Source organism: Bacillus sp. FF-1, from assembly GCF_028548245.1.
GTDB classification, from domain to species: Bacteria; Bacillota; Bacilli; order Bacillales; family Bacillaceae_G; genus Bacillus_A; species Bacillus_A paranthracis.
In genome coordinates, this window is record NZ_JAQQGG010000014.1 from 1 (window position 1) to 50,047 (window position 50,047).

41 protein-coding genes and 5 pseudogenes are annotated in these 50,047 nt (G+C 31.8%); 32 read left to right on the top strand and 14 right to left on the bottom strand.

All coding sequences use genetic code 11. The features are described from left to right. Positions 1 to 127: 127 nt before the first annotated feature. The 9 genes and pseudogenes from PQF83_RS27055 to PQF83_RS27090 form a co-directional block, all read left to right on the top strand. Positions 128 to 1,270 (top strand): annotated as a pseudogene (locus PQF83_RS27055) (VirB4 family type IV secretion system protein); the annotation flags it as partial. Between the two features lie 30 nt (positions 1,271 to 1,300). Beyond that, the gene (locus tag PQF83_RS27060; protein WP_000884601.1) at positions 1,301 to 5,281 is read left to right on the top strand and encodes a hypothetical protein; all 3,981 of its coding nucleotides are present in this window, start codon (positions 1,301 to 1,303) and stop codon (positions 5,279 to 5,281) included. Further along, on the top strand, positions 5,278 to 7,485 hold the full coding sequence (locus PQF83_RS27065) for a lysozyme family protein (protein WP_000081400.1): 2,208 nt from the start codon (positions 5,278 to 5,280) through the stop codon (positions 7,483 to 7,485). Before PQF83_RS27060 ends, PQF83_RS27065 begins: the two co-directional genes overlap by 4 nt. Before the next feature lie 16 nt (positions 7,486 to 7,501). Next, entirely contained in the window at positions 7,502 to 8,077 is a 576-nt protein-coding gene (locus PQF83_RS27070; protein ID WP_002163382.1) for a hypothetical protein, read from the top strand. A 164-nt stretch (positions 8,078 to 8,241) separates the two neighbouring features. After that, the gene (locus PQF83_RS27075; protein ID WP_001237722.1) at positions 8,242 to 8,625 is read left to right on the top strand and encodes a hypothetical protein; all 384 of its coding nucleotides are present in this window, start codon (positions 8,242 to 8,244) and stop codon (positions 8,623 to 8,625) included. Next, positions 8,616 to 8,921 carry a DUF2325 domain-containing protein gene (locus PQF83_RS27080; protein WP_000426065.1) on the top strand — a complete coding sequence of 102 codons (306 nt, stop codon included), beginning with the start codon at positions 8,616 to 8,618 and terminating at the stop codon, positions 8,919 to 8,921. Before PQF83_RS27075 ends, PQF83_RS27080 begins: the two co-directional genes overlap by 10 nt. A gap of 158 nt (positions 8,922 to 9,079) precedes the next feature. After that, a pseudogene (locus PQF83_RS28635) lies at positions 9,080 to 9,327 on the top strand (hypothetical protein); the annotation flags it as partial. A 44-nt stretch (positions 9,328 to 9,371) separates the two neighbouring features. Then, positions 9,372 to 10,076, top strand: coding sequence for a CPBP family intramembrane glutamic endopeptidase (locus PQF83_RS27085; RefSeq protein ID WP_002163781.1), 705 nt, complete (start codon positions 9,372 to 9,374; stop codon positions 10,074 to 10,076). 179 nt (positions 10,077 to 10,255) lie between these two features. Continuing rightward, positions 10,256 to 11,083, top strand: a complete 828-nt coding sequence (locus tag PQF83_RS27090) for a multimodular transpeptidase-transglycosylase / penicillin-binding protein 1A/1B (protein WP_088106201.1) — start codon at positions 10,256 to 10,258, stop codon at positions 11,081 to 11,083. Between the two features lie 610 nt (positions 11,084 to 11,693). On the opposite strand, the gene PQF83_RS27095 is transcribed toward PQF83_RS27090, so the two are convergent. Both PQF83_RS27095 and PQF83_RS27100 read right to left on the bottom strand, forming a co-directional pair. After that, on the bottom strand, positions 11,694 to 12,839 hold the full coding sequence (locus PQF83_RS27095) for a DUF418 domain-containing protein (RefSeq protein WP_001186861.1): 1,146 nt from the start codon (positions 12,837 to 12,839) through the stop codon (positions 11,694 to 11,696). A gap of 39 nt (positions 12,840 to 12,878) precedes the next feature. Next, the gene (locus tag PQF83_RS27100) at positions 12,879 to 13,361 is read right to left on the bottom strand and encodes a thioredoxin family protein (RefSeq protein ID WP_000725580.1); all 483 of its coding nucleotides are present in this window, start codon (positions 13,359 to 13,361) and stop codon (positions 12,879 to 12,881) included. Positions 13,362 to 14,217: 856 nt separating this feature from the next. On the opposite strand from PQF83_RS27100, the gene PQF83_RS27105 reads away from it, so the two are divergent. From PQF83_RS27105 to PQF83_RS27120, 4 genes are all read left to right on the top strand, one after another. Further along, entirely contained in the window at positions 14,218 to 14,727 is a 510-nt protein-coding gene (locus PQF83_RS27105; protein WP_000656864.1) for a hypothetical protein, read from the top strand. Beyond that, entirely contained in the window at positions 14,724 to 16,091 is a 1,368-nt protein-coding gene (locus PQF83_RS27110; RefSeq protein WP_001026031.1) for a hypothetical protein, read from the top strand. The genes PQF83_RS27105 and PQF83_RS27110 overlap by 4 nt, the downstream gene beginning before the upstream one ends. Further along, positions 16,075 to 17,211 carry a hypothetical protein gene (locus PQF83_RS27115; protein WP_000960106.1) on the top strand — a complete coding sequence of 379 codons (1,137 nt, stop codon included), beginning with the start codon at positions 16,075 to 16,077 and terminating at the stop codon, positions 17,209 to 17,211. The genes PQF83_RS27110 and PQF83_RS27115 overlap by 17 nt, the downstream gene beginning before the upstream one ends. A 263-nt stretch (positions 17,212 to 17,474) precedes the next feature. Beyond that, a complete protein-coding gene (locus PQF83_RS27120) occupies positions 17,475 to 18,647 on the top strand; it encodes a hypothetical protein (protein ID WP_001231516.1) in 1,173 nt (390 codons plus the stop codon). An 822-nt stretch (positions 18,648 to 19,469) separates the two neighbouring features. On the opposite strand, the gene PQF83_RS27125 is transcribed toward PQF83_RS27120, so the two are convergent. The 3 genes from PQF83_RS27125 to PQF83_RS27135 form a co-directional block, all read right to left on the bottom strand. After that, complete coding sequence (locus tag PQF83_RS27125) at positions 19,470 to 21,059, bottom strand: hypothetical protein (protein ID WP_000185060.1); 1,590 nt, start codon at positions 21,057 to 21,059, stop codon at positions 19,470 to 19,472. A 175-nt stretch (positions 21,060 to 21,234) separates the two neighbouring features. After that, on the bottom strand, positions 21,235 to 21,576 hold the full coding sequence (locus PQF83_RS27130; RefSeq protein ID WP_001057797.1) for a YolD-like family protein: 342 nt from the start codon (positions 21,574 to 21,576) through the stop codon (positions 21,235 to 21,237). Then, positions 21,573 to 22,838, bottom strand: a complete 1,266-nt coding sequence (locus tag PQF83_RS27135; protein WP_000272570.1) for a Y-family DNA polymerase — start codon at positions 22,836 to 22,838, stop codon at positions 21,573 to 21,575. Before PQF83_RS27135 ends, PQF83_RS27130 begins: the two co-directional genes overlap by 4 nt. A 317-nt stretch (positions 22,839 to 23,155) precedes the next feature. On the opposite strand from PQF83_RS27135, the gene PQF83_RS27140 reads away from it, so the two are divergent. The 3 genes from PQF83_RS27140 to PQF83_RS27150 all read left to right on the top strand — a co-directional run bounded on the left by PQF83_RS27140 (position 23,156) and on the right by PQF83_RS27150 (position 25,977). Continuing rightward, the gene (locus tag PQF83_RS27140; RefSeq protein WP_000215994.1) at positions 23,156 to 23,854 is read left to right on the top strand and encodes a hypothetical protein; all 699 of its coding nucleotides are present in this window, start codon (positions 23,156 to 23,158) and stop codon (positions 23,852 to 23,854) included. Positions 23,855 to 23,915: 61 nt separating this feature from the next. Continuing rightward, the gene (locus PQF83_RS27145) at positions 23,916 to 24,674 is read left to right on the top strand and encodes a hypothetical protein (protein WP_000376629.1); all 759 of its coding nucleotides are present in this window, start codon (positions 23,916 to 23,918) and stop codon (positions 24,672 to 24,674) included. Positions 24,675 to 25,491: 817 nt separating this feature from the next. Beyond that, a complete protein-coding gene (locus PQF83_RS27150) occupies positions 25,492 to 25,977 on the top strand; it encodes a YiiX/YebB-like N1pC/P60 family cysteine hydrolase (protein WP_272792350.1) in 486 nt (161 codons plus the stop codon). A gap of 224 nt (positions 25,978 to 26,201) precedes the next feature. Here the strand turns inward: PQF83_RS27150 and PQF83_RS27155 are convergent, their stop codons facing one another. Next, the gene (locus PQF83_RS27155; protein WP_033672094.1) at positions 26,202 to 26,396 is read right to left on the bottom strand and encodes a hypothetical protein; all 195 of its coding nucleotides are present in this window, start codon (positions 26,394 to 26,396) and stop codon (positions 26,202 to 26,204) included. A gap of 390 nt (positions 26,397 to 26,786) precedes the next feature. Between PQF83_RS27155 and PQF83_RS27160 the strand changes: the two genes are divergently transcribed. Then, positions 26,787 to 27,218 (top strand): hypothetical protein, encoded by a 432-nt coding sequence (locus PQF83_RS27160; protein WP_000894389.1) that lies wholly within the window; start codon positions 26,787 to 26,789, stop codon positions 27,216 to 27,218. Between the two features lie 67 nt (positions 27,219 to 27,285). Further along, positions 27,286 to 27,564 carry an AbrB/MazE/SpoVT family DNA-binding domain-containing protein gene (locus PQF83_RS27165; protein ID WP_000843061.1) on the top strand — a complete coding sequence of 93 codons (279 nt, stop codon included), beginning with the start codon at positions 27,286 to 27,288 and terminating at the stop codon, positions 27,562 to 27,564. 591 nt (positions 27,565 to 28,155) lie between these two features. Here PQF83_RS27165 and PQF83_RS27170 read toward each other — a convergent pair. Together PQF83_RS27170 and PQF83_RS27175 are read right to left on the bottom strand one after the other, a co-directional pair. After that, complete coding sequence (locus PQF83_RS27170) at positions 28,156 to 28,482, bottom strand: helix-turn-helix transcriptional regulator (RefSeq protein ID WP_000019024.1); 327 nt, start codon at positions 28,480 to 28,482, stop codon at positions 28,156 to 28,158. A gap of 138 nt (positions 28,483 to 28,620) precedes the next feature. Continuing rightward, positions 28,621 to 29,664 carry a tyrosine-type recombinase/integrase gene (locus PQF83_RS27175; protein WP_001021543.1) on the bottom strand — a complete coding sequence of 348 codons (1,044 nt, stop codon included), beginning with the start codon at positions 29,662 to 29,664 and terminating at the stop codon, positions 28,621 to 28,623. A gap of 228 nt (positions 29,665 to 29,892) precedes the next feature. On the opposite strand from PQF83_RS27175, the pseudogene PQF83_RS27180 reads away from it, so the two are divergent. Together PQF83_RS27180 and PQF83_RS27185 are read left to right on the top strand one after the other, a co-directional pair. After that, positions 29,893 to 30,242, top strand: a pseudogene (locus PQF83_RS27180) (transposase). Between the two features lie 21 nt (positions 30,243 to 30,263). Continuing rightward, positions 30,264 to 30,776 carry a helix-turn-helix domain-containing protein gene (locus PQF83_RS27185; protein WP_000386116.1) on the top strand — a complete coding sequence of 171 codons (513 nt, stop codon included), beginning with the start codon at positions 30,264 to 30,266 and terminating at the stop codon, positions 30,774 to 30,776. A 288-nt stretch (positions 30,777 to 31,064) separates the two neighbouring features. Here the strand turns inward: PQF83_RS27185 and PQF83_RS27190 are convergent, their stop codons facing one another. Continuing rightward, the gene (locus PQF83_RS27190; RefSeq protein ID WP_000045596.1) at positions 31,065 to 31,319 is read right to left on the bottom strand and encodes a hypothetical protein; all 255 of its coding nucleotides are present in this window, start codon (positions 31,317 to 31,319) and stop codon (positions 31,065 to 31,067) included. Between the two features lie 351 nt (positions 31,320 to 31,670). Between PQF83_RS27190 and PQF83_RS27195 the strand changes: the two genes are divergently transcribed. The 4 genes from PQF83_RS27195 (at position 31,671) to PQF83_RS27210 (ending at position 35,643) form a co-directional block, all read left to right on the top strand. Then, a complete protein-coding gene (locus tag PQF83_RS27195; protein WP_000394773.1) occupies positions 31,671 to 31,826 on the top strand; it encodes a hypothetical protein in 156 nt (51 codons plus the stop codon). A gap of 262 nt (positions 31,827 to 32,088) precedes the next feature. Further along, positions 32,089 to 33,816, top strand: a complete 1,728-nt coding sequence (locus PQF83_RS27200; protein WP_002163384.1) for a hypothetical protein — start codon at positions 32,089 to 32,091, stop codon at positions 33,814 to 33,816. A 132-nt stretch (positions 33,817 to 33,948) separates the two neighbouring features. Further along, positions 33,949 to 35,181 (top strand): WXG100 family type VII secretion target, encoded by a 1,233-nt coding sequence (locus PQF83_RS27205; RefSeq protein ID WP_000107157.1) that lies wholly within the window; start codon positions 33,949 to 33,951, stop codon positions 35,179 to 35,181. 12 nt (positions 35,182 to 35,193) lie between these two features. Next, entirely contained in the window at positions 35,194 to 35,643 is a 450-nt protein-coding gene (locus tag PQF83_RS27210) for an SMI1/KNR4 family protein (RefSeq protein WP_000073371.1), read from the top strand. A gap of 39 nt (positions 35,644 to 35,682) precedes the next feature. Here PQF83_RS27210 and PQF83_RS27215 read toward each other — a convergent pair whose 3' ends face one another. Further along, on the bottom strand, positions 35,683 to 36,063 hold the full coding sequence (locus PQF83_RS27215) for a DUF4878 domain-containing protein (RefSeq protein ID WP_000790845.1): 381 nt from the start codon (positions 36,061 to 36,063) through the stop codon (positions 35,683 to 35,685). Between the two features lie 555 nt (positions 36,064 to 36,618). Here PQF83_RS27215 and PQF83_RS27220 point away from each other — a divergent pair. From PQF83_RS27220 to PQF83_RS27230, 3 genes and pseudogenes are all read left to right on the top strand, one after another. Continuing rightward, positions 36,619 to 37,932 (top strand): hypothetical protein, encoded by a 1,314-nt coding sequence (locus PQF83_RS27220; RefSeq protein WP_000531859.1) that lies wholly within the window; start codon positions 36,619 to 36,621, stop codon positions 37,930 to 37,932. Positions 37,933 to 38,787: 855 nt separating this feature from the next. After that, on the top strand, positions 38,788 to 39,087 hold the full coding sequence (locus PQF83_RS27225; protein ID WP_000200275.1) for an ArsR/SmtB family transcription factor: 300 nt from the start codon (positions 38,788 to 38,790) through the stop codon (positions 39,085 to 39,087). Between the two features lie 182 nt (positions 39,088 to 39,269). Further along, a pseudogene (locus PQF83_RS27230) lies at positions 39,270 to 39,812 on the top strand (DUF6037 family protein); the annotation flags it as partial. A 692-nt stretch (positions 39,813 to 40,504) separates the two neighbouring features. Here the strand turns inward: PQF83_RS27230 and PQF83_RS27235 are convergent. The 3 genes from PQF83_RS27235 to PQF83_RS27245 form a co-directional block, all read right to left on the bottom strand. Continuing rightward, positions 40,505 to 43,549 (bottom strand): Tn3 family transposase, encoded by a 3,045-nt coding sequence (locus PQF83_RS27235; RefSeq protein WP_046648580.1) that lies wholly within the window; start codon positions 43,547 to 43,549, stop codon positions 40,505 to 40,507. Positions 43,550 to 43,647: 98 nt separating this feature from the next. After that, a complete protein-coding gene (locus PQF83_RS27240; protein ID WP_046648578.1) occupies positions 43,648 to 44,214 on the bottom strand; it encodes a recombinase family protein in 567 nt (188 codons plus the stop codon). A 197-nt stretch (positions 44,215 to 44,411) separates the two neighbouring features. After that, the gene (locus PQF83_RS27245; RefSeq protein ID WP_046648576.1) at positions 44,412 to 44,762 is read right to left on the bottom strand and encodes a PH domain-containing protein; all 351 of its coding nucleotides are present in this window, start codon (positions 44,760 to 44,762) and stop codon (positions 44,412 to 44,414) included. A 191-nt stretch (positions 44,763 to 44,953) separates the two neighbouring features. Here PQF83_RS27245 and sunA point away from each other — a divergent pair, with 191 nt between their 5' ends. From sunA to PQF83_RS27270, 5 genes are all read left to right on the top strand, one after another. Further along, positions 44,954 to 45,196 (top strand): sublancin family glycopeptide, encoded by a 243-nt coding sequence (sunA, locus tag PQF83_RS27250; RefSeq protein ID WP_046648574.1) that lies wholly within the window; start codon positions 44,954 to 44,956, stop codon positions 45,194 to 45,196. A 92-nt stretch (positions 45,197 to 45,288) separates the two neighbouring features. After that, positions 45,289 to 47,403 (top strand): peptidase domain-containing ABC transporter, encoded by a 2,115-nt coding sequence (locus PQF83_RS27255; RefSeq protein WP_052760947.1) that lies wholly within the window; start codon positions 45,289 to 45,291, stop codon positions 47,401 to 47,403. A 189-nt stretch (positions 47,404 to 47,592) separates the two neighbouring features. Continuing rightward, positions 47,593 to 48,006 carry a thioredoxin family protein gene (locus tag PQF83_RS27260; RefSeq protein WP_046648572.1) on the top strand — a complete coding sequence of 138 codons (414 nt, stop codon included), beginning with the start codon at positions 47,593 to 47,595 and terminating at the stop codon, positions 48,004 to 48,006. A gap of 18 nt (positions 48,007 to 48,024) precedes the next feature. After that, entirely contained in the window at positions 48,025 to 49,299 is a 1,275-nt protein-coding gene (locus PQF83_RS27265; RefSeq protein ID WP_048533119.1) for a SunS family peptide S-glycosyltransferase, read from the top strand. Between the two features lie 29 nt (positions 49,300 to 49,328). Beyond that, entirely contained in the window at positions 49,329 to 49,703 is a 375-nt protein-coding gene (locus tag PQF83_RS27270; RefSeq protein WP_225991074.1) for a disulfide bond formation protein B, read from the top strand. A gap of 99 nt (positions 49,704 to 49,802) precedes the next feature. Here the strand turns inward: PQF83_RS27270 and PQF83_RS27275 are convergent. Continuing rightward, a pseudogene (locus tag PQF83_RS27275) lies at positions 49,803 to 50,047 on the bottom strand (Tn3 family transposase); the annotation flags it as partial.

Consider the following 50,047-nt stretch of genomic DNA (forward strand, 5'->3'; position numbering starts at 1 on the left):
TAGTAACATAATTTGATTTTAAAGTCAGTTGGAAACGATGGAACGCCGTATGCTAGGAAACTAGCACGTACGGTGTGAGGTGGGGGAAAAGGTGGAGATTACATCAAAGCCTTACCTATCATCATAATTCGTAAAAATCACCAAACGATTAGGTGGTATTAACTTAAATATTTCACCAGAAAGTAATATCATTATTAATCCTTGTGCAATTGCAGTAACAGAACTTCAGATTACGGATAAAGATGAAGAGCTAGAAGCGCTTGAACAATATGACAAGAAAGAACTCGTAGAGCGTGATGGCGTGAAGTATGTAAGATTTGTGCCTATTTTAGAGAAAATCAATGAAATACTAGGATTCTTTGACATTATTATTCGCGGACAAGATTTTGATCAACCAGGATTAAATGTATTCCAGCGCACAATGTTAGAAGATGCAATTCGTGAAGTATTCGATAAACATGGTATTACTTCTCATCCCTCATCTTTATATACAGATGAAGTGAAGAAGGTGGATGGACAATTAATTCAGTCTCAAGTGAGAAAGCCGGAGCCAGAGTTAAAAGAAATTTATGATGTAATAGTAGAAAACCATGGAGACGATGTGAAAGCAGAAGAGTTAATTGCTGCGATTCGTCCGTTTTTACGTGATGGCTCAAAACCATTATTTGATGGACAAAGTAATTTTGGACGCGGTGTAGAAACACAGTTAAATGAATCACGTGTTGTTAACTTTAATATTAGTCATTTAGAAGAGGGTTTCTTAAAACCGATCGCCTTCCACGTTATCTTGAACTATATTTGGGAGCATTGGATTAAGAGTCCAGAACACGCTATCAAACGAAAAGTGTTATATGTGGATGAGATGTGGCAGTTTATCGATTATGAACAAACTGTTAACTTCTTAGAAAAAGTAGCACGTCGTTCACGTAAAAGAAATGCCGGTATGTGTTGGGCAAGTCAGGACTTTGTTCGTATTTTGGAAAATGTGAAAGCGCGTGGTATCTTGCAATCTACTTTCTCTTATTTCTTCTTAGAGCAAAATAAGATTGATAAGAAAAAAATCCAAGAGAACTTTAACTTAACTGCTGGGGAGCTCGACATTATTCTCAACAATCCAGGGAAAGGTGAAGGGATTTTCCGTATAGGAGATAGCTCGGTTTGGATTCAAACAGATCCATCAGATAAAGAAATGATGTTCATTGAATCTAATGAAGCGGTACTACAAGAGCTTTTAAATAACATGAAGAAAGTACAAGGGTACGCAGGATAATAGCGTACCTTTGAAAAGGAAGGTGAAATTATGCTTGATAAGATAATAGGATGGGTTGGCGGCTTAATTGTTTCTATGGTCAAGACCTTTCTTTCTCCAATCTATAAATTAATTGATACTATCCCCGATTTAATTTTTGGTGGGGATAGTGCAAAACTAAACTTTTTATTTAAAGACGACACAGCTGGGAATGTTTTAAATACGGGATTACCAGTCATGTTTAAATTTGCAGCCTTTTTAGTCTTAGTCAGTGCTGTAATTGCTGGTGCAAAGTATTCAGCTGCTGCCATTAATCCAACAAATCGAACATATATCATTGAATATGCGAAGGATTTAATGATCGTTTCTATTTGTATATGGCATTTAGATTTCTTCTATAACATAATATTTGATATTAATACTTGGGTAGCATCGGAGTTTAAAAGAGCAATAGGAGAACAATCGCTAGATGTTTTTAAACCAGGTCAGACAATTGCCGAATTGTCTATGGATAAAAATAAGGATGATTATTTATTTCAAATTTTTGCGATGTTGATTGAAGTTGGATTGTCACTTTGGGCAAACTTCTTCTATTTAATGCGAGCGGTATCTCTATATATTTTGATGTTAATGGGACCGATTATGGTTGGTATGTGGTTATTTCCTCAAAAGAAACAACAAACTCTATATTGGATGCGTGAATTTGTTGGTACAGTACTCATCCAAGGTATCCATGCGATTACTATATGGTTGATTTTTGTACTAGTAGGCAAATCAGATAATACCATTATTAAATTAATCTTATTTGCTATGTTTATTCCTATAGGTGAAATTGTAAAAGGGTTCATTGGTTTAAGTACAAATACGGCGGGAGCGGTAAATAGAGCAGGTACGATGCTTGGAATGGGAGCCTTAGCAAGTATGGCAGGTATCGTTAAAGGGATACGTGATGACCATCGTAGTAATAAAGAGAAGACAAAAGCTAGAAAAGAAGGCGAGGAAGATAAAAAAGAAGATGCTGATAACCCTAAAAACGCGTTGGGAGCCAATTTAGGGACAGATGTAGGTACAACATCTCGTGCAGCTCGTATGTTAAAAGCAGGTCAAATTGGAAGCATGGTTGGAAAAGCAACGGGCGGACTCGCGGGGTTAGCAATGGGTGCAGGACTTGGACCAGAAGGAATGGCAGTAGGAACATTTGCTGGAAGTAAAGCAGGTGGAGTTCCTGGTGCAGTAACAGGAAGAACATTGGCAGCTGGACTTGAAGGAGTTACTAGTGCTGGGAAGCATATTGGTTCTAGTGTGAAGAAAGGTCTAGATACGTATAAAGGGTTAAATGGAGAACAATATCCAGAGTTAACAGATGAAGATATTGCACAAGACTTAGCTACGAAAGATTTTGAAAATTGGAAAGCGGATAATCCTGATTCTGCAGTTGCGAGCCGTTTAAAACAAGCATTCCCTGGTGCATCTGATGCAGAGATTGCAAAAAAAGTAGCAAAAACAAATAGTGATCAAATGTCTCATTTCAAAAATCAGCGAAAACAAGATTTACAAAATATGAAGAAAAATGCTACACCATATGGAAATGCTAGAGATTTAGTTAACGCTGCAACTAACGCATTCCAAAAAGGATATGAGGCAGACCATAAAGATGCGTTTATGAGTCAATTACCAGAAAACATGTCAGCGGAAGAGAAAGAGAAAAAATGGAATGACCATCTAAACTCAAAAGTTCAAGGATTTAGAAATCATGCAGAACAAGCGGCAATAAAAGCTGGAGCAATGCCAGTTGATGCGAAAGATAAGCAAGGCAACAACCTGTTTGATAAGTCTTATGTAAATAAAGATGTCTTTGCTTCTCAACTTGCACTTGGAAAAGTTGGGAAAGCGGTTGAAGGAGTAAAGGGAGAAACACTAGAGAGTGGCCATCAAAATATGGGACAAGTAGACTCACTTGTGGGTGCGTCCACTGCTGCATTTAAAAAGGCATATACAGCAGATCATAAGGCTGGATTCATGAAGCAATTCCCTGCAGATGTACCACAACAAGAAAAAGAGGCTGCATGGAACAAACACTTGAGTCAAAAAGTGCAAGGATTTAAAAATCATGCACAGAAAGCTGCAGAACAAGCAGGGATTGTGCAACAAAAAGATGGGACTAGCTATGCTAATAAGGAAGCTTTTGCTTCTCAGCTATCGCAACAATTACAAAACAATCCAAATATAAATGCAATGGGTGTATCTAGTGTATCTGGCATTCAAAAAGCGGTAAATGGTGTAAAAACACATAGTTTAGCAAATGGATATGGAAACCAGAAACAAAAAGGTGTAAGTAATGTTGGGAATTTAGTACAAGCATCTACAGAATCCTTTAAACAAGGATATGCAGCAGAGAACAAAGCAAACTTTATGAAAAACTTGTCTCCAACTATGTCTCAAGCGCAAAAAGTAGAAGCTTGGCAGTCTCACTTGAATGATAAAGGGAATGAATTTAAAGCAGTCGCTCAGCAAGCAGCGGTACAAGCGGGTGCGATGCCCGTACAGGCAAAAGATACGAGTGGTAAGAGTCTACATAATCAATCATATATTAATAAAGATGCCTTTGCTTCGCAATTGACGAAAGGTTTACAAAGTCATGCTAGTCTTGGAACAGTGAGTCAACAAGTAGGTTCTGGAATTACTAGTGCGATTCAAAGTGTTCGTTCACACGGTGTTGCGACAGGTGGTGCAATCAATAAAGCTGTGTTTGCAGCTACGCAAACGCAAGCGAGTATGGCACGTGCTGGAAATCTGTCTGTTTCTGAAATTGAGCGCTCGTATGCGGATGCATCAGCTAGTGTAGCAAATATTTCGCAAAGTGCTGGGAAAATGACGATTCCAACTTCAGCAGTGGGACGTATGACACAGCAAAGTAAGATGATTGGTGTAAGTATGATGGAAGGTGCCAAACATCTCGTGCATACAAAAGGTATGGAAAATGTATCACAAGCATACTTTAATGCATCTAGTGCTGTTCAGCAGGCTGGTGGAAATGCAGTACAAAGAGTGATGAGTGGAACTGCAGCTGCCGTTCATACTTCATTAGGAGGTAATGCAGCAGAACGCCATTACAATGTGACAAAAGGATTAAGCTATGCAGCAGGTGTAATTGGTGGTGCAGGTGCTTACCAAGCTACTGCACGTATGGTAAGTAAACATAATCCTTATAATAAAGCAGTTCAAACAGAAGCAAAAGAAATTCAAGAGATTAAGGGAATGGTACCAACAATAACAGATGCGACTGGAAGACAATCAGTTGCTCAAGGTGCAGTACGTCTTGTTACGACAAATAATAAATCATGGATTGAAGCGAAAGATTCCAGTGGAATGACACAAGTTGTATCTCGTTATGGTAGTGGTGATAGTAGCATTCGTTCGGGACAAGTTGTATATCAAGACTTAAATATTTCGGATGGACAATTAACGCAGTACCGTAATGGTATGAAAGCAACACCAGCATATATTCAAGATTCTAGTGGTGGGAAAATTAGTATCAATCGTTCTATCAATATTAATCCAAACCAATTAATAGGAAATCAAAATCAAAGACCTTTACAACAGAAACCAGTATTTAGTGAACCGCCACTTACGGTAAGTCATAAGGTAGACAATGGTCACTTCTATATGTCTGATTTAGACCAGGGGGGATACCAGAATGTGCAAATGGTGGTAGAAAGAGATCGTAGTTATATGGTTGCGACAACTACAGACGGTACAGTGTCACGTATTTCTCCGTTCGGAAAAGGAGATACACGATTACAAGCAAACCAAAGAATTGAAAGGGTTTGTGAAGTGAAAGATAGCAGTATTAAACCGAGAGAAGAAATCCTAGTAACTCATACACAGGACGAAGTTGTACGTACAGAGACACATTTGAATTTATCAGAACATGACCCACAAAACCTGATTCCATTTGCGCCAAACCCTCGCTTAGCACAGCGAAGAAGTAGAAATAATGAAAATGGAAAGTATGGAGTGACAAGTCTATGAGTCAAAATCCTAACGATCCAAATAACCAGAAGAAAAGTAACCCTTTAAAAGATGCGACATCTCACTTTATTAAGAAAAAAGGGATGCAGGCAAGCGGGAAAATGGCAAAAATGGCAGGAAAAGCAGGAAGAGCGGCAGCGAAAGCTGCTGCCAAACTGCTAAGAGCTGGTATAGTGAAAATTGTCGGAGCTATCGTGGGAGCAGTAGGATTGCCTGTTGCTCTCATTATGGCTCTTATTATTACTGTATGTGTGATTCTAGCATCTTTTGTACCATTTACCGATGATGAGAGTAAAACAGAAGAGCAAGTCAAAAAGTATATGGAAATTTCAATGGCACTAAACGTAGACTGGAAAGAGGTCGTCGCTTTTGACATGGCTCGGTATGATAATGATTTGACTGGAAAAGATCCGCATGATGCTATATCATATTTCTTGGATATCCAATATGAAGAATATACGGAAAAAGAGGTATGTGAGGCAGGACCGAATGGTCCTTGTGAAAAAAAGAAAAAGGAGATGCAAAAAACCAAATCTGAAAGTTATTCCGGACCAGATGTAAAAAAGATATTGGGAGATACAGATTTTAAGAAAAAAATAGATGAAATTAATGCAAGTGGTAGTAAAAAAGTAACAGTTTCTTCTCATGGATTAGAAAAAGCGATGGAGCTTGCAAAGTTTAGTGAGAGTCAAAAAGATCGTGCGCGTGAGATACTAGCAGCAGGAATGTTAGAAGGAATGTATGGACATCTGGCACCTTCTAGTAATTTTGTTGGTGGTATGTGTGTAGGTAATGTGAGCCCTGGCGGAGAACCTGTTAACCTTAATGCCAAAGTTACAGGATACCTTCCTAAAATTAAAGAAATGGCAGAAAAACATGGTGTAGCTCAATATGTTGGTGTTTTGGCTGCCCAAATGATGCAGGAATCACAAGGAGAGGGAAGTGACCCGATGCAAGCTGCAGAAGGGCATTATGGAGACTTAAGTTCATATTGTATAGGTCTAAAAGGAAGTGCTCGTATAGGGTGTATTAAAGACCCCAATATTTCTATTGAAGCAGGCGTACAAGAATTTAAAGATGTTTTAGCAAAGGCAAATGGAGATATAGCACTTGCCTTACAGAGTTATAATTACGGTCCTGGATTCATTAGTTATGCATTAGCAAAAGGTGGATATTCAGAAGAAACAGCCATTGCGTTTTCTAGGGAGCATGCTGGTGAAAATCCAGCAGGTTGTTCTGATCCTAATAACTTCCGAACCAAAGTTGGAGCGTGTTATGGAGATTACACTTACGTTTCCAAAGTTTTGAAATATTATAAAGATTTAGGTTGTGTAGAATCTGGAGATGGAGAATGGATTTCCGATAAAGGTTGGAAATGGCCAACGAAATCAGGGCGTATTACAGATACATTTGATGCAGTTCGTGGTGGAAAGCAACATAATGCTGTAGATATTGGAGCTATGACCGCTGGAAAAGCTGGAGACCCCGTGTGGTCAATGGAAGCAGGTATTGTAGTCCAAGCAGGTAATGTAAATGGTGGAGGTCTAGGTGTTTATGTAGACCATGGAAATGGTATTGTATCTCGTTACTTACATTTGAGTAAAATATCAATTGCACAAGGAACCATGGTGACGAAAGGACAAATTATTGGAGAGATGGGTGGTTCTAACTATGATAAAAACACTGGTTTCCTTAATATGAATGGCTACGCTGTTCATTTAGATTTCCAAATTCGTATTAACGACCAACCAACGGATCCAATGAAATTCTTTAAGAAAAATGATGATCCAGGACTATCATCTGGTGGTTCTCCTATTATGACGAATGACAAACGACAAAAAGTATTAGCAGAAGCGAAAAAATGGCTTGGTCAAGGAAAAGTGAGATATGTCTTAGGGGATCGTAATCCGCCAGGAGGTACTTCAGATTGCTCAGGATTTACTCAGTATGTATTTAGAACAAGTATAGGTGTCCAACTTGGAGATTGGACTGGTGCTCAAGTCGGACAAGGAAAACAAGTGCCAGACATCAATCATGCGCAACCAGGGGATCTAATTTTCTATGAAAATCCAGGGCATGTTGCGATTTATATGGGGAATCAAAAAATGATTCATATTGGTGATAATAAGGGTGTACAAATTACAGGTCTAAACTATACGGCAAGAGGACAACATATGACACAAATCCGTAATGTTATAGACTGATAAGGGATGAGAGTAGATGCAGAAAATAATCAACATTTTATCTAATATGCCTCGTAAATACTTGGTCATATTGGGGATTATCGTACTAGTGGCAGGTGTTGCCACCTATAATACCATTCATGATTATATGCTGAAATCACAAGTGCAAGAGGAAGAGCAAGTAAATCAAGATGAAATCGAGATGCTTGGAGATAAACCAAAGAGATTTGATACAAAAGAAGAAGAATATATTGCAAAAACAAAAACAGTAGAGGATTTACTACGAAAAATTTCTAATAGTAGTTATGATGTTCCATATTTGTTTACAAAGGCTGGATTTGGTATTGAACCAATGAAAATGACAAGTAATGAACGTATGCTTGCTACAGAAGCTGTTCAAAGATATTTCCTAAATGGAGATAAGTTTTACAATGCACGTATTACCAAAATTGACCGCGGGAAAAAAGTAGATACATTTCATATAGAGGTTTTAATACAACAGGTAAACTTCTTGGAACCACGACAATTTAAAATTCAGGTAAATCAATATGCGCAAATTGTAACACCAATTGAACAAATACCGCATGGACAAGAAGAAGTTCCTGTGGATTAACTGAAAGATAAGGGTTGTGAATAAAAATCACAGCCCTTATTAAAAAATATAAAGAGTACCTAAAAATATTTATTGAATATTCTTAATTTTCTGATATAATAAAGTTATGGTTAAATGGAATTTGTATATATTAGTGAAATGATATAGATGTGGAGGTAAAAAGAATGAGATTATTATTTGGAACCGCAGCAAACTATTTTGCAGGATATTCTTCTGGAAGAGGCTCGGGACTTTTAGGGACAATATTTGGGTGGGCTTTATTAGTAGGTAGTGGATACCTGTTGATAACAAATTGGGATAGTATCACAGTTTGGATGCACAGTTTAGATATTGTAACAGGATTAGATGGTTATGAAGACATGAGCAATGGATTTATATTCATATGCTTGCTTGTAAGTGGTTTTATTTTCATGCTATTGTTACCAGTCTTTGCAATTGTATTAATAGTGGGTGTGGTATTCCTGAATATTGTCATTTGTACAATTGTATTATTAGTATCACCAAGTACATATAAAAAAAATAAAGATGTGGAGAGTGAATGGAAATGAGTACAATTCTAGTTTTAGGTGGTTCAAATGGTAGAACATTAGAGAAGTTAGCGAAAAAAAGAGATTGTCAGGTGATTTTTCACGACGGAAAAAATCATGGTGGTGTAAAGAAAACATTTCGTAGTGTTATAAAAAAATGTGATGTTATTGTAGTGCAGAAAGGTGCATGTGGTCATGTGTCTATTGATGTAGCAAAAGAGTACGCAAAGAAGTATGATGTCCCGCTTTTATTTAATCAGGGTTTTGGAGGAACAGGCGCGTTAGAGATTGGGTTAAAGCATTTGCAAGTAGCATAAGTTTAAGTGGTATAGGGATTTATTTAGATTGTATAATCATATAATCCTTATATAAAATTATAAAGTTAATATTGGAGGAATCGAAATGCTATCAATACCAGAACAAAGTGTTAAATGCTTTTTGAATGCTGATTTAAATGGACAATTAGAATTAGATACGAAAGAACCCCAAAGAGGAAATGGTTGCTAAATAATTTAATACAGATAACAAACATTTTTGAATGACTGCTGTAACAGGAGATCTGCTGAATCGAAATTACTGGATAACTAAAGAGTTAGTATCAGAAATAAAAACAGGTGGGAAGAATACCCAATCTACTTTGAAACAAAAAAAGTTAGCAATAGTGAAGGGGATCTTGTTAAGCATAAACCTACACGTATATATAAAATTCTTAAAGAAGAGTAGATAATACTATTTGGATTTGAAATTTAGATAATATATGGATGTAAATGAAAGGTGAATATAATAAAATGAATCATAGTAATATACATAAATCAGGTTATGTTATACTCATATATTTTATAATGACTCAATTTGTTGGGATTATAGGTGTACAATTGCTAGCAAAGACAGGTTGGTATGATATTAAGGGAAATCAACAGCAAGCAATTCAGCAACTACTTGTTCATTGGGAACTAATAGGTTTTTTGCTCATATTGACATTCGTTTTTCTTATATATAAGAAAGAAGCGATGCGCGATTCGAAGTTATCAATTAAATTTTCAAGAGTATCATTCGGTTGGATTTTAGTAGGAATAGTTGCAGTATTCTTGGCACAGACAATTGGTAGTATATTGGATAAAAGTATATTTCACTTAACTACACAATCAGTTAATACATCAAGTAATATTGAATCTGTAGCCATTTCTCCTCTTGCTCTTATATCAATTGTAATTCTTGCTCCGCTAGTTGAGGAGCTTGTATTTCGTTACGCGGCCATAAATATATTAAGCCGTAAATTTAATAAAAGTGGGTGTATATTAGTTAGTTCATTGTTTTTCTCTATTATGCATTTTGATTTTCCTTTTGTATTTGGATATTTTCTAATTGGACTTGTACTTGCGGCAATATATGTACGTACTAATAGGTTAATAGTATCGTTTGTCGTTCATGCTAGTATGAACTTAATTGTTGTTATGTTTCAGATTTCTTGATGAAATAATTCAATTTGCAAAGAACGAAAAAACTTTCCTTTTAATTTTGGATAAAGCACAAAGTATGACTACCACAGTGTAGATAAGACAAATAGCCAGGGCTAATAAGTAAATAAAGCTCAAATGAATAAAATTATTAAGCAAAAGTGGAATATAAAAACAACTTGGAGGAAATACATATGTCAGCATTTTTAAATTTAATTGCTTTAATATCATTAATTACTTCAATCGTATTTTTCGTGAAAGGGTTCAAGAATAAACCGAAATTCAAGAAAGCCACTTTATTCTTTTGTGCAACATGGGCTTTATGGTTCGTATCAGCTATGATTGACCCGGAACCAACAAAGGTAAATGGAAAGCAACAAAATAAACAGGAAGAAGCAGAAGAAAAGAAGAAACAGGAAGAAGCTAAGAAACAACAAGAAGTAGAGGAAAAGAAGAAACAGGAAGAAGCTAAGAAACAACAAGAAGTAGAGGAAAAGAAGAAACAGGAAGAAGCTAAGAAACAACAAGAAGTAGAAGAAAAAGAGAAAGAAGAAGAGACCAAGAAACAGCAAGAAGCAGAACAAGCGAAAGATAGCGGGTTAAATGAAGTGCAAGCACAAGAAAAAGCAGAACAATTGAAGCTGGCGCAAGGTCAGGGGGCGCGTAATAAAGATGTCAAGTTATCACAATTAGGAGTTCAAACAATAAAAGATGGAATCCAATATACGACACCAGTGCAAGATATCCACATTGAAGCGAAAGATAGTTTAACAAGAATTGTTGCCATTATGCCAGCCGGAACAACGAAAGAACAAGCAAAAGAAGTAGGCGATTCATTAGCACGACAAGTAGCAAGTTTTGGAACGATGGGATTATATGTTGATTTACACTCACCTAGCAAAGACTATTTAGGAGAATATTGGGAGAATTTTAGTGGTGATATTGGTATCTTTGACAGTAATGAAAAAAAGTTAGCACGTGGATACATTGATAAATTGAATCCAACTAAAATAAAATGGTAACTTTGACAGAAAATGAGTTATTTTTGAGGATGATTAGTTGCTGTTGTAGTTTGATGGCGATACTCCAAATTACAAATATCTTATGAGTATAAGCGTTTCTATAACTCTACTAGTGTAAGTTTGTACCTAATAATAGAAAAAGCTCTCACAATTGATGTGAGAGCCTTATAACTAAATTATACTATTTCATTCTGGGCTCCCATCACATCGCCATCAACTAAAAAAATGTTTGTTCCCCAAAAAACGAAACTCAGGAAGAAGCAAAAGAAGTTGTAAACGACATTACCTGGAAATCCAAACATACGGAACGATCATTCTTTCCCATGATGTTGGGGTATGGATAACTGGTAGCATTTTCGAGAAGCTAAATGTGTTTATAATAAAACTGATGAATCGGATAATATGTAGTCCATAAAAAATCCTGGCCATTTCCATAGGATGGCTAGGATTTTTTATATACAAAGGAAAAGACACCTTAAGGTGTCTTCCTCTGACTTGAACCACTTTAATTTTAATAACATCATTTTACAATCACAAATATATCTTTAATCTTTCATATAATATTTTATCATTTTTTTCGGTTAATTGCATGAAACTGGTGAAAAATAGGTTATTTTTTGTAAATTCCTTTTCTCCATATCCATTCAATGGGACCATAGCGGAAATATTTACTCCAAATTTTGCTGAATATAATTTGCGCAAAGATAATTAAAATCCCGAAGATACATAGTTGCCAGTAATATACCTGTGAGACATCTTTAAAGTACAACGAAAGAATGACAAGAGTTAGTATACTTTGGCTAATGTAATTCGTTAAAGCATACTTGCCTATGTTCATAAAGGGTTGCAGCCACTCTATATATTTTTTATTCTCACACACTCTAAGTAGGGTACAAATATAGAATATAGCTAGCGTTTTCCCTCCAAATAAAATCCATATTTGTATATCCTTAGAGTAATAGACATCCATTTTTATAAAATAGTAGATAATAGGACAAGAGAGAAGACATGAAATGCATAACGAACTCCACTGTAAAAATTTAATTTTCTTTATTACCCCCGGTATCCTTTTAAAAATATCTTTCTTACCAGCCCATAAGCCGATTAAAAATAAGCCTATATATTCAGGAATTCCTATTAGTAGTTGTTGGGGTTCCTCTATCATCAGAAAAAACAAACGTGCTTTTACTTGATATAAATAATGTGTAAATAGATTTACCGTGTGGTTGGTAGTGTTGCCTGTAAACATATATTGATAGTAAGTTGGCACTTCAAGAATAGAAGAACTTGCTTGTAAAAATACAATAATATGTAATACATAACTAACCGTTAGGAAACTACAACCAGCTATAAAAATAAGCTTAGTAGAGCGCTTATAAAAGAACAATAGAATAACTCCTGCTATAGCATACGCATGTAGAATATCTCCATACCATAGAAAGGTGAAGTGAAGTAAACCGAAGGCTAATAAAATACACAGTCTGCGAATAAACAACTTATACATGGGGTATCCTTTTGCTTCTGTATTTTTCATAAAGATATAAAACCCTACGCCAAATAAGAATGCGAAAATAGTATAGAACTTTGCTTGTATAAACAAATCTACTAAAAAACGAATCGCTTTATCTGTGCCGGAGTAACCTGCCTGATTAAAGGGATCTAGTCCCGTCATAGTAGGTAGATTCGCAAAAAGGATACAAAGTATGGCGATACCTCTTATTATGTCTAAAGATTGAATACGGGCGTTTTGTTGCACATTAATTCTCCTTTCGTACAAAGAAAAACGAGCACTATACTAGCTAGCACTCGAATTACGTCTTGCAAAGAATCCATCATAGGTAGCAGCTGACACAGCTCCTTCTAAACGTTCAACTTCTTCACCTCTGTTATAAGCTACAATAACTGGAGTACCTGGAATGTCGAACTCTTGAAAGGCACTTTGATTTTCTGGGGTAGAGATATCAATACGATAGATAGTTCTATCATGCTTTTTTGACATACGATTGATATCTGGTGCAGCCTTTTTACAATAATGACAGGTTGGTTGATAGTAATACGCAATGAACTCTTTATGGGATTGTATTTTTTGCTTTAATTCTTCTTTTGAAATATCTTTTATATTTTCAGGTGATCCTTTTACATCTGCAGCAGATACAATTGTTTTTTCAGGTGTTACTATTTCTGTTTTGACTGATTCATTTTTAGTTAAAGTAAAGATCGTGATACCAATAACACATAAAGTTGTTATAACTGCTCCGATTTTGTAGATTTTTTTCATAGTAAATTCCTCCTTAAAGTAAAAAAAGGACAAACCTCGCCCGAGTTAACAGGGCGTAAGGTTTGTCCTTCACGCTACGTACAATAGAGTATAAACATTGGAAACAAATTTTCTATCTTTATAATAACATAAGATTCATATAGAATGCTATAAGAATTTCAAAAGAAAAACTAAAGGATAACTTAATTGTAAAATTTCATGTACCAGATTATATATCAAAAACAATAAACACTACAACAAAGGTGGCTCTGTGGTGTATCCAACTGATTGGGACACTATCCTCCTCCAATAAGCATAAAATCATTCAACAAACACATCTCAAAAAGTGTATGTACTTATGCAGTGTGTCTTAAGTATATTTTGATACCTTTTGAAGTAGTTTAAGCTGCAAAGAATATACTATATCTAAAGGTGTACCTTTTGAAGTGTTTTTTTAAGATGTTCATATGTAAAAAGTAAAACTAAGTTTAGGTATTTATATAATTTGTAAAACACGCCGTTGAATATCCAAATAAAAGCGCAGTAATATCATGTATAGGTACCGATATTACTGGGCTTTATGAGTTTAACATTTTGTATGTTTTGTAAAACTCATTTTTTCTTTGTAATCTTTAAATGTGGATGTATTCTTGTAAGTAATTTTAAAATAGTTCTTTTTAAAATATTCTACCTTCTTCAATATTATTGCTAGAGTGCAAATAATTAGGGAAATACCTCTAATGTGTGATATTAGCTATATTTAAGGAACTACACAACTAGATTGAAATAATAAGATTAGAGGATAATCTCAGGTAACTAGTAGTTGCACAGGTTATATATGGTAAAATATATATGACGAATTATAGGAGGGGATTATATGAAAGAGGAGTTAGAAAGGTTTCTAAAGGATCAACAGACTAATTCTGGGGAAAATGAGACAACTAATTCAGGTGATGATACTGAAGAAATATTAGGCGATGAGGAAGTTTTAGTAGATGAAAATAAATCCTTATTGTATAAAAGCAGAATAAGAGAATTAATAAGGGATGTTGCTTTCTCAGATGGATTGGATTTACGAATATCTAAGGAAGGATTTCAAAGATATCATGATTCAGTAAAGTTTCTTTCTGTGATTTTGATGTATGAAATAAATAGTATCTTAAAAGAACAAAAGAAAAAAACTTTGAATGTAGCACACGTAGATGAGGCAATATCAAAAATGCTAGGTAGAGCTGATGCTTTAAATATTTCAATTCAGGAAATTGAAAAAGTGCTAGAAGTGCTTCAGAGTAAAAGTCATACTACGTCTATTACTAGAGCAATGGATTATTTAATTATGGAAAATGAAGGAACAGAATCTGAAGATGAAGGTAGTCTAGAAAAATGAATATAAGAGAACAAAAACTTTTCTTCACTCGAGATGGATTTAGTATTTGGGAGAAAATATGTGAACTATCTACAGAAATCACTTATGAAATTATTAATTGGTGCCTTAGTGAAAGATTAATAACTACATTACCCGCTAGCAAAGATGAATATGACTGGTTTTTATATAAAACATATCTTGACTTAAAAGAAGAGGAAAAAGAACAGGAGCTAGTAGCTAAGATTAGTCAATATTTCGAAATTATTTCTGTTCCCAAAAGTGACTTCAATGGACTACTTTATTATTTTCCAATAAATAAGATTGAAATTAATAATATATACAATTTATTAAAGGATTTAGATTTTGAAGGTATAGATCATGTTAATGTGAACCTATTTTCGCTCCTAACGACAAAAGAAGATATTATTAATATAAGATTGACTACTGATAAAATTACAACTTACATGAATCACAAAATATCACAAAAAACACATACTGAATTAAGAATTTACCCTCAAAGAGATATAATTCTGCAGACAAATTTCTCAGGATATACTCATACTGATGGTGAAAAAAATGAATTTATTGCAGAAATTCACAGAAGAATTGCAGCTAGCCAACAGGGGAGTCCAATTAAACCTTATAATTTTAGTGATCATACTTTAAGGCGATTACTAGTTATTAATAATGAAAGTATGCCTTCACGCTATAGATTTGATAATGGAATAATGAAGTTTAGTGTTGATGTTAAGCACCCAATGAGTTTCTTGGATGCTCTATGTCATGATGATATAAAGTATTTGTATGATAATTATCCCATTTCTGTGGTTAAACTAAATAGGGGTGAAGAGATTAGTTTAATTTTAGATGGATCTGAAGGTAAGATAATGTCTCGATTAAAAAACCTTCAAGTTATAGATATAGATAAATTTATAAGTGAAATCTCTGTATTACTCCGATACGATTATCTAAATCACACTTATGAAGAAGAAATGAAAAATCTTGCTCGAAGACGATTATCAGTTGGAACGATTCCTCAACGGGAAGCTGTAATTGCAACAGCAAAAAAAGAAATCGGAGAAGTGTTTGAAACAGCATTTAAAGATGAAACTCAAGTTATAGTAAAACTGTTACAAAATACTTTTTTTTACTGCTTACTTGAGAAGAAAATTATTCCTTTTGATGAAAATACTTATAAGTTAGATGAAAAAATCTTAGTTTATCTTAGCAAAATAAGTAGTCTTGCAAAGGAAGAAATAACTCAGATTTTAAATTTTCTTATTAAATTAGGTGCTGATAATGGGAATAATATTGAAAGTTTATTGGAAAGATTAGATACAGCAATACCAACAACGCAGGTGATTAATTATGCTAGTGGGCTATGAATACGAAATTCTTTCTCGTATAGCTTCTTCTTATAAGTTACAGAAAAATAGTAATAATATTGTTTTTTCTTTAACAGACTATAAATTGAAATTTCAGCAAGATGACAAAAATATCCAATATTTAGAAAAACTTGAATTACAAGGATTTATAACAATTAGAAATGAAATAGTAATCCTTAATATAACGAAATGGTGTAATTTCTTTGTAGAAATATTAAGTAGAAGGTTAGTGAGTCAAGGGTATAAATATGATATCTTATATGATGAGAAAAAGAACTTAATTATGGTATCTCAAGATGATGAAATAAACACTGAGTTACAGGTTAACTTTGATCCTAATTCTACTTTAGATAATGATGTTCAAACGATTCATTTTTGCTATCTTCCTACTTTAGAGTACTATTTACATTGGTTTATTTTAATTAACGATGATAATGCTTTAAATATTTTTTCATTTGTTATCTCCAATAAATTAAAAAAATTAAATATTGAGCGTCAAATAAGCTTTAACTTTTTTAGCGGTTTAGACCCTGAAGATATTAATCAGATATACTACGTTACCATAAAGGAATATTTTAAAGAGTTAAATCTAGACATACTAGAACATGTTTCAGATACTCAAATTCTTTATGAAACCGTTAAAACAGAAGAATTTGATGTGTATTTTGTAAAAAAAGGGCAATTTAGGATTGCTGTAATAAAGATAGAAAATAAAATAAAGTTTATAACATATGACCAAGAGAATATTTTGGTACATAACACTGATGTTGAGAATATCATCATTACTTTAAAGGAGAAGCTAATAGAAAAGGTTAATGAGTTTAATAATATACGTAATATTAATAAACTAAAGGTTATCGATAATTCTAGAAAAGTGGCACAATTACTTTCAATAATCTTGGTTCCAATCAATGGTTTAATCTTCTTGGCAAATTCTTTGAATATATCTTTCATTAAACAAATTACAGAAAATAAATTAGTTTTTTGGGGATTGGCCTTACTATATATAATCACCTTCATTTTAACTATTACTACTGTTGTAGTGCCTAGCGTAAGGATTAATACATTTAGTTGGAGCTTCTATAAAAAAACATTACTTAAGAAAATGTTTAATATCTAATTGGTATCCCGTAAAACAACACCGAATGCTAAATGTTTATTTTTTGTTTTGTTTTGTTTTGTTAGCTTGATAGCGATATCCCTATAAAAAAGAGTAGATGCTAGATATCTGCTCTTTTTATTCTAAGCACAGGGTTTTACAGAAACTTTTATTGCTACAGTAAAACTAATGATAGAATGTTATTAAAAGATAGAGATATATTGTAAAGTTGCTATTGGGTATTAGAAGTGTTTAAAAGAATTAGTTAGATAGGGTGTGTATTGGTGAGAAAGAGAATAAAAAGAAAAAATTATCAAATGGAAAAAGAAGATACGCAAATACAAAAGGATAGATCATCTTATTTACAAGATACTGCGTGGATTATCACAATTCTTACAGGAGCCATCTACTTTTTCTCTTATTCTTTTCAAAAGGGGATTAGAGATTACTATGGTATAGATGATATTAGTTTAAGTGATCTAGATGTATCTTTAATTGTTAGTTCTGTATATGATGTTTCTTCTTTGATACTCAGGATATGTATTTTATATTTTATTTCAAGAGTATTAATTTGGTGCGCAAGTTTTATAATAAACATACTGGATGCAAGGCAAAGCACTCCTAAAAAAGAAACTTTTATAAGAGTAAAATTAGAAAAATTTTATTCGAAAATAGGTGAGTTTTCAAGTTCAATTATTGAAACAGATTTAAATAAAGTTGGTAGTTTTAAGGAAGTGATAGGAACTATCTATGATAGGAAAGAGTTTGCTCCTATAAATGCAATTACAAATGGAATTTTTCTTATGCTAGTCCTTAGCTATCTACCATTTTTAGTATTAAAGGATTCATATAATTTTAATGTAGCTAATCTATTAAGTACTAGAGTATGGGCACTTTTTATCATTTTACTTGTAATGTTACTATTTTTATTTATTGTACTTTCCCTAAAAAAATTGAAGTCAGGAATAATTAAGAATGGACTTTTAAAGCTATGTTTAAGAGGGATTGTTGCTATTTATAGAAGAAACCCATTAGCTTATATTTGGAAGCAATGTAACTGGGGAATAAAAGGGATTATAATCATTATAATTGGTATAGGTTCATCATGGATTTTCTTTCAATATGGATATACAAAGGCTGAGAAAAAAGAAGATTATACAATTGTACAATATCACGGGAAAGAGTTTGTTATGTTAGATAAAGATAAAAATAGAATGCTCGCATCCCCTCTTACAATAAATAATAATCACTATATGATGTCAAAAAATGAATATCAATTAATTGAATTGAAACAAGGAAAAACAGATACTATTATATTTAAAGGGAAAAGTTTAGTTGGTGGTTTGCAGGTATCTCCTAATGAGAGGAAGGAAAGCTTGAAGGAACTAGATAAAACTATCCAGAGTATCCCTGTTTTAAGAAATTTGTTCCCAATTAATTTGTTAATTGATAAATAGCATGTGTTTAGAAAATCAACTAGTAGGATTAATAGATGTTTTTTCTAGTTAAGGGCCAAATGAGGGGACCTATCTTGGATTTTCATTGATTTGAATTTAAAAATAAAAAAAGGACTTGTAGAAATCACTACAAGTTCTTTTTGCTTTAAAGCGAATACACGGGACACATAAATTATCTCATTATTCATAACGGGGAAACCATATTGATTACAGCTTGATTCCATTATATAACAAATATTAACATCCTGGGTTTTAATGTTTGAAAATTATGTGAATTAATAAGTAAAGGTCCGCCCTTCCTCTAAAAATCTCATTTATTGATTTTATATAAACAGTTTTAAATCAAAGTTGATATTATAATAAATCAACAAAAGTGTATACATATGTAAATAGAGAAGAATGTAGGATTCTTATAGAAAAACATATAATAATATTCAAGAGTAATTAACTATAAGAAAATGAGTTCTATGTTATAACTAACTATAATTCTTGAATAGATGTAAATGTCTTATCTTTTTTCATTTATGCGATAATGAAATTAGGTATAGGGAAATTATACAAACGTTTGTTTTAAATATTTTAGCTTTGAATATGATAGTTACAGTATTCAATTGTGTGCTTAGTTAATTTCTCATTTATTATATAAATTTTATATAGCAAAGAAAGAAAGCATCCTCTATGGATGCTACAGTTTAATTAATCAACTCTAAATCAATACCTTTTTCGAGTAATACGTTTTTGTTTTTTTACTTTTTGTTATTGTGTGAGAAATTATTTTCCTTTTCGTACATTAGTTTAAATATAAATAATTTTTTTGTTACTTTAGTTATTCTCCTTTGGGTTGTCTTCTAGCAATTTTAGTAATTCAATGTTGATTTCGTGGCGTTTTTCCTCATCTTTTATATATGGTAAGAGTTCAAATATACATATGTTTGTCATTTTATCGTTAATGTATTCTGGTTTTTCATGTCCTCTTAAATAGATAAAGACTAACTTTTCGCAATGGTCTTTGTATTTGTTATGTGTGTTTGATGTAAAACATGTCCAATAGGATAATTTTGAATCTATCCATAATTTTTGATTAGGTGATGACTTAAATAAGTTGTGTAAGTTCATGTCCATTTTGGTTATTTTAAAGTCTGGTATAATCCAAACATCATCACTTATATGTGTTCTTTCTTGTGTTATATAGGTAACTGATAAACAATCAAAAACTTTTTCTATAATCTTTTCTAGTATTAGACCTTTGCTTCTTTCAAGTGGGTTGTCCATAATGATTGATGTATAATCTATACCAAATTCATTTAAAGCGTTATAGTATGAACCAAAATAATTCACACAAGATTTATATACTTCACTATGATTGTTAATTAAATACATAGGCGTTAAACTGATTCCTTCATTATGAAGGTCTAATAATTTATTTTTCACTTTTTCTTTAGACCATACTTTTCTTTTTGTAATATTGTAGTAGTCAATTCCAGCCTGTTTAACCGCTTCTTCATAAGAATTAAAATACCATTTACATGCGTGATGTAATTCATTGTATTTTTCGGAAACGTATTTGGAGGTTAAATCTTCACCTTTATCGTTTAGTGATTTAATTTCATTTAAAATTTTTTCTTTTGACCATGTTTTTGTTTTTCTAATATCATCATAGTTTAAATTTATTGATTCGATAGCAATTTTATAAGAACCAAAAACGCGTTGGCAACTTGCATGCAAATTTCTATATTTTTGTTGCATGTTTTGAGATGATATATCTTCACCCTTTTCGTATAGATTTCTTAACTCGTTTTGTATGTCTACGGGAGTGAGTTTTTTAACTTGTGATATATAGTTATAATTAATACCCAAATATTCAATTGTATTTTTATATGAACCGAAAATATTTACACATGCATGATACAAACTACTGTTTTTATTTATTATATTTGTAGAATTTAATTTTTCACCACTATCAATGAATTTTTTCATTTCTGTAATAACTTCTTCTTTAGTCCATTTTCTTTTTGTTCTTTTAATTCCTTCCCTTTTCACTACTGTTTTTATCCCTAATTGTTTTAATGTTTCTGTTAAGCCGTCCATGTTATTTCTAATGTGGCCATATTGTGTTTTGTAATTTTTAATTAGATAACGAGAAGTTATGTTTATTCCTTCTGAGTCTAATTTTTTTAATAGTGTATAAATTTCATTATCATTGTGTAATTTAGTTGATTTTTTCACATATCCAATTTCTTTTTTTACTTTTGTTAAACCTCCCATATATCTTGAAATGTAGTTCAAATAACTATGATATCCATTTTCTTGTAAGTATCTTTGAGTTATTTGTATATCTTTATCCATTAAATCTTTAAGGAATTTAATTGTTTCTTCATGTGTTAATTTTGTTCTAACTTCTGAATTTGTCATTATTTGTGCAGTCCCTTTACGATTTTTTATTGTGAACGTGATTTCGACGCTAATCTTTGTCCCTATTGACAAGAGATCAGTGATAGTTGAGTATCTTACATCTTCCAGGGCATTTAAGGGTAAGATGATTCTTTGTTATTGATTAATGATCCAAACGTGAGTGTAGTAATTGATTCTATTTTACATCTATTATATTAGAAAATTGCAGGTTTATCTTGTTATAAAAAGCATCTGTACATGTGATAGCGCTATGTTGCTGGTCGATACCAACAACATTCATATAGCTAGAGAGTAAATAACCATCTTCATAATATGTAATTAGTATTTCTTCTTCAGATAATAAGGAACATAATAATATGTTCTCGATCAGTTCTTTTTCTTCAGCGGTTAAGATCGGCCGAGTCACTTTGTTTTTCTCTTTAATGATTTCACGGATACCAGCAAATTGTTCAGGCATTGCTGCGAACGGAGACCATTTGACCATACCTCTTCCTTTTGGCATATTAGCGTTATTCACGATCTATGTCCCCCTATTAATGTGTTTCTATGTCTAGCTGTAGCGCTATGCGTGTAGGAAATCCCTCGTAAAATACTGTTCTTCCCAAATCTTGTGCGTATTTCATCCATTACTTTTGTTAACCTCACTTCTTGTTCTCTCTTTGGTACGTTATCGAAAAGAGAAATTTGTTCTTCTCCTTCTTGAAGTAAGTTTGTTAAGGATACGTTTATGCTGCGAATAGGTTCGCCAGTATATTGTTGATGCAAAAAGTATGTACAGATATTATAAATATCCATTGTTAGATTTGTTGGGCGGTTTAAAGTATGCGTTTTTCTAATGCCACCGGTATAACTTTTGCTATAACCGACAGAAAAATGAACGGTTTTAGCAAGCTTATTTTGTCTTCTAAGCCGATAACAAACTTCTTCTATATGTTCCAGTAGAATAATCGGAAATTCTTCTATTGTGTAGTCACGCATTAAAATTTGGCTTTTCCCAATAGAAGTTGTGGCAGGAACATATTTTTCTGAAATGCGACTAAAGTCGATTCCGTGGCTATGTAAGTGTAATTCTTCTCCAATCTTGCCGAAACTTTGTTTTAAGTATTTAAGGGGATAATTGGCTAAATCTCCAATAGAGTATATTCCCTTTCTATTTAACTTTTCTTCTGTTTTATATGATATGCCCCAAAATTTATTAAGGGGTCGTATGCTCCATAGTTTGGTAGGTATATCCTCGTACTGCCAAAAAGCAATTCCATCTTTGTTCTTCTTAGCTTCAATGTCTAGGGCAACCTTACTCATGAGTGGGTTAGGAGCAATTCCGATGGTGCATTCAATTCGTGTATGATCGTATATTTCACGCTTAAATTTCATTGCGAATTCATAAGGATTTTGGGCAAATAAATGAATACTGTCCGTAATATCCATGAAGAATTCATCAATGGAATATTGGTGGAAATCCTCAATAGGAACGTATTGCAAAGCTAATTTTGTTATGTAATTGGAGCATTTAATGTAAGTACTCATAATTGGATTTACAACAAGAATATCTTTTCTGCGAGGAATCTCGTATAATCTTGCCATCTTCTTTACACCTAATGCTTTTAATGGTGGGGTTGCAGCTAGAACGATTGAACCATTTCTATTCACATCACCTACTACAGCCAATTTTGTATGCATAGGATCTAATCCCATTTTGATGCAACTAACTGAAGCGTAAAAACTCCGTAGATCCACACATAAGATGATTCTATTCGGTAGGATTGAATAGTCATACACTGTGATTCCCCCCTCTTCATAAAAGAACGTCTGTTCTTATTATACACGAACCTACGTTCTTTTATGAAGAGGGATTTAAAATATAATAGAAAAGTTTATAATATAGAAAGGAATTTCACGATTAATTAATGGCTGTAACAAATTGCTAAACAAGGTATTGTATCCTGGGGAAATATCGAATCTTTAAGTTGAATTAACGTCATCTTGAAAGGTAATTTATATATGTTACCTATATACTTAACATATATAGTTTGTATTTGGTATGATGAAAACATATAATGTGATACTTAAATGAAATGAAAGGGGATTAGGAAGTAATGACAGTAATAATCGGAGGGATTTTTGAAAACTATGTGCAAATTTCTGCTGATCGTAGGAGAAGTATATTTAATGGAAAAGAATTTTCACATTCTATAGAGGAGTGGGCAAATAAAATCATTCAGCTTTCTGATCATATTGTTTTAGCTGCATTAGGTGATGTTGAAGCAACTGTGAAATCTAAAAAGAGACTGATGCAGGTGTTTCAACAAAATCCAAATATAAGTTTAGGAGAGTTGGTTGAAGAATCGCAGTCTATTTTCCGAGAAGAGCTTATGAACAGAAAAAAAGAATATGCGGAAGAACTTCACAAAAAGAAATCTTTCATTTGCAGGGTCTTTTCTAAAAAGAAACCATTAGAAGAAATTAAGGTAAATGCTGCATATTTAATTGGGGGCTTTGATCACGATAAAAATGAACCTTTTCTTTATGTATTTGGAAATATTAATAATTATAAATTAAAGGACTTGAAAGCTCCACATTTTGTCCCTTTAGGTGAGTGTATGGATGAAATAAGAAACCGATTAGAAGAAAGATTACATGTTAATATTTCATTAGGTATGTGTATGAAAGAATTTGGAGAAGAAATAAAATTTGCTGCTAGTAAGAAACAATCCGTTAATGAAAATGTATACCATTGTACAATCACTAAAAAAGGGATTACTTTCAGGGAAACTCCACCTAAGCCCGCAATATAGATGGTTATGAGCAAACTTCTTTCTAAAGTAGTGTATGACTATTAAAGGGAGTGGAAGATAAGTGGATAGTGAGTTTTTAATTAAGATACCTGGTAAGGGGCTTTCGTTGGAGGAGATAGCATCTTCATACCTAGAATTGATAGAAGATGATTTTAATATAACAATTGAAGAAATGGCTGATTATCTTAGTTGTAGTTATGACTATGTACAAAGGAACATAGCGCCATGCATCTATCATGTATATATTAACTCTGTAGCAAATAAGGCTTTATTTACACATTGTGAGGGTAGTAAATATGTGGAGCTGTTCACGAAACGTAAATTATTTTCGCGAAGTGAGTTTCAACAATTCTTGTTGAAAGAGTCAGTTTTGCTTGTTGATCGGCAACGGTATTACTTGGACGAGTTAAGCATCGCATCCAGGGAGAAAATGATGAGATTAGCTAAAAAACAAGAACAAAAAACTACTACTACAAAGATGTTTGAAACTATAGCGCTACAGCAGACAAGTCTTCTATATTCGAAAACAGATTTAATGAATAAAGTTGTTGAAGAGTTTCCGGTTAGCGAATTACCTATGGGATTATATAGTCTCAAAGACTTATTAGATGGTATAGATGATCTGAATTTAAAGTTTCGATATAAAGTATCGGTGTATCGATACCTGGAGAAACAAGGGATTCCAAAGGTGAAGATACAATCATTAATACGATATAGAAGAGAAGATTTAGAAAATACTGCTGTGTATTCGCTGCCTTTAATAGTAGATAAAAAAGAAATACTAGCAAGTATTGAAAAAATGCTAGGGACGGATGTGTAATTCACTGAGTTCTTAATACATGAGAATTGTATATTCAATGAAAGATAAAAAGTACGTGAGAAGAAATGAAAAAGAAATGAAAAAGAAATGAAAAAGAATAATTTATAAAAAGGACTCTTGTGTGTATTAGGAGTTCTTTTTATAAATCTTTTTATATATTACTGATAAAGGTAACATATAATATAATCTATTAATTTCCATTCTGACAAAATACAGCAAAGACCGTGCGAGCTTCGTCGATGGATTTTAAAAGGGATTATTCCTTCAATATGGAATTCCCCTTATAGGCCTCACGACACCATTTCGGGAAAATTGTACGCTAAGGACTACAGACCTTTGTCATTACAGTGTTTCTTTTAGATGAGTATATGTTCATAAAGATAAAATACAAAGTTTAATTGAACACTGATTTATATACACACTTTATGAACGCGATTATAGCTAGAAAGCATTGATATTATTGAGTTTTATCGTCTGTCCATAAACATAAGGTTTTCTGGACAGATGTCTCTTAACGTACAGGAAACGCTTAAAATGTGTCCAAATTGTGTTTAAACGTACAATTTTCCCGAAATGGTATGGTGAGGCCTATATGATAATCAAAAATTTTAGAGATATTAACGAATAAAATATGACTGATTTTAAATAATAAACTTTATAATAGATTAAAGAAACTCTTCTTAGTAATTTCCATAGGTGAGGTTGTGAACTATGTAATGGGAACAGATAAATTTAATAACATAAAAATTGATAAATATGAAAATTTAATCAATGTTTTAAAAACAGGAGATATTTTTTATGTTCAGGTAACTATTTGGTGAGTAAATTAATTAAAAAGGTTTCTGAATCAATGTTTAGTCATACGGGGATTATTGTAAAATGGGGAGAACATACGCTTATTATGGAAAGTGTTGAGGACGATGGAGTCAGGATAGTCCCGCTAGAGCATTATATAAAAAACTATGAGAACTCTAACAACAGATATAATGGTTCATTATTTATTGCTCGTCATGAATTATTGCAAAATGTTAACGATGATAGTGAAATGATTAGAAACCTTATTAAAGTTGGCTTTAGTTTATTAAACAGTGGATACGATAAAAATGAAATTGCTCAAATTGTTGCTCGGATAGGGTTAGGAATAGGGAGACACGAAGACAATAATGAATATATATGTTCCGAGTTTGTAAATGAGTGTTTTAAAAAAATAGGTGTAGAGTTTCTTACTGACTCAGAGGGATTTATCTTCCCTGAGCATATTGCTGCTGATCATCATGTTCTTCCTATTGCGCAGATAGAATAACAAAAAAGACACTTACTTTATGGGAAGTAAGTGTCTTTTTTGTTATATTGGGTTATTAGAAAAAGCCCTAGCATGAGCTAGGGGACAATTTCCGTGTGGTAGTAAGAAAGAAAACAATGTTCATTGTACTTTATATTGCGATATCTATATTAAATGATTAAAGGTACCTATTTAGATGTTCTACTTGTTTCTATATATTCTAAAATGAAAAATATCAATCTAATTCATTTCATCTTAGAAGGATATTTCCAATCTTTTTCTTTTCGAGTATTTAGAGCAAGTTTAAATGAATTTGTAGAAAGTGTTTGTTTTTCTATTTTCTCTAATCTCTCATCTAATTTTTCAATAGCTTCTTTTGTTTCCTTCAGCTCTAATTTAATTTCTGTCAGCAAACGGAGTATTGAATCTCCTTTTGTCATTTTCAACAGTAATCGCTCCCTTACTTATATTAAAAGTGTTACTTTATATAGTTGAAATTTCAATTAAAATGGAAGTAGCTACATATAGTCATATTGAACATCCTTTTACTTATTTATAGATATATAATAGCAATACTATTGAATTTCTAGCCATTTAACTAAATAACAATAAACTTCATGAAGTTTATTGTTGTTCGTCTTTAACTCTAATTATATAATCAATATATAAGGTTATTTGTTGTTAGTGAAACATAAGTAAACAAGGGGCGCAAACACTAGCAATATCAAAGGAATAGTCCCTTTGGCTTCACTATTATTTCTATTTAGTGTTAAAAGGGGATAGTATAAAAAATAACCACCTGGTCCTATTTAAAAGGAGATAATTTATACATGTTAGAGACTATTGAAATGAGAAAAAAACAACACGAAATAAAAATACATAAATACAAAAATATACAAAAATACTATAATTCATTTTTGTTTGCAATCTCAATTATTTATTTTCTCTATTTCATTATTATTGATCATTCTCTTTCAGCACATCCATTACAATCTTTCATTATTGGTTTTACTCTTTGGAGTATAGGCCTAGCTATACATCTAAAACTTTTATATGAGAAAAAGGGAAAACGAAAAGTCATGAATATAGAAACAATAAACGAAATGAAAAAAAATAAATATATGAGTCCTGGAAGAAAAGAACGTTATATTAAAGATTATAATGCTTCCAAAAATGAACTAGAAAAAATAATGACTTACGCTAAATTTAGCTTAGAAGCTAAAGAAAGGGAAAATGAGATAAAAGGCGACAAAGGAATTTAGATATATAATTGTAGTATTACATGCAGATAGTAGCTAGAAATATAAAAAATAAAGGGGGGATTTAAACATGAAATCAACAGGTGTTACAAGAAAAGTAGATAAATTAGGGCGAATTGTTCTTCCGAAAGAGTTAAGAAAAACATTAGGAATTGCAGAAAAAGATCCTATAGAAATATTTGTAGAAGATGAAAAGATTATTTTACAAAAATATAAATCTTATGATGCTTGTGCAATAACTGGTGATATTTCAGAAAAAAATATATCATTAGCAAATAATAAAATTGTTCTTAGTCCAGAAGGGGCGGAACTTTTAATTAAGGAAATCCAACAGCAATTGGTTAAATAACAACATTCTTCTTAGTACATTACAAAGAAAAAGACATCTCTATAGATGTCTTTTTCTTTGTCTTAAACCAACATGATTCTAAAAACACTACTTTTATAATGGCAAATATATTAGCAATATTTCATATCACATTCATTTTAGCATAAATAATCACACATTCTATATATATGAATATAAATTCAAGAAAAATACATAATTTCTTTTAGAAAACGAACGTATTCTCATGAAACGACTTGATTATTTAAGTTAAGTGGGAATATAATAAGAACAAACGTTCTTGTTTTAGGGTTAATGCAGTGTATGGCTGTTTATTTTTCCGAGCAATACAAAATTAATTGTTAATATGAGCTATGCAGACAAAAGAAGAAATAGATCTTTGGCATTATAAATATGTAATTATACTATACAGGTTTGTTAGAATAATTAGTTTGATGCATTAAATAAGATATTAGTTGCTACTGATGGATTTCATTTTAATAATTCAGATTATTTAGATCGTTATGTAGAGTTTATCATTCACAAATATCAAAAAGGTATGGATAGATGATCCAAACACATACCTTTTCATGAATTTCAAACTTATTTTTTACCTTATGATAGAAAGTGCTTCTTAATGAAATATGTATAATTAATAAGAACATCCAGCGCTTCTTGTTGCTTTTCAGCAGGTATATCTGCTAACGCTACTTTAATAGATTCTAATTTACTTTCTAGAGGATTATTTCTTCCGAACAATTCATCTATGAAGATATTGTGTAGCTCTGCAATCCGCATTATCGAATCTGCATCAGGATCAGCTTTTCCATATTCCCAATTTGCATAAGTAGTACGGGCGATGTTTAGGCGATGTGATATATCGGCTTGCGTATATCCTCGTTTTTTTCGCAATTCAGCAAGTCGTTTGCTTAAATGGGACATATCTTTACCTATTCCTTTCTGATTTATAACGTTAGTGTAAATGTTATGATGAAAGAGAGATATTTAGAGTTCTATGAGCAGAAAAATAGGAAGAAAACGATACATCAATCGAGTTTCTTCCTATTATATATATACTTACTAAAATAACGAATTTCCGATATCTATTGTGGCCAAGTTTTGACGTCTTGTACGTTCTCTTAAATAACGTTCCGTCGTCATAATAGACTCATGTCCTAAATAGTCACGTATTTTCTTAAGTTCGACTCCTTTTCCCATTAAATGATTGGCGAAGAAGTGTCTACAGGTATGAGGAGTTATTCTATCTTTTCGGTAACGCAGAAATGGTAAATTAGTTTCTTCAATTTTTTCTGCTACATATTTTGATAAGTAGTCGGCCCTATAATGAGAACCATCCGCTTTAGGTAGAAAGGCAGATGAACTAGAGGCATCTAATTCACTCGTTTGTTTTCGTAATTGACGAAGACGACAGAGATCGTTAAGTACATCTTCAAAGATACGAACTTCTCTCGTTTTATTTCCTTTACCAACTACACGTAGGAGATAAACATTTAAAGAAGGGTGGAATGCAAGGTCAGCCCACTTTGCATTTGCAACTTCCTCAATCCGGAGTCCAGTAGTTGTAAGAAGGAAAAACAAGGAATACATAAAGAAATTCGTTTTCTTCAATGTATCTAGAATTTCGTTCACTTCTTCTGGAAAGAGATCACGATTGACTAGCTCTTCTTTTTTTACAGATACTTTTTTGAGACGACTACTAAAGTTGTCAGAGAGTCCATTGTTATCATACACATATTTTAAAAACTGCTGAACCACTGTTTTCTTTCGACGTAATGTGGTGGCCGCGTACTTCTTACTTAGTTGATAGAAGTAGATTTCCATATCATTATGGGATAGCTCCTGGATGGTTCCAATGGTTTCTTTTATGTAACGAAGAAAATGAGAAAGATCGTGCAGATACTGTTGTTTAGTTCGCTCACTTCTTTTTTTCGTTAAAGAAGGCTCATCATGTAAAAATAAATAAACTAATGATTCTTCACTTAATTGGGAGTAGTCAATATTACGGATACCCAAACCCATAATTTTTTCGAAATGACTGCTATCAAAAAAATCCGATTTAGATTTTACAAGTTGATTATTATGTTCGTAATTTATAATATTCAAATTTACACACACCTTTTAATAGAATGAAAAGATACACATATATTTTTATAAAATTTTATGATTCTAATTATACCACAATAAATACATAATTTATTGTGGTATAGAATGAAATGTTTAAATATATTTTTTACCTTATTATTTAACGTTTCTGTTTAGATAATGTATAATGGAAATATTTAATTGATTTTTTTGTACATTTCAATCCAAATGCGGTAGGAGGAGATTTTTTTGACTAGTCTTCGTCTGAAAATTTTACAAGAAATCCATAATTTAGAAGATACCCATTGTTCAATTTGCCCTCTGAACAACCTATCAGTGAATTGTACAGATGAGCAAGAACAGGCAAAACAGAGAAACTACAAACATTGTAAAGGTTGTCCATTTTCGATTCCATCCGAGAGAAAGGAGAGCAATTGAATTCTTTATCGAAAAAGAGTACATTTAATAAGGTACGAGAACGTTATATGGAGAATCCATTTAAGTATCTGCAGTATAAGGAGTACTCAATTACAGATGTAGTAAAAGAAACAGGTTTAACAAAGTATCAACTAAGAAAATTTAAACAACAGCTAGAATGAAAGTTTCGGACGAGGTGAGAAATGGACTATTTATCTTTAGAAGAGGTATGCGATAGGGTAGGTTTAACAAAAAATCAATTAGGCTATTTAATTAAGTATAAACAGATCGAACCTATCAATCTGGCTACCTGGAAAGCAGATGGCGGATATCGCTTTGAACAAGAAGATGTAAAAAAGTTAGAGGAATTATACAAAGACTCTTTAACATTAAAAGAAGCAGCTGAATTTCTAAATAAGTCTAAGACTTACGTTCATAATGCCGCTAAAGACGGGATATTGCCCTTTAAAGAGATTGCTAAAGGGAAATCTACTGAACGATTGTACTTAAAAAAGGATTTGGAAGTTTTCAAAGAAAAAATTGAAAACCGTTCAAAAGAGGAATCGAAAGAAAAAAAGCAGCATTTAAGTCTCTATCTTGATGAAAAAGTAGTAGAAGCAATAAAGAAAAAGGCTGCAAAGAAGGGGTATAATGGCTACAAGAAGTTTGCTGAAGACATTTTATCTGCAGAAGTAAAAGAAGAAATAGAAGAATAGAATCCCAGAAAGAATAGATCCCTAAAAAACGAAAAACGTTATAAGGGGTCTATTTTTGTTTTTAAGAAACTTTACAACTATCGAATCTTATTGTATTGCTGATATAACCAACGCTCTTTATAAACGAATTTGAGAGCCCCTTTTTTGAGTGTGCTCCAAAAAAATTCTCTTAAAATACAAAAAAAGTAACATATATACTATATATAGAGAATTTTGGAATTGGTGATGAGAAATTTAAGACGATTTTATTCAAGGTAAAAAAAGCACTCGAATTGAGTGCTTTTTTTATCATTTATCTGGTACATAACATGTGTTGTTATCCATATGGCATTTTTCTATCTTTGTTTTAGTATTTCCTTTTTTATCTCTGTAAAAAATTTTAACTGTCCCCTTGGCGCCATTATAATCAAATTCATATGCATTAGGGTATTTGTCTCTAACCCATATTAATCCTGAACCAGCACTTGCCGGCATTGCAGAAATAAGTAATGAAGATGTTAAACTTAGCGCCCCAACTATCTTTTTAATTTTTGACTTTGACATAAATAATCCCCCTTATTATTTTATTAACTTATTAGAATAATGTAACTAATAGGTTAATAAAATGGTAACATATACCACAGGTGTTTAAAATCTTTAAAACTTGATAAATAAATATTATAAAATTCAAAAAAATTACTATTTCTAATAAAATTTATGGTTAAGTGTGAAAACCTTCGAGTAAACATATTTTAATTATAGTAAACTAGATTATTCAAAAATGAATGTATCATTGTGGATTCTCTATTTAAATGAATAGGAATATGATAAAATAGGAGTATAACTGTATATCGTGTGAAGGTGGGCTTGTTATTATCCCTTCTTTCCATTTGGAAGGAAAGGGGGTGATATAACATGGAATTTTTGTTTGAACTTTTAAAAGAAATTGCAAGAGCAGTTGTGCGTGAGGTTTCAGCATACGCACTGAAAAAGCAATTCGAAAAAAAAGACAACAAAAAACCCGCGCTTCACCGACCAAAGTACAAGCGTGGGTCTAAAAGAAAAAGATAATGCATAATAACAGCCACCTTGACAGTAGCAGTTATGGGACGGGATGTTGACGCATCTCGTCTTTTTTAGTTTATGCAATTCAGTTAAGTACTATACTTAATATATATTGGATATGCATTCAATATATATCTAATCTACAGTAAACATACCATATTTTTATTTTTTGGTCAATAAATGAAGAAAATAGAACTAATAGAGGAATGAGAGGTTTCTATATTCTTTCATTAAGTGCATGTTATTTTTAAATTTAATGGGGGACTACATGATGAGCGAATTAGTACAGTTCGTAATGATTAATCTAAAGAATTCAGAATCAGATTTTGATTTCGAAAGTTATACGAAAAAACTTCTGGAGAACATCAAAAAAGATTTGAGGACAAATGATTTTAATTTTTTTTCGGCCAATACTAAAACTAGAAAATGCGCAATTGTGATAGATAATATAAATGAATTTATTATCTCATTTACCTATATCAGGTCAAATACAATTTCACAATTAAAAGTAGAAATATCTGGAGATTATTGGACGCATCTAGATCCGAATCTACATAATTTAAAAACCAAGTTAAAAGATTTAATGCTAGTTGAATGGGAAGAATGTCTGTGGCTACAAGATATACAAGCTGAAAGGTTTTCAGATATATTATACGGCGAGGTTCATAAAGTAGAGAACGCATTAAGAAGATTAATTAATACAATTCTATTCTATAATTTAGGTGGAAATTGGTGGGAAACATATATGCCTACCAAGCTCGTTCAAGGATATAAAGAAAGAGATGAACAATTTAAAGGGCGTTCACATAGTTTTAAAAATATACATACAAGTTTAATGTCTATAGATACCGGAGATTTAATAAGTATTTTGACCTTTAAAACACATAAAGTAAAAGAAGTTAACTTATTCGCTTCTCCAAATACAGACAATCCGGACATTCGAAAATTCCAATATATTATGACTGATTTATTAAATGGACAAAAATTAGATATGCATAAAAAAAAATTAACAGGTATTTTAGAGGATACATTGGAAGTAGATAAGGACTTTGGTAAAGAATTCTTTGAGCCATGGTTTTCTTGTGATTTAGATAGATTTATAGGCAAGTGGAAAGGCTTTTGTGAGGATAGAAATCACGTAGCCCATAACAAATTAATAGATATAAAGCTGTTTAAAAAATACAAAAAAATCATGGAAGAGTTATTAGGAATAATTACAGAAGCCGAAAAAAAATTCAATAATCATTTAGATTCGGAAATGGAAAAATATCTTGAAAAACTAGAAGAACAAGAAGTTATGCAAATGATGGGCGATAATGAAGCAGAACTTCATTATCGTAGAAGAATACGTGAAGAAGCAGCAGTAGAAATTCTAGATGAAGATGAAATCCTAGAAAAGTTTAAAGCGATAGTCTCTGAAGCGTTTGGTAATTTACAAGAAATGTTATATTATCGTAGTGACATCGAGTTAGAATTTGAAGAACAAAATTTATTAAATAATGAAAAAGCGTTCGAAATCACCCATAATTACTTTGATTGTACATTACACATGGCAACAGAAGTAGCACTTGATAGTTCTGAATGTGGTGAAAGTACAGTGAACTTTATATTATTTTATAACAACACTCCGCAAACTACCTTTAAAATCACGTTTACAAACGGGAGTTCATACTTTGATGATGATCAAGGAACATATATGCCAGACAATGAGGCAGAGCTTGATATTGACGACCTCGAAATAATTGAAACTGAAATTTCCTATTTTATGAAGAATTATATGCCTGAAATAGAAGAAGATGACATAGCATCCTTTCCTTGTGAACAATGTAATAAATATAGCATCAACTTATCAGAAGATAACGGATTTGAAATAGGTACTTGCCTATATTGCGAGCATCCTAATCATGTAGGGAAATGTATGAAATGTGGAAAAACATTGAATTCCCCTACGGATAAAGTATGTGATGAGTGTTGGGAAGAAATCAAGGAAGATTAATATTTCAGATAAAAGTTGCAACTATTGTTGTAACTTTTATCTTTTTTAGGAACGGATATTTTCAAATGATAACCATTAATGAAATAATGATATGTTATAATTTTCATAATATATATGCAAAGAAGGGATGGAATGAGCACACAAATTAAGGTAACACCGGAACAATTAGAACAAGCTGCTAAAACCGTAAGAAATACGAGGTCGTCATTAGAATATATACATAAAGATTTATACTCTCAAACTGAATATATAGCTTCTCAGTGGAGCGGAGCAAGCAGTGATCGTTTCTATCAGATGTTTAATGAAGCAAAGCCAATGATGTTTAACATCTTGCAAGAATTAGATAAAATCGCAGTAGAATTAGAACGTGCAGCTGTTAAATTCCGAGAAGCGGATGAATTGTATGGCGGAAATTTAGTTGACTCTGATATTCAAGAAGGAGCCATGTGCGGAAAACTCCCTCCAAAATCAGAAGAGTCTTTTTTCAATAAAAAAGATTTAAATGCTGCGTGGACTGGTATTTCTAATGGGTTTGTAGATGGTGCAGTGGATGCGTGGGAAGGACTGATATCCTTAGGTGATAAAGAAACCTGGCTTAATATGCGAGATGCGATTGTAAACTATAGGGAGACTATTCCTGCTGCATGGAATACTGTATCAGATACATTTATGAATAAATTTTGGAATGGGGATCTGGAAAGTAGAGAGCATTATGTAGCTTATGGTATAGCAACGTTAGGACTCGGGCTTCTGGGTGATAAAGGTCTTAGTAAAGCAGGACAAGTTGGAAAGGTAGCTGCTATTACAGGTTTTACTAAAGGAAAATCACTTGTAATTAATTCTCCGGCATATAGAAATGCACTACATATATTAAACAACTATGAATTCAAGGTTGGAAACCACCTTTCATATGCGGGAGTCGGTAGTATTAAACAGTACTTACAGAAAGCAGCTCCATATACTTATGAGGGTCCAAATGGTCCGAAAACAATAAGATTAAGATTGGGTGAGCTAGCGGGGGATAAACATCCAGTTACAGGCATTCCGTATGATTTAGATGGTTTTCCTATCTTTAAACCCGTTTCTGAAGTTAAATTAAAAGAAGCTGATTTTAAAAAGTCTAGACCAACACATGATAGAATATGTAGTAAAGCATTATACGAACAAATAATGAAAGACCCTAAATTAGCTGCAAAATTCACAGAAGAAGAAATAGAGTTATTTAAACTAGGTGAGGTACCAGAAAATTATACATGGCATCATCATCAAGAAGCAGGACGAATGCAACTTGTTGATTATGAAACACATAGGAAAACAGGCCACACTGGTGGATATAAAATTTGGGGAAAAGACAGCGATAAGTAAGGAGGATTATATATGAGCAACGTTACTTGGATTGGAGTAAATAAAAAAGAAATTACAGATGAAAACATCCAGAAAGTAGAACAATATTTTAACATAAAATTCCCTATGGATTTTGTGGAATGTGTAAAAAAATATGATAGTGGTTATCCAAGACCAAAAATATTTGATGTACCTGGACAGGATGAGAATGTATTTAGTAAGCTTTTAACTTTTGATTTAGAAAGTAGAAATTCAATCATTCAAGTTTATAATGATATAAAAGATAGATTAGCAAATAAAGTATATCCTTTTGGCAAGGATTCATTTGGGAATCATCTATGTTTTGATTACCGTAACAGTCCTGAATCACCAACAGTAGTATTTTGGGAGCATGAGGAGGATAACATAGAAGAAGCAATATATCCTGTTTGCTCAACATTCACAGAATTACTTGCTAGTCTACGTGATTTTGAAGAAGATTGAGGAAGTAAAAAAAACGGCCTAGAATTCTAGACCGTTTTTTTATGATTTACTAATTTTCCAACCATCATCCGTTTTCTCTAGTTCAATTACGATTACCTTTTTAGGATTATCTTTATATACAGCATCAACAGTTACTGTAGCAATTTCATTTTTCTCTTCGACTTTTCGAATTTTATAGCTTTTAAGATCCTTGCTAACTGATTTCATTAGGTCTGCATTTCCGCCCACAAAAGCAACGATTTTCTTCGCTTCAGGAGTGAATAACTCGCCAAAATCTTTAACATTTCCTTCTTTTGCATCTTCGAAATACGCTGTAGCAACTTCTTCAGGGTTACGATTATTTCCACATGCTGCAAGTGCTGAAATTGATACTATCATTACCAGCGTTAACATGATCATACGCACAAATTTGTTTTTCATTCAAACCACTCCTTATATATAACGTAATTTCAACTCTTATAAAGAGCTAAATCACTTGTATAAGTATATAATAATTAAAACCGTAAAACTATATATGTTTAAATATAATTTTTATGATGTTATTATTAAAAAGATGAGCAGCAGGGGAATCTACCTATTACTATAATATTGATTTCCGTTATATACATTAGTATAATAATGAAGTCAGCGTTATAGGGGTATAACAGACGACATTCATTTTTAAAATCATAAAATCGGATTCACTTATATGAAAGATAAAAGCTCTCCCATTCACAGGAGGGCTTTTATCTTTTTTGAACTATAAGCATATTCATAAAAATTAGAGTTAAGGCTTTCTTTATATAGATTACTTTTGTGAAAACTTCCCAAAAAATTTACAGTAACTCCATACAAAACACATATATCGTATATATAATATATTTGTAGATACTAACATTAAGAAAAAACGTTAAATGCAATTTTAGAGTGTACTATTTATCCATTTACAATGTAGTAAAAATTAAATGACTTAAGTAGAAGAGAGGATGATTAACAATGGGACAAGTGTTTATTGATGAAAAAGGACCACAAGAAACAATCAGAATTCCAAATACATACCGTGACGATAGAAGAATAAATCTAGGTGATGATTTAATGCGTTCTTATGTAGCCGATGTACTTTATATTCCAGAAGATTCCCTAGAAAATGTTAACAAAAAATACCTGGAACTGGTTGAAAACTATAGAAGCGGACAAAAAAATAAAGTTGAGAAAGAGCTAAAAGGAATTGATATTCTAAAAGGCAATTTCAATTTCGGCGTTGCAAGTATGAAAGAAGTAAATAGTAGTTTTTATTTAAATTTATTTAACATGCTACTAGATGCAAATGTCTCTAACTTACTATTTTCAGTAAATAAAATGTCGATGGTTATTGATGCTAGACTTACACAGTGGATTCTCCAACTGGAAGCAAAAAGATTTATCGACTCTGCTATTTTGTTTAAATACAGTCTCACAAAATATTGTGAATTAGAAGCATCTGAAGAGGTTATTAGAAATCTTTTTGATCCAGAAAAAACAATCAATGAAATACTATACTCTATTCAAAAAGATTTGAAAGAATTTGTGGCAAAACATAAGAATATTGCTAGAATGAGGAACCAAATAGCATATTACAAAAAAATGATAAAGGACATTGGGAATGGGAAGAAATTAGCTAATGATGTGGTATTTGAAAAAGTATCATTTGACTGGGAAAAGGTAAGCTCTGATGTTGATTTATGGTTAAGTGAGAATAAGTTACACGGTATATGGGAACCTGAGCAATCTACACTAATTCTTGATCAGGGAATACCTTCTAAGCCATTTGAGAATATTGGGTTTGGCAATATAATGGAAGAGAAGGATTCTAAAGAATTTGTTGGATTACAATTAGCAGATATGCTAGTGGTGATAACAGGAAGCTACATTTCTAAACTTGCATCTGCAGTTCGTTATGATAAATCAGAACCAGAAAAAACTAAGCACCTTGGTGCAGAATGGTTTGTACTAAAGGAGCATCAATTTGACCTAATATCGAAAATGACAGAGTTCCTTTTTGGAAATGATCATGTTTACAGTGTCATAGGAGATACTTATTTTGATGAAACTCACTTGTTTGAGATGTATTGTAGGTATATAAGTTCCTTTAGTAATTATGACAATTATGATAAAAAGAAGACTGAATTACATGTTAAAGATATGTTTATTTATCTTGCAGCTGCTACAAACGAAAAATGGGAATTAGGAGTACAAAACGAGCTTTTCGCAAGGAATATGTATGGAGATTATATGACTGGAATTAATGAGGGAGTAATACGGAAATTGTAAACTCTCGTAAAATGGATAATAAACCTGCCAGTAACTTAATGTTTCAATAGCAAAAAAGAACTTATAACCTTTATGTATTATGGTTTCTAAGTTCTTTTTTTGTTCTAAGGTAATTAAAATTCATTAGTATCCATTCTTATATAAAAGGTTCTTAATAGAATCTCAATACAAAAAAAGCTAGAATATAACAACCAGTCACACATGATTGACTAAAGACTTTTGTTTTACATAATAACCAATCTTTTTTTATGGCCATATAACGTCTAATTACCAATGCAAGCTGAAAAATAGAAGCAAGGCAACACATAAATAACAAAAACTCGATTAAAACTCTCATCATTGCACTCCTCCTTAGTAACTAAAAAAAGCAGGGTAGCTATGATTCCTGCAATATAAATAATAACACATATCCTTAAACTTTTTAATATATAAACATTAAAATAGTTAAATATAGATTCGGAAATTTATAATATCTACGTAATTCTAAAATTAGTAATAAACGGAAAACAACATAAAGTTTGCAATAAGCAAAGGAGCTTGGCAACTTAATTAGTTATGGTTTATGTAAAGTATTAATTCAAGTCTAATCTAATCTTACCTGTATACTTAATGACTTAAATATTATTACCTAATAATACTTTATTATTTTGTCCCGTCTAATAAATAGGCTACATTCAGACCATTACAAATTAAAACTTCATACAAACCACACATTAACTACACTACTAACACAAATTGATATTGTATAATTTAGTTATTATAATTCACAAAGAACATTCAAATATAATGATATTAGGTATTACAGAAGTTATATGACATTAGAAGAGAAGAGAACAAATAAGGGGAGAAGATACTATGACAAGTTTTGCGAATCAACACGTAGAAAATACGATTTTAGAAGAGGATGTAGAGCTTTTAAAGGTTATGGCACACCCAATGCGCTTAAAACTGATCAGTGAGCTTTCTAAACATAAAACACTAAATGTAACCCAAATGACCGAAATTTTAAACATTCCACAATCAACAGTTTCCCAACATTTATCTAAAATGAAAGGGAAGGTTATAAGAGGTAATCGTCAAGGATTAGAAATTTACTATAGCATTGAAAACCAAAAAGCCAAAGAAATTATGGGGTTATTAGGACCGTTACAATAAAATATTAGGACTACAATTTAAAAGTAAATTATTTAGAAAGCAAAACCCTCCTGATAATGGAGGGTTTTTATTTGTTAATTCATTAAAAAATAATCTCTTTATTCTAATGATATCAATAACTAAAATATGTCATAATGAACCTGTAAAAGAAAATGCCCCATCAACACTAATACGCCGCTGGAAGGGATATAGATGATAAAAAAAGTTATGATGATACAGCAAATAAAGTATACACATTGGGCTTATTTAAAAGAGGCACTAACGAATTTTTGGAATTACCGTTAATATACAAAAATGAAGAAAATTACAAATCGTTTCACTTACCATTAGCAGATCTGAATAAGATTTTATACAAAAAACTTTGTGAGTTCCTGGAAATTGATTATAATAAAAACGGTCCTTTTAAACCACTATATTTTTTCAAGGCTCTACATAACGCTATTCCAACAAAAGCTAATATTCTGCTTAAGGATAGATTGGCTTGTTCATATTCATATCCTACCAGTAAAGATAATGAACAAGACAAAATATATTTTCGCAGTTTCCTTAATAATGATTTAAATGGAAAAAAACGGAGTTTAGAAAATAAAGCGAAAACGGAAAAACTTTTACCCGATGCTCATAAGCTTATTGGTACAAGGAATATTTCCGTATGCTTCACGCGTACACCAAAAGATGAGCGAAAAGAAAAAGAAGAAATAAAGACTAAATTTAACAAACTCTAATCTCAAATATAACCCAAAAGAGCCTGGCACAAATGTCGGGTTCTTTATATATACCTACTACACACCCAATCACTAGTAGCTATAGACTAGCATATCTATCTTGTTTATTTTTTATATACTATATATTTAAACTTGTTACAGAGTAGAAAAGTAACCTACATTTAAACCTACACGTACCCATAAGATCACATGGATTTGCTTCTGTAATGTACAAAGACATGAATCTCTAAACTAAAATCTCATGAACAATCGTTGGAAAATAGTCCTTATCATAAACTTTGTAGGTACTTTCTTGTCTTAATAACGGGACATGAAAGTCTAAACTTTTTGTACTTAGGACAAGAAACTCTAAACTACTTAGCCAGCAATAATGCAATAAGAAGAAAGTTAATTTTCTCCTTATTGCATTATTACTATTAAAAAAGAACTTATAGGGGTCCCGTCAGGAAAATGCGGATTTACAACGCTAAGCCTATTTTCCTGACGATTCCCCCATTTTTACAACGTTAAGAAAGTTTTAATGGTCTTAAAGAATCTAACGAGACCACTTTCTCCGAATTAAAATGATATTCTCCTAGTAGATTAATATGTTCCCAACCTAGGGGTACGGCAACGATTCCTTCTTTTTGGAGCCACTCGCAAACGTAAAGCAAGAGGGGAAGTTATATAAATTGTCCCCGCTCTTGCTTAGATTAACCAGTTCCTTCAATTGGAATCGGTGATACAGGTATATCAAATTCAATATTTGGAGGGCGCCGATTAGAATCTAGTCGGTATTTCCCAAAGCGGTTTACATGAAATGTTAAATACGGACTCAGATCAGACAATACTTCCGCATCAATTTTATTTCCCTCTTGTATATATTCATGAAGAATCCGTGTAAGGTGAAATACATTGTAAAAAATTAAGCAATTAGCGATTAGATGATTGTATTTAATGATTTTTCTTTGACGCTCTCGATTATTTTCTGCAATGATTCCTTCACCACCAAAGAATAGCCATTTTGAAAACCCATTAAAAGATTCACTTTTATTTGTGGCTGCTTGAATTGTACTTCTCAATTTTTCATCTGATAGATACTTTAACAAAAATAAAGTGCGAATGGCACTACCTAACTCTCGAAAAGCTTGATATAACTTGTTCTTTTTACTATATGTATTTAACTTATTTAAAATCGTGGAAGGATGAATTCGTCCCATTTTAATCGACATTACTACACGTAACATATCTTTATAATGATTTCCAATCAAATTCCAATCAATTGAGTGTGAGAACAATCCATCAATATGTTGATAGGTAGACTCTTTACTTGGTCGCAAGAACTTTAAATCTTTCCAATTACGAATACGTGGCATAAGTTGAATCCCCAGTAAATAAGCTAACCCAAAAACAGGTGCATTTTGTCCTTGGGTATCAGCATGGAGAGTATCAGGTTGAATATCAGATTTATTTTTCATGAGAAGATCCAAAATATAAACACCTTCCCAGACACCACAAGGAATGAAGTGGCTAAATAAAGCGATATAAGTGTCGGAGACATGGTAATAACCAATTCCACCATATCCTCCATATCGAATATGATTTTCTGATAATAAATTTTTTTCATATAAATCCCACATTGTGCCATCAGCCGAAGCACTAGTTCCATTTCCCCAATATTTAGGTAATTTAAATCGATTATAGGCATTAATAATCCACTCAATGGCTTTTTGAATGTTTTCTTCTGTAATATGTCTTTCATTTATCCAAGATATATGTTTTCGATCTACACTTCCTAGAGAGCGTGCTGTTTGGGTGGGACCTAAATTACATCCATAACAAAAAGCAGTTGTCAAATAGCGTTCAGGTGGCTTTTCTAACTTTGCATCATGACCAGAAATCGGGCCGAAAAAACGAGTCCAGTTTAACCAATATTCTGTGTCTCCTAATAAATCTAATACATTAATGGGAACCAATTTTTCATCAATACGTTTTCGTACGGCTTTTAACAAAGGAGATACTCTTTTCTTTTTAGGTTTTGTGATAACTGGCTCACCATTACGTAGTGTGACAGCTTTGTTTTTTGGGAAAGAAACGTCTACACTTCTAGCCCTTTTTTCTAGTTTGTTGTAAACTTGCATTTTAAACTCTTGAGCAGTCGTAGGAAGTCCTGCTTGATTGCAAAAAGTAGCGACATTTTCTTGATATTCATCCCAAGAAATTAATTGTTTTCGATAATCTGCATATTTATCGCTTCCTTCTATATATAAGTCTCCAGACTTTAATTCCAACCAAATCTGAGAAAAAACACAGGCTTCAAAATGGCGCCGATGAATCTTTTCAGGAGGAGCGTTCCTTCTCTGATGTGGACGAATCCATCGCCACCATTTTTCAGGTATCCAGGAAAGGTCAACCACAGACGTTGTATGTGAATCAGCTTCATTATTTTTTTGATTAGTTAAGTCCATAATAGGAATCCATTCAGATTTCTTCATTTTATTTTTCACTAAAAATAAAATGGATTGTTCTAACCCTTTATTTTGGTTTGTTGATTTAAATTCTAACGTTTCTAATATTTTCATTAACTCTGCTCTACTGCTTTTTAAATGCTTCCATATAAATGAAAAGTAATTGTTTCCAGCATAAGCTAAATGATTTTCACAATCATCTAATACACGTTGACCAGAGGTTCCGCCAATTATATTTTCTAATTCTTGCACCTTTTCCTCTATCGATCCTTCGGACTGAAATGCAAGTACCGTATTATGTAGAATCGCAATTAAGTTATCAGTTTGTTTTTCTTTCTTTTTTTTCAATTCTTGAAGGGAACCTTCAGACTTTTTATGCGAACTAGCAATCCTCTTTATATACATTTCTCCAATATCATCAATAGTACTTGCAAATTGGACAGATAATAGTGAGACAGCTAATGTATATCTTTTATGCGCCTCCAATTCTTTCATTCGAGATGCATCTAATGTTTTAGCCTCAGCTGCTAATCTTTCAATTTTTGCAGGCGGAATGTGGAGACGTTGAAAAAAATCAGAACCTACATACCGTTCGTTGAGCCAGTTTTTTCGATGTATCCAGCGTCTTAATTGATATAAAGTGGGACGTCCAGGATCTTGTTTCACTACATTCCAATCAGAATAAGTAGAACCTTCCCTACTCTGAAACAATTGATCTATCTTTTGTTTTTCTTCAATTGTTAATGCATCTGAAATGGATTGATATAAAGTACGATATGCTTCAGCATGTACATGGTCTACAGCTTTTGTAAGTGTACTAAAAGCAGGAAGCTCATAGCTGTGTTTGACTAGCTCATCAATTGCAATATTAATGATATCGCTTTTTTCGTCCTTTTCCAATACAGATGTTTTCATAATATTAAACATGACTTGACGAGCTTGGTCATTAAACATTTTAGCTCGACGATATTCACGAATCATAGCGATTTGACGGATTCCTGTACCAGAACGATGATAAGAACTCCATTCTTCTCGCTCTGGTAGATTAAGCTTTGCTTTTCTCGCAATATGTTCAATAATAACTGGTGGAGTATCTCTGATTGGAAGAAAATAATTTAGACATTGGAATGTTTTTAGCATTGTTAATAGACCTAATTGCGAAAACGAGTTACGTGCTTTCTGTTTTGCCCATGAAATTTCACTTGAGCTGGGTGAAAAAAGTTTTTCTAATTCTGTAAAACTTGGACAACTCTTTAATCGGGGATAAGCTGTTTCTTGCATACTAACCATAACATATCTCCTTTATTAACTAGATGACATCTTATCAGCATACTGACAGGATAGCTGCTCTAGTCCGTAATGTTTTCCTGTTAAAAATATAATTTAATTTAAGTATCTTGCTCTTTTTTCAATTGTCGCTTAGCTCTTGTAAGTGTACTTTTCGAAATACCAGTCTTTTCTTCTACTTCTTTATAAGAATGATGATTGAGAAGAGATAAGGCGTGTTCGATTTGTTTTTTTTGATATTTTTTAGGTCGCCCTTCCCTAAAGTCCGCCCGTAATTTAGCAAGTGCTTTTCCCTCTTGCGTTCTTTCGACAATCATATCACGTTCAAATTCTGCAAATGCACTCATAATGTTAAAAATAAGTCTTCCAGTTGGAGTATTTTCAACTAAGCCCATATTTAAAATATGCACCTTTACTCCTTTTTCAAATAGATTCTTAATTGTATGAATCCCGTCTACTGTCGATCGTGCAAAACGATCCAATTTCGTAACAATTAAAGTATCTCCCTCTTTTAAGTTGGCCAATAACTTTTGAAATTCTGGCCGATCTGTTTTTGTTCCAGTATATTTTTCAGAATAAATAAAATCACAATTTTCTTTCTCTAATGTTGCTATTTGGTTTTCTAAATCTTGATTCAAAGTAGATACTCTTGCATAACCATACTTCACGAAAATGCACCTCTTTTTCATTTCACTTATGACTATAAGTTATGATACTAGTCAACACCCTTATTTTACTGAATCTTAAATTAGGGGTCAAAACTTGAAAGTTATGATACATAAAAATTTAGAGGAATTAAAAAATCCAATTTCTACATTTTTGAGAAATTGGATTTTTATTGACAAGATTAAATTGTAGAGTCTATTTATTCATTGGTTATTTTCTCTCTAATTATCTGTACAAATTCATTAAGATTTTTGCTTTGAATATTTTTGATGCCTACTCTTTCGTTTTTATTCCAAAAAAGTATACTAGGTACACCAAATAAATTCTTTTTCTCCTTCAGCTTTGATATATTTTCATAAAAATATTCATTAACCCATGCATCACCAACTAAATCAGGGCCGTAAAAGAATAATCTTTTATTTGTAGCAATTAATACTCCAGGGCGTACAGGATGCCTAAATTCAAAAACGTCTAAAGATCCATGTAAAAAATCTAGAACTTTTTCATCTGAAGATAATATTGTCTTGGCTTGGTCTAATATATTTTGCATTGTAGGACTCCTTTATTATCTAATATCAATTATTATATCAGAAAATTCATAGAATTTTAAATCGAATATACATAATATGCAATTTTGCATATTATGTATATTTTTTACAGAAAGCAATTGAAAGAATATTCATTATAGTTATATAATTCGAAATGTAACAACAATAAATCAATTTATATGGAGGAATAATTATGAAAGACTTAATCAAAGAATTAAACTTGGAAGAATTAGAGACTTTTGAAGGTGGACATGATGGAGTAAATTATATGCATCAACATGATGGTGGCGGCGCTGGTCGCGGTAGCGGTATCGGAACTGCTCAATGTGCATACTTTAAAGCACTGTGTTATTCAGGAGGTAGTGAATGGCTTGGTGGTTATGGTGGATGCGGTTCAACTCAAAATAATTGTGAATTAGCAAGAAAATACTGTTAATAATCTTCAGAAAATAAAGAAAAAATTTCGTTGTATAACGAGATTTTTTCTTTATTTTCACGAAATCAACAATCTAAGGAAGCGATAAATATATGAAATATATGAAATATATACATACAAAACAACACGGCGAATATGATTGTGGATTGGCTTGTATATCTTCAATCTTGAAATTTTATGGATATAACTATGGTATCAATTATTTAACAGATTTCACAGTAGTTAAAAAGGGGTATAACTTAAAAGATCTTTTGTCTGTACTTAGAAATTTTGAGTTTTTAACTTATAAACCTGTTGAGGTAGATAAGAACAGATTAGATATAGTGTTTGATAACATAAGCACACCTTGTATAGCTTTGGTAAATGAAAATAATGAGGGGCACTATATTGTTATTTACAAGAAGAAACGAGGGAAGCTTATAATAAGTGACCCAAAAAATAAACAAATTACAGCAATTAAAATGGATCACTTTTCAAAATCTTTTTCAGGGGTTTTATTAATGATTGAACCATGTTCGGAATTTCATAAACCTGCACAGATAATTAATACCAAAATAGATTTTGTCAAAAAACTTGTGAAGAAAAATATTCTCCAGCTAGGTATTGTATTTATTTTGTCTATATTATTTGTATTTCTTTCAGTTGCAAGTTCTTTTTGTATTCAATTCCTTGTTGATGAGATACTTCCTAGACATTTAGAATATTACCTATTTGTTTGGGGGCTATCTATGTTAGGGGTATTTATAATATCGATATGTTTTGATTACTTCCGGTCCTTATTTATTGTTAAAATGGCAAATAATATCGATAACAATATATCTAAAGACTACTTTAACCATATTGTTAAGTTACCCATCCGATTTTTTGAAAATAGAGAATCAGGGGACATTATCTCTCGTTTTAATGATGCATCTTATATTAGAAATATTGTGAGCACAAGTGTCATATCAGGAATATTAGATTTAATAATTATAATTGGAATTGGTTCTGTACTATATCGAGTGAACACTACATTATTTCTTACTACTCTAATTCCACTATTATTGCTAATATGTTTAACAGTACTTTTTTATGACCTTTTAAGTAAACGAAATAGAACTGTAATGGAAACAAAGGCAAATACAAATTCATTTCTAGTTCAATTTATAAAAAATATGCCTACAATATATGCACTAAATAAAAAACTATACTTTTTAAATAGCTTTAATACCGTATTTAAAAGTCAATTAAAAGCAATTCTAAAAGAGCAGTATGCAGCCAATAACAATGGGGCACTAAAAAAAATGATCCAAAGTTCTTCTACCGTATTAATATTGTGGGTTGGTGCACAACAAATTATGTCTGATGCTATGACTTTAGGAGAATTACTTTTCATTAATTCCTTATTAATGTTTTTAATGGGTTCCTTAGAAGGACTTATTGGATTACAATCACAATTGCAAAAAGCTTTTGTAGCAGGAAATCGTTTTTTGGATATTTTACAATATCCTGTTCATCCTGAAAAACAACAAGAACAGGAATCAAAAATCAAACATATTGAAATACAAAATCTGAATTTTAGTTTTGACACTTTCCGAAATATTATTGAGGGAGCGAACCTTATATTAAATGAAAATGAAAAAATATTGATTATTGGCGAAAGTGGTACAGGGAAAAGCACATTCGCAAAAACATTAACTAAACTTTACAAAGTAGAAAATAATACAATTTTTCTTAATGGAGTAGATATCAATAATATCAGTGAAGATACTATTAGAAAAAACATTGTCTATTTAAATGAACACCCATTTTTATTTAAAGATTCAATCAGAGAAAATTTATGTATGGGAGAAGATTTTAGTGATGTAGAAATTATGCAAGCTTGTAAAGTGGCTAATGTTCATGAGTTTATTTATTCATTACCAAATCAATTGGATTTTCATTTGAATGAGAATGCTGCTAACCTATCTACAGGCCAGAAACAAAGGTTAGCAATGGCTAGGGCCATTTTACATAGACCCAATATACTTATTTTAGATGAATCTTTAAGTAATGTAGATATAGATAACTTTAAGCAAATTCAGTCTAATTTAATGAGTATAAATTGCATGCTTATCTTCATAACACACAATCCCGAAAATGTTATATCGTATGATAGGAAATTCAAATTAGATAATAATAAAATAACAGAAGTAAGCAATCTTAAAGGTGCTATGGTGGTTGAATAAAGTATCCAGTAAAAATGTGATCATTAATAAAATCACATTTTCATTTAATATGATAACTGTAAGTTTTTATTTACAGTCTCCCCTTAAAAGTTGGAATTATAAAGGGGGGACTGTTAGTGAGACATTATTGTATGTCCAGTAATGATGCATAAAAATTAATAGGAATTAGTATTTTAAGGAGGATGAAGGATGAAAAAATGGATTTTCACTTTAGTTACACTTGTTTTAACAGCTGCCGTTGTATTTATCGTTATCAATTCAAATACTTTAGAAAAACCAGACTATAAAAATGTAAGTTTAAAAGAATATAAACAAAAAATAAGTTCTCAAAACTCTTATTTTATGTATGTTTATAAAACTTCTTGTGGTGTATGTCAAGAAATGAAGCCATCAATGAATAAAGTAATCAAACAGGAAAAGGCAGAGATTTTTGCTTTGAATGCTGAAGAACCAAGTAATTTGGATGGAGATTTTTTTGAACAGAATAAACTTAATAAATCACCTACCTTATTATACTACAAAGATGGAAAAGAGCTAGATCGCTTGGAGGGCTTCCATTCCACAGAGGAACTGAATACATTTGTACAAAAATATATGAAATAATTTAAAAGGGGTTATATAGTGGAAACATTAAACGACTTAGTAACTAGATTAGAACATTCGCACCCACATTCTTCTTTATTAAAAGATTTAAGTTTAATACAAGGAAATGAACAATATAACTATATTAATTGGGTAGGTTTAAGCAACAGTCAAAATTTAAATGAACTAGTTTTTCAATATGAAAAGGCACCGTATCCTTCAATTACTTGTGGAATACTTACTTATAATGAAGAGAGATGTATTAAAAGATGTTTAGATAGCCTTGGAAATCAATTTGATGAAATTCTTGTATTGGATTCTCATTCAACAGATAATACTACAAAGATCATTAACCGATATTTTCCAATGGTTAAAGTTGTATATGAGCCTTGGATTGATGATTTTTCCTTTCACAGAAATAAACTTATAAGTTTAACAAGTTCAGAGTGGATTTATTATATAGATGCTGATAACTATTGCGTCGATAGTACGAATAAATTTAAAAGAGTAGCCAAATTGATTCAATTTCTTTCTATAGATTGTATAATTAGTCCGATGATAAAAGAACATATTGGCCATGTATATACTGACAATAGAAAAATGTTTTCTGTAAAAAAAGGGATTCAATTCAAAGGAAAAGTTCATGAAGAGCCTATAAATGCTGATGGTAGTATTCCACAAAATATTACAGTGGATATCATGATTCGCCATGATGGGTATGATCCTGAAGTGATTAATCTGTCCGAAAAAAATGATAGAAATATAAAACTAACAAGACAAATGATGGAAGATGAACCCACTAATCCAAAATGGTTATATTTTTATGCTAAAGAATTACACTATGCGAATGAAGACATGCATATAATTGAAACAAATTTAATAAAAGCAATTGATTTATATAAGCAAAGTACATATAAGAGATATCAAGCTGAAGCAATATTATTATTATGTAATATTTTATTTCAAAAGAGACAAATCCGAAAGTTAAATGAATATCTTGATTTATTAGAAGAACTACAGCCGCTTTGTTCTGATGTGAATTACTATAGGTCACTTATTTTATTTTATGATATTCGATTAAAAACGGGAAAATTGTTAGATGCGCTAAAATTGAGTGAACTCGAAAATAACAAATATAGTTTTATTGATTCATCAAAAGATCACATTAAGGCATTGTTAATAGAGTTATATTGTTCTATAGATGATTGGGAAGGCGCATTTACGTTATTTGATGAACTTCAATCAACAGAGGCTAGAAATAAATTTTTACGTACAGTCAAAACAATAACTACTCATATCAACAAAAAAATATAAGGGAGGTTATTCAAATACTTAGATTATGTTTGTTTATTTCTCTTATTGCTACTTGTGGAAGTCTTTATTTCAGTGAAATTTTGGGTTTTACTCCTTGTAACCTATGTTGGTATCAAAGAATATTCATGTATCCATTAATATTTTTAATTATTATTGCAATGATAAAAAAGGATGATAATATCAAGTATTATATTCGTGTTTTATCGTTCTGTGGTATGATAATTGCTTTGTATCAATGTATCATACAGTATTTCGCTATAAAAAGTACTTTTTGTAGTTTTACAAGTAATGATTGCTCATCGATTCAGACCGTATATATGGGATTTTTAACTATCCCTCAAATGTCTTTAGGTGCTTTTATATTGATTTTTGTATGTTCATTTTATATTAATAATAAAAACTAATATTTCAACATAAGAATCTGTACCAAAAAAATCTTTTTGGTACAGATTCTTATTTTAGTTTTGTAAGTGGCTCCAAAAAGAAGAAATCGTTGCCGTACCCCAACCTAGAGGCGACATATGGTGTAATAATTCTTCATTAAAACTACCAGACTGTTTTTGATATTCAACTGCTTTAGTTAGATGTAAGGTATTCCAAATACTAATAGCATTGATGATTATGTTTAAAGCACTGGCTCTTTGCAATTGATGTTGTATAGTCCGTTCCCTAAGCTCACCTTGTTTTCCGAAGAAAATAGCTCTTGCTAATCCGTTCATGGCTTCTCCTTTATTTAATCCCCTTTGTA

Bases quoted from the DNA above. Each gene is read 5' to 3' on its own strand.
- PQF83_RS27060 (WP_000884601.1), top strand. From the start codon at position 1,301: ATGCTTGATAAGATAATAGGATGGGTTGGCGGCTTAATTGTTTCTATG.
- PQF83_RS27065 (WP_000081400.1), top strand. From the start codon at position 5,278: ATGAGTCAAAATCCTAACGATCCAAATAACCAGAAGAAAAGTAACCCT.
- PQF83_RS27070 (WP_002163382.1), top strand. From the start codon at position 7,502: ATGCAGAAAATAATCAACATTTTATCTAATATGCCTCGTAAATACTTG.
- PQF83_RS27075 (WP_001237722.1), top strand. From the start codon at position 8,242: ATGAGATTATTATTTGGAACCGCAGCAAACTATTTTGCAGGATATTCT.
- PQF83_RS27080 (WP_000426065.1), top strand. From the start codon at position 8,616: ATGGAAATGAGTACAATTCTAGTTTTAGGTGGTTCAAATGGTAGAACA.
- PQF83_RS27085 (WP_002163781.1), top strand. From the start codon at position 9,372: ATGAAAGGTGAATATAATAAAATGAATCATAGTAATATACATAAATCA.
- PQF83_RS27090 (WP_088106201.1), top strand. From the start codon at position 10,256: ATGTCAGCATTTTTAAATTTAATTGCTTTAATATCATTAATTACTTCA.
- PQF83_RS27100 (WP_000725580.1), bottom strand. From the start codon at position 13,361: ATGAAAAAAATCTACAAAATCGGAGCAGTTATAACAACTTTATGTGTT.
- PQF83_RS27105 (WP_000656864.1), top strand. From the start codon at position 14,218: ATGAAAGAGGAGTTAGAAAGGTTTCTAAAGGATCAACAGACTAATTCT.
- PQF83_RS27110 (WP_001026031.1), top strand. From the start codon at position 14,724: ATGAATATAAGAGAACAAAAACTTTTCTTCACTCGAGATGGATTTAGT.
- PQF83_RS27115 (WP_000960106.1), top strand. From the start codon at position 16,075: ATGCTAGTGGGCTATGAATACGAAATTCTTTCTCGTATAGCTTCTTCT.
- PQF83_RS27125 (WP_000185060.1), bottom strand. From the start codon at position 21,059: ATGACAAATTCAGAAGTTAGAACAAAATTAACACATGAAGAAACAATT.
- PQF83_RS27140 (WP_000215994.1), top strand. From the start codon at position 23,156: ATGACAGTAATAATCGGAGGGATTTTTGAAAACTATGTGCAAATTTCT.
- PQF83_RS27155 (WP_033672094.1), bottom strand. From the start codon at position 26,396: ATGACAAAAGGAGATTCAATACTCCGTTTGCTGACAGAAATTAAATTA.
- PQF83_RS27160 (WP_000894389.1), top strand. From the start codon at position 26,787: ATGTTAGAGACTATTGAAATGAGAAAAAAACAACACGAAATAAAAATA.
- PQF83_RS27165 (WP_000843061.1), top strand. From the start codon at position 27,286: ATGAAATCAACAGGTGTTACAAGAAAAGTAGATAAATTAGGGCGAATT.
- PQF83_RS27170 (WP_000019024.1), bottom strand. From the start codon at position 28,482: ATGTCCCATTTAAGCAAACGACTTGCTGAATTGCGAAAAAAACGAGGA.
- PQF83_RS27185 (WP_000386116.1), top strand. From the start codon at position 30,264: ATGGACTATTTATCTTTAGAAGAGGTATGCGATAGGGTAGGTTTAACA.
- PQF83_RS27190 (WP_000045596.1), bottom strand. From the start codon at position 31,319: ATGTCAAAGTCAAAAATTAAAAAGATAGTTGGGGCGCTAAGTTTAACA.
- PQF83_RS27195 (WP_000394773.1), top strand. From the start codon at position 31,671: ATGGAATTTTTGTTTGAACTTTTAAAAGAAATTGCAAGAGCAGTTGTG.
- PQF83_RS27200 (WP_002163384.1), top strand. From the start codon at position 32,089: ATGATGAGCGAATTAGTACAGTTCGTAATGATTAATCTAAAGAATTCA.
- PQF83_RS27205 (WP_000107157.1), top strand. From the start codon at position 33,949: ATGAGCACACAAATTAAGGTAACACCGGAACAATTAGAACAAGCTGCT.
- PQF83_RS27210 (WP_000073371.1), top strand. From the start codon at position 35,194: ATGAGCAACGTTACTTGGATTGGAGTAAATAAAAAAGAAATTACAGAT.
- PQF83_RS27215 (WP_000790845.1), bottom strand. From the start codon at position 36,063: ATGAAAAACAAATTTGTGCGTATGATCATGTTAACGCTGGTAATGATA.
- PQF83_RS27220 (WP_000531859.1), top strand. From the start codon at position 36,619: ATGGGACAAGTGTTTATTGATGAAAAAGGACCACAAGAAACAATCAGA.
- PQF83_RS27225 (WP_000200275.1), top strand. From the start codon at position 38,788: ATGACAAGTTTTGCGAATCAACACGTAGAAAATACGATTTTAGAAGAG.
- PQF83_RS27235 (WP_046648580.1), bottom strand. From the start codon at position 43,549: ATGGTTAGTATGCAAGAAACAGCTTATCCCCGATTAAAGAGTTGTCCA.
- PQF83_RS27245 (WP_046648576.1), bottom strand. From the start codon at position 44,762: ATGCAAAATATATTAGACCAAGCCAAGACAATATTATCTTCAGATGAA.
- sunA (WP_046648574.1), top strand. From the start codon at position 44,954: ATGAAAGACTTAATCAAAGAATTAAACTTGGAAGAATTAGAGACTTTT.
- PQF83_RS27255 (WP_052760947.1), top strand. From the start codon at position 45,289: ATGAAATATATGAAATATATACATACAAAACAACACGGCGAATATGAT.
- PQF83_RS27260 (WP_046648572.1), top strand. From the start codon at position 47,593: ATGAAAAAATGGATTTTCACTTTAGTTACACTTGTTTTAACAGCTGCC.